This is a genomic window from Lacticaseibacillus mingshuiensis (assembly GCF_016861785.1).
Taxonomy (GTDB): domain Bacteria; phylum Bacillota; class Bacilli; order Lactobacillales; family Lactobacillaceae; genus Lacticaseibacillus; species Lacticaseibacillus mingshuiensis.
Genome location: NZ_BOLS01000003.1, coordinates 1 through 57,046, shown reverse-complemented (window position 1 = coordinate 57,046; position 57,046 = coordinate 1). Strand labels below are relative to the sequence as shown.

56 protein-coding genes and 1 pseudogene are annotated in these 57,046 nt (G+C 55.3%); 28 read left to right on the top strand and 29 right to left on the bottom strand.

Features of this window, described 5'->3' with window-relative positions; genetic code table 11:
• Positions 1–236: 236 nt before the first annotated feature.
• The 3 genes from JUE67_RS02770 (at position 237) to JUE67_RS02760 (ending at position 1,743) form a co-directional block, all read left to right on the top strand.
• Positions 237–629, top strand: coding sequence for a helix-turn-helix domain-containing protein (locus JUE67_RS02770; RefSeq protein ID WP_125697193.1), 393 nt, complete (start codon positions 237–239; stop codon positions 627–629).
• A gap of 142 nt (positions 630–771) precedes the next feature.
• On the top strand, positions 772–1,137 hold the full coding sequence (locus JUE67_RS02765) for a hypothetical protein (RefSeq protein ID WP_203627193.1): 366 nt from the start codon (positions 772–774) through the stop codon (positions 1,135–1,137).
• A gap of 33 nt (positions 1,138–1,170) precedes the next feature.
• A complete protein-coding gene (locus JUE67_RS02760; RefSeq protein WP_203627191.1) occupies positions 1,171–1,743 on the top strand; it encodes a class I SAM-dependent methyltransferase in 573 nt (190 codons plus the stop codon).
• 252 nt (positions 1,744–1,995) lie between these two features.
• On the opposite strand, the gene JUE67_RS02755 is transcribed toward JUE67_RS02760, so the two are convergent.
• Positions 1,996–2,631: a type 1 glutamine amidotransferase gene (locus tag JUE67_RS02755; protein WP_203627189.1), complete on the bottom strand. Its 636-nt coding sequence runs from the start codon at positions 2,629–2,631 to the stop codon at positions 1,996–1,998.
• Positions 2,632–3,387, bottom strand: coding sequence for a TIGR02452 family protein (locus tag JUE67_RS02750; protein ID WP_203627187.1), 756 nt, complete (start codon positions 3,385–3,387; stop codon positions 2,632–2,634). It abuts the gene before it with no gap.
• Between the two features lie 151 nt (positions 3,388–3,538).
• Here JUE67_RS02750 and JUE67_RS02745 point away from each other — a divergent pair, with 151 nt between their 5' ends.
• From JUE67_RS02745 to JUE67_RS02735, 3 genes are all read left to right on the top strand, one after another.
• Positions 3,539–4,912 carry a hemolysin family protein gene (locus tag JUE67_RS02745; RefSeq protein WP_203627185.1) on the top strand — a complete coding sequence of 458 codons (1,374 nt, stop codon included), beginning with the start codon at positions 3,539–3,541 and terminating at the stop codon, positions 4,910–4,912.
• A gap of 855 nt (positions 4,913–5,767) precedes the next feature.
• Positions 5,768–7,180: an MDR family MFS transporter gene (locus JUE67_RS02740; protein ID WP_373300917.1), complete on the top strand. Its 1,413-nt coding sequence runs from the start codon at positions 5,768–5,770 to the stop codon at positions 7,178–7,180.
• Positions 7,177–7,677, top strand: a complete 501-nt coding sequence (locus JUE67_RS02735; protein ID WP_203636961.1) for a DUF4811 domain-containing protein — start codon at positions 7,177–7,179, stop codon at positions 7,675–7,677. Before JUE67_RS02740 ends, JUE67_RS02735 begins: the two co-directional genes overlap by 4 nt.
• A gap of 82 nt (positions 7,678–7,759) precedes the next feature.
• Here JUE67_RS02735 and JUE67_RS02730 read toward each other — a convergent pair whose 3' ends face one another.
• Positions 7,760–8,446: an ABC transporter ATP-binding protein gene (locus JUE67_RS02730; protein ID WP_203627179.1), complete on the bottom strand. Its 687-nt coding sequence runs from the start codon at positions 8,444–8,446 to the stop codon at positions 7,760–7,762.
• Between the two features lie 13 nt (positions 8,447–8,459).
• Positions 8,460–9,983, bottom strand: coding sequence for an ABC transporter permease (locus tag JUE67_RS02725; protein ID WP_203627177.1), 1,524 nt, complete (start codon positions 9,981–9,983; stop codon positions 8,460–8,462).
• 200 nt (positions 9,984–10,183) lie between these two features.
• Between JUE67_RS02725 and JUE67_RS02720 the strand changes: the two genes are divergently transcribed.
• Entirely contained in the window at positions 10,184–10,996 is an 813-nt protein-coding gene (locus tag JUE67_RS02720) for an HAD family hydrolase (protein WP_203627175.1), read from the top strand.
• Positions 10,997–13,106: 2,110 nt separating this feature from the next.
• On the opposite strand, the gene JUE67_RS02715 is transcribed toward JUE67_RS02720, so the two are convergent.
• The 5 genes from JUE67_RS02715 to JUE67_RS02695 form a co-directional block, all read right to left on the bottom strand.
• Positions 13,107–14,189, bottom strand: a complete 1,083-nt coding sequence (locus JUE67_RS02715; protein ID WP_203627168.1) for a DUF6287 domain-containing protein — start codon at positions 14,187–14,189, stop codon at positions 13,107–13,109.
• A 64-nt stretch (positions 14,190–14,253) separates the two neighbouring features.
• Entirely contained in the window at positions 14,254–14,646 is a 393-nt protein-coding gene (locus tag JUE67_RS02710) for a hypothetical protein (protein WP_203627166.1), read from the bottom strand.
• A 344-nt stretch (positions 14,647–14,990) separates the two neighbouring features.
• Positions 14,991–15,464 (bottom strand): S-ribosylhomocysteine lyase, encoded by a 474-nt coding sequence (locus JUE67_RS02705; protein ID WP_203627164.1) that lies wholly within the window; start codon positions 15,462–15,464, stop codon positions 14,991–14,993.
• 23 nt (positions 15,465–15,487) lie between these two features.
• The gene (locus JUE67_RS02700; protein WP_203636960.1) at positions 15,488–16,633 is read right to left on the bottom strand and encodes a 5-methyltetrahydropteroyltriglutamate--homocysteine S-methyltransferase; all 1,146 of its coding nucleotides are present in this window, start codon (positions 16,631–16,633) and stop codon (positions 15,488–15,490) included.
• A 394-nt stretch (positions 16,634–17,027) separates the two neighbouring features.
• Positions 17,028–17,885 carry a hypothetical protein gene (locus tag JUE67_RS02695; protein ID WP_203627154.1) on the bottom strand — a complete coding sequence of 286 codons (858 nt, stop codon included), beginning with the start codon at positions 17,883–17,885 and terminating at the stop codon, positions 17,028–17,030.
• Between the two features lie 159 nt (positions 17,886–18,044).
• On the opposite strand from JUE67_RS02695, the gene nrdI reads away from it, so the two are divergent.
• Entirely contained in the window at positions 18,045–18,497 is a 453-nt protein-coding gene (gene nrdI, locus JUE67_RS02690) for a class Ib ribonucleoside-diphosphate reductase assembly flavoprotein NrdI (protein ID WP_203627152.1), read from the top strand.
• Between the two features lie 49 nt (positions 18,498–18,546).
• On the opposite strand, the gene JUE67_RS02685 is transcribed toward nrdI, so the two are convergent.
• Entirely contained in the window at positions 18,547–19,482 is a 936-nt protein-coding gene (locus JUE67_RS02685; protein WP_203627150.1) for an alpha/beta hydrolase, read from the bottom strand.
• Positions 19,483–19,585: 103 nt separating this feature from the next.
• Between JUE67_RS02685 and JUE67_RS02680 the strand changes: the two genes are divergently transcribed.
• Positions 19,586–20,053 (top strand): MarR family winged helix-turn-helix transcriptional regulator, encoded by a 468-nt coding sequence (locus JUE67_RS02680; RefSeq protein ID WP_203627149.1) that lies wholly within the window; start codon positions 19,586–19,588, stop codon positions 20,051–20,053.
• A gap of 38 nt (positions 20,054–20,091) precedes the next feature.
• On the opposite strand, the gene JUE67_RS02675 is transcribed toward JUE67_RS02680, so the two are convergent.
• From JUE67_RS02675 to JUE67_RS02665, 3 genes are all read right to left on the bottom strand, one after another.
• Entirely contained in the window at positions 20,092–20,748 is a 657-nt protein-coding gene (locus JUE67_RS02675; RefSeq protein WP_203627147.1) for an HAD hydrolase-like protein, read from the bottom strand.
• A gap of 196 nt (positions 20,749–20,944) precedes the next feature.
• Positions 20,945–22,105: a cation:proton antiporter gene (locus tag JUE67_RS02670; RefSeq protein WP_203627145.1), complete on the bottom strand. Its 1,161-nt coding sequence runs from the start codon at positions 22,103–22,105 to the stop codon at positions 20,945–20,947.
• 54 nt (positions 22,106–22,159) lie between these two features.
• Positions 22,160–22,678 carry a GNAT family N-acetyltransferase gene (locus tag JUE67_RS02665; RefSeq protein ID WP_203627143.1) on the bottom strand — a complete coding sequence of 173 codons (519 nt, stop codon included), beginning with the start codon at positions 22,676–22,678 and terminating at the stop codon, positions 22,160–22,162.
• 181 nt (positions 22,679–22,859) lie between these two features.
• Between JUE67_RS02665 and JUE67_RS02660 the strand changes: the two genes are divergently transcribed.
• Positions 22,860–23,429 (top strand): sigma-70 family RNA polymerase sigma factor, encoded by a 570-nt coding sequence (locus JUE67_RS02660; protein WP_225877922.1) that lies wholly within the window; start codon positions 22,860–22,862, stop codon positions 23,427–23,429.
• Positions 23,419–24,807, top strand: a complete 1,389-nt coding sequence (locus tag JUE67_RS02655; RefSeq protein WP_203627139.1) for a DUF4179 domain-containing protein — start codon at positions 23,419–23,421, stop codon at positions 24,805–24,807. Before JUE67_RS02660 ends, JUE67_RS02655 begins: the two co-directional genes overlap by 11 nt.
• A gap of 216 nt (positions 24,808–25,023) precedes the next feature.
• On the opposite strand, the gene JUE67_RS02650 is transcribed toward JUE67_RS02655, so the two are convergent.
• A complete protein-coding gene (locus JUE67_RS02650; RefSeq protein WP_203636959.1) occupies positions 25,024–25,449 on the bottom strand; it encodes a hypothetical protein in 426 nt (141 codons plus the stop codon).
• 208 nt (positions 25,450–25,657) lie between these two features.
• Here JUE67_RS02650 and JUE67_RS02645 point away from each other — a divergent pair, with 208 nt between their 5' ends.
• Positions 25,658–27,997, top strand: coding sequence for a cation-translocating P-type ATPase (locus JUE67_RS02645; protein WP_203627137.1), 2,340 nt, complete (start codon positions 25,658–25,660; stop codon positions 27,995–27,997).
• Positions 27,998–28,141: 144 nt separating this feature from the next.
• Here JUE67_RS02645 and JUE67_RS02640 read toward each other — a convergent pair whose 3' ends face one another.
• From JUE67_RS02640 to JUE67_RS12675, 6 genes are all read right to left on the bottom strand, one after another.
• A complete protein-coding gene (locus JUE67_RS02640; protein WP_203627135.1) occupies positions 28,142–28,606 on the bottom strand; it encodes a universal stress protein in 465 nt (154 codons plus the stop codon).
• 348 nt (positions 28,607–28,954) lie between these two features.
• Positions 28,955–30,670: a glycoside hydrolase family 2 protein gene (locus JUE67_RS02635; protein WP_225877919.1), complete on the bottom strand. Its 1,716-nt coding sequence runs from the start codon at positions 30,668–30,670 to the stop codon at positions 28,955–28,957.
• Between the two features lie 384 nt (positions 30,671–31,054).
• Entirely contained in the window at positions 31,055–31,402 is a 348-nt protein-coding gene (locus tag JUE67_RS02630) for a hypothetical protein (RefSeq protein ID WP_125698046.1), read from the bottom strand.
• 200 nt (positions 31,403–31,602) lie between these two features.
• A complete protein-coding gene (locus JUE67_RS02625) occupies positions 31,603–32,787 on the bottom strand; it encodes a hypothetical protein (protein ID WP_203627133.1) in 1,185 nt (394 codons plus the stop codon).
• On the bottom strand, positions 32,784–33,401 hold the full coding sequence (locus JUE67_RS02620; RefSeq protein ID WP_203627131.1) for an ATP-binding cassette domain-containing protein: 618 nt from the start codon (positions 33,399–33,401) through the stop codon (positions 32,784–32,786). Before JUE67_RS02620 ends, JUE67_RS02625 begins: the two co-directional genes overlap by 4 nt.
• Before the next feature lie 248 nt (positions 33,402–33,649).
• Complete coding sequence (locus JUE67_RS12675; protein ID WP_225877918.1) at positions 33,650–33,931, bottom strand: hypothetical protein; 282 nt, start codon at positions 33,929–33,931, stop codon at positions 33,650–33,652.
• Between the two features lie 273 nt (positions 33,932–34,204).
• On the opposite strand from JUE67_RS12675, the gene pepF reads away from it, so the two are divergent.
• Positions 34,205–36,010, top strand: coding sequence for an oligoendopeptidase F (gene pepF / locus JUE67_RS02610; RefSeq protein ID WP_203627124.1), 1,806 nt, complete (start codon positions 34,205–34,207; stop codon positions 36,008–36,010).
• 144 nt (positions 36,011–36,154) lie between these two features.
• On the opposite strand, the gene JUE67_RS02605 is transcribed toward pepF, so the two are convergent.
• Complete coding sequence (locus JUE67_RS02605; protein ID WP_203627117.1) at positions 36,155–36,664, bottom strand: flavodoxin domain-containing protein; 510 nt, start codon at positions 36,662–36,664, stop codon at positions 36,155–36,157.
• A 670-nt stretch (positions 36,665–37,334) separates the two neighbouring features.
• Here JUE67_RS02605 and JUE67_RS02600 point away from each other — a divergent pair.
• The 5 genes from JUE67_RS02600 to JUE67_RS02580 all read left to right on the top strand — a co-directional run bounded on the left by JUE67_RS02600 (position 37,335) and on the right by JUE67_RS02580 (position 40,427).
• Complete coding sequence (locus tag JUE67_RS02600; RefSeq protein WP_203627115.1) at positions 37,335–37,835, top strand: peroxiredoxin; 501 nt, start codon at positions 37,335–37,337, stop codon at positions 37,833–37,835.
• Positions 37,836–37,910: 75 nt separating this feature from the next.
• Positions 37,911–38,270 carry a DUF488 domain-containing protein gene (locus tag JUE67_RS02595; RefSeq protein WP_203627113.1) on the top strand — a complete coding sequence of 120 codons (360 nt, stop codon included), beginning with the start codon at positions 37,911–37,913 and terminating at the stop codon, positions 38,268–38,270.
• A complete protein-coding gene (locus tag JUE67_RS02590) occupies positions 38,270–38,815 on the top strand; it encodes a 5-formyltetrahydrofolate cyclo-ligase (RefSeq protein ID WP_203627111.1) in 546 nt (181 codons plus the stop codon). Before JUE67_RS02595 ends, JUE67_RS02590 begins: the two co-directional genes overlap by 1 nt.
• Before the next feature lie 21 nt (positions 38,816–38,836).
• The gene (locus JUE67_RS02585) at positions 38,837–39,466 is read left to right on the top strand and encodes a flavin reductase family protein (RefSeq protein ID WP_203627109.1); all 630 of its coding nucleotides are present in this window, start codon (positions 38,837–38,839) and stop codon (positions 39,464–39,466) included.
• Between the two features lie 16 nt (positions 39,467–39,482).
• Positions 39,483–40,427 (top strand): AEC family transporter, encoded by a 945-nt coding sequence (locus JUE67_RS02580; protein ID WP_203636958.1) that lies wholly within the window; start codon positions 39,483–39,485, stop codon positions 40,425–40,427.
• Positions 40,428–40,631: 204 nt separating this feature from the next.
• Here the strand turns inward: JUE67_RS02580 and lexA are convergent, their stop codons facing one another.
• Positions 40,632–41,258 carry a transcriptional repressor LexA gene (gene lexA, locus JUE67_RS02575; RefSeq protein WP_125698030.1) on the bottom strand — a complete coding sequence of 209 codons (627 nt, stop codon included), beginning with the start codon at positions 41,256–41,258 and terminating at the stop codon, positions 40,632–40,634.
• Between the two features lie 396 nt (positions 41,259–41,654).
• The gene (locus JUE67_RS02570; RefSeq protein WP_203627105.1) at positions 41,655–41,849 is read right to left on the bottom strand and encodes a hypothetical protein; all 195 of its coding nucleotides are present in this window, start codon (positions 41,847–41,849) and stop codon (positions 41,655–41,657) included.
• 287 nt (positions 41,850–42,136) lie between these two features.
• On the opposite strand from JUE67_RS02570, the pseudogene JUE67_RS02565 reads away from it, so the two are divergent.
• Together JUE67_RS02565 and JUE67_RS02560 are read left to right on the top strand one after the other, a co-directional pair.
• Positions 42,137–43,294: pseudogene (locus JUE67_RS02565) on the top strand (AI-2E family transporter); the annotation flags it as partial.
• Between the two features lie 152 nt (positions 43,295–43,446).
• The gene (locus JUE67_RS02560; RefSeq protein WP_203627101.1) at positions 43,447–43,917 is read left to right on the top strand and encodes a hypothetical protein; all 471 of its coding nucleotides are present in this window, start codon (positions 43,447–43,449) and stop codon (positions 43,915–43,917) included.
• 2,311 nt (positions 43,918–46,228) lie between these two features.
• On the opposite strand, the gene JUE67_RS02555 is transcribed toward JUE67_RS02560, so the two are convergent.
• On the bottom strand, positions 46,229–46,672 hold the full coding sequence (locus JUE67_RS02555; protein WP_203627100.1) for a hypothetical protein: 444 nt from the start codon (positions 46,670–46,672) through the stop codon (positions 46,229–46,231).
• Between the two features lie 80 nt (positions 46,673–46,752).
• Here JUE67_RS02555 and JUE67_RS02550 point away from each other — a divergent pair, with 80 nt between their 5' ends.
• Positions 46,753–47,775 (top strand): zinc-binding alcohol dehydrogenase family protein, encoded by a 1,023-nt coding sequence (locus JUE67_RS02550; RefSeq protein WP_203627098.1) that lies wholly within the window; start codon positions 46,753–46,755, stop codon positions 47,773–47,775.
• Between the two features lie 72 nt (positions 47,776–47,847).
• On the opposite strand, the gene JUE67_RS02545 is transcribed toward JUE67_RS02550, so the two are convergent.
• The 3 genes from JUE67_RS02545 to JUE67_RS02535 form a co-directional block, all read right to left on the bottom strand.
• Positions 47,848–48,141 (bottom strand): hypothetical protein, encoded by a 294-nt coding sequence (locus JUE67_RS02545; protein ID WP_203627096.1) that lies wholly within the window; start codon positions 48,139–48,141, stop codon positions 47,848–47,850.
• Positions 48,142–48,193: 52 nt separating this feature from the next.
• Positions 48,194–48,607: a GNAT family N-acetyltransferase gene (locus JUE67_RS02540; protein WP_225877920.1), complete on the bottom strand. Its 414-nt coding sequence runs from the start codon at positions 48,605–48,607 to the stop codon at positions 48,194–48,196.
• 221 nt (positions 48,608–48,828) lie between these two features.
• Positions 48,829–49,209, bottom strand: coding sequence for an iron-sulfur cluster biosynthesis family protein (locus JUE67_RS02535; protein ID WP_203627092.1), 381 nt, complete (start codon positions 49,207–49,209; stop codon positions 48,829–48,831).
• Positions 49,210–50,117: 908 nt separating this feature from the next.
• Here JUE67_RS02535 and JUE67_RS12670 point away from each other — a divergent pair.
• The 4 genes from JUE67_RS12670 to JUE67_RS02520 are packed head-to-tail and all read left to right on the top strand — an operon-like array spanning position 50,118 to position 52,661.
• Positions 50,118–50,489, top strand: a complete 372-nt coding sequence (locus tag JUE67_RS12670; protein ID WP_236002619.1) for a LytTR family DNA-binding domain-containing protein — start codon at positions 50,118–50,120, stop codon at positions 50,487–50,489.
• Entirely contained in the window at positions 50,431–50,559 is a 129-nt protein-coding gene (locus tag JUE67_RS12875; RefSeq protein WP_373301786.1) for a hypothetical protein, read from the top strand. Before JUE67_RS12670 ends, JUE67_RS12875 begins: the two co-directional genes overlap by 59 nt.
• On the top strand, positions 50,559–51,296 hold the full coding sequence (locus JUE67_RS02525) for a LiaF transmembrane domain-containing protein (protein WP_203627088.1): 738 nt from the start codon (positions 50,559–50,561) through the stop codon (positions 51,294–51,296). The genes JUE67_RS12875 and JUE67_RS02525 overlap by 1 nt, the downstream gene beginning before the upstream one ends.
• A gap of 33 nt (positions 51,297–51,329) precedes the next feature.
• Positions 51,330–52,661: an MFS transporter gene (locus JUE67_RS02520; protein ID WP_203627086.1), complete on the top strand. Its 1,332-nt coding sequence runs from the start codon at positions 51,330–51,332 to the stop codon at positions 52,659–52,661.
• A gap of 88 nt (positions 52,662–52,749) precedes the next feature.
• Here the strand turns inward: JUE67_RS02520 and nrdD are convergent, their stop codons facing one another.
• Entirely contained in the window at positions 52,750–54,936 is a 2,187-nt protein-coding gene (gene nrdD / locus JUE67_RS02515; protein ID WP_203627084.1) for an anaerobic ribonucleoside-triphosphate reductase, read from the bottom strand.
• A 269-nt stretch (positions 54,937–55,205) separates the two neighbouring features.
• Here nrdD and JUE67_RS02510 point away from each other — a divergent pair, with 269 nt between their 5' ends.
• The gene (locus JUE67_RS02510; protein ID WP_164510157.1) at positions 55,206–55,376 is read left to right on the top strand and encodes a hypothetical protein; all 171 of its coding nucleotides are present in this window, start codon (positions 55,206–55,208) and stop codon (positions 55,374–55,376) included.
• Between the two features lie 198 nt (positions 55,377–55,574).
• Here JUE67_RS02510 and JUE67_RS02505 read toward each other — a convergent pair whose 3' ends face one another.
• Positions 55,575–55,730, bottom strand: coding sequence for an LPXTG cell wall anchor domain-containing protein (locus JUE67_RS02505; protein ID WP_203627082.1), 156 nt, complete (start codon positions 55,728–55,730; stop codon positions 55,575–55,577).
• Between the two features lie 109 nt (positions 55,731–55,839).
• Between JUE67_RS02505 and JUE67_RS02500 the strand changes: the two genes are divergently transcribed.
• Together JUE67_RS02500 and JUE67_RS02495 are read left to right on the top strand one after the other, a co-directional pair.
• A complete protein-coding gene (locus tag JUE67_RS02500) occupies positions 55,840–56,271 on the top strand; it encodes a hypothetical protein (protein ID WP_225877917.1) in 432 nt (143 codons plus the stop codon).
• A gap of 327 nt (positions 56,272–56,598) precedes the next feature.
• Positions 56,599–57,046, top strand: a 448-nt coding sequence (locus JUE67_RS02495; protein WP_203636956.1) for a hypothetical protein, incomplete at its 3' end; no start/stop codon positions are given.

The window sequence follows — 57,046 nt, the reverse complement described above, 5'->3', positions numbered from 1 at the left end:
ATTGCCATTCTTGCCGTTTCCGCCGCAATTCCATCCACCGGTTCCCGGTATCAGCTACGTCCGAGAGGCAAAGCAAACGATTGCACGCGCGTTAATAACAAGTGTCAAGATACGTAAATAAAAAAAGTGATAACAACGAGCGTTTTCGTTGCATTTTACATTAAATACAGTTACATTAATCAATGATGCGGGGCGCCTGTCCGTCCCCTCTAACTTATAGAAACGTGGTGAGACACATGACAGAAACAGTAGGAAGCACCCTCCGCCGGATCCGCAAGAATCGCGGCGAGTCGATCGTCACCGTCGCAAAGGCAACGCACACCTCTCCAGCAAGCTTTACCAAGTGGGAAAACGATCAAACGGTGCCAAGTGAACGCAGTATTCGTAAACTTGCAGAATACTACAACACGGAACCGCTAGAGATCTTGGCCGTTGCTTTTCCAGACAAGTACGCACCTGCCGAAGAAAAGAAGGTCGTTCTTGAAGGCAGCACCGTCATTCGCGTCGAGGATCTGCTCAGCGATACCACCGTGTTGACCTATAACGATCAGCCGCTGACGCCTTCCAAGAAAAACTTGATCGCGTCCTTTACAGCCGGTTTGATCATCGCCTCAGCCGATAAAGACTGAACGCTTAAGCCGCCTCGAGCGGCTTTTTTGATTCCCGTGGGACGCGCCTCACAGTCGGGCCCCGCGCCATGCCGTGCATTCTCGGCCCACATTTTGGCCGCATGCGGTATACTGATAGGTAATAGAAAGAAGGGATCGCACGATGAAACTGTATCAAGGATTGACTCAGGTCCAGGTCAACGACGTGTTGGCTGACGACGCTCCTGCATTCACCATTACCACTGACCTGCAAAAGCTATTGAATTTTTCACCCGACGACTTGTACCACTACATCGATAGTGTGCTCAAGCCCGGCAGCCGCCATGATGAAAATAATCTCAAGTTCGTCACCGACCCGGCATTCATCGGCGAGAACTACGATTTTGCCAGCATTCCGCTGACCGCTGGCCTCAAAGATTTCGAAAGCAAAATGACCTTTGCCCGCAAACTGGTGGCCGATCTGAACCGCCACATCTCGATCAACATCGACACTAACAAACACGAGTTCCAGCTCCTCTTTGTCGATTGATCGCCGGCTGTCTGACTAGAAAGAAGTGTCCGCATGGATAAGGATTACCCCAATATGGCCCCTAGCCCCGAGAAACTGCCCACCACGACTGGCAATAAACAGCCGCTGTGGCAGGCGCTCGCGCAAAAAATGCCCAAGCTCGCCGGCCTGCGCGTTCTTGTGATTCATGCAGGCGATGGCTGGTTTTGCCGCTATGCGATCAACCACGGGGCGATCGAGGTCCTCGGCATTTCCAATGATGGTGCGGCGATGAGTGAGGCGCGTGAAACGGCCAGCTCTGATCGGCTGCGCTATCGCATCATGCCAGATGGATATCTGAAATTGCTCAGCGGACCGTATGACCTGATTGTCGGGACCTTCGACCTGCGCCAAGATGACCTGCACGCCGCCAGCCACCAGCTCAGTCGGTTGCTCAAACCAAGCGGTCGTCTGATCGCCGCGGTGGCCACCCCGCTTGACCCCAAGCCAGTCGGTGGCCTCCAGATTCGCGAGTTATTCACCTCACGTCTGGCCATCGATCAATGGTACCAAGTTTCCGACCAGCGCCTGCAGCTCAAGGAGACGGTTCAATTCATCTTGTCGAGTCGGACAAAAAAAGCAAAATAGGTCGTTCAAAAGAGCCAGCAAAAATCTCATGATACGGAGATTTCCGCTGGCTCTTTTTTTGAATGTCCAATTTGGAAGCGCACCGCGGGCTTAGGCTGTTCCGCCATCCCGCGGCCTTCGCACCCTGTCTTAGTCGGGCTCCGGGCCGCATGACGGAAACATCTAACTGTGCCTGTCACTCGGGGCTAAAAGCAGCCCCAAGCGCCAGGCCCAAGTTAGCTGTTCCGCCATCCCGCGGCCCTTCGCACCCTGTTAAAATGCGAAGCAGGCGTCCAGTTCGTTGAAGAGGAGTTGCTTGTTGGCGGCCACTTCCGCTTCCGTCAAGACCGGGGCCGACGCAAAGCCTTCTTCGTTGGCGATGGTCTGAAACGCCGCCACGTCCAGCTCTGGATGAAACTGGACCGCCGCCAAATGCCGATGATACTTGAAGCCCTGCACCGCACCAAGCTCATCCGAATAAGTCTGCGTCATCCCCGGAAAGGCGGTGATTCCTTCCGTATGCGCCTCAAAGACTGGCAACGTCGCGCCAGTCGGCGTATTCGTCACCATGGTGCGCCCATATTGTGGATACGTCAGCGGGCCGACCCCCGCCGCAAACGCCCGCGCGATCTGCTGGGCACCAAGGCAGATGCCAAACACCGGCCGGTTGCGCTGATCCAGGCTCCGCACCAAGATTCGCTCGGACGACAGCCACGGCAGATCATCATTGACACTTTGCGGCCCGCCCAAGATGATCAGACCGTTCAACTCGCTGGCCCGAAGCGGCATCAGATTTTCCCCAAGATCTGGCCTCAGCACCTTGAGCGTCACGTCATGCGCCGCCGCCCAATCCGCGACAAAGCCTGGCCCACAATTATCCGCATGTTGTAAAACAACAACTTCTACCATTTATATCGTTTCCTCCTTCAGATCACGGCCGAGTCCCGCCACAAACAGGGGCAAAACCGTGCCACGCCGGTCATAAACCGCAAACCAGATCGTCTCAAACACGCCGGCAAATTCCGGCCGGGCCAATTGCTGGGCAAACAGGCGGCCGACTTCCCGCGGCGGATTGCCGAACACCCCACTGCCAAACGCGCCCAAAATGGGGGTGGTCACCCCGTGATTTTTCATTGCGCGCAAGGTCTGGCTGATCTTAAATTCAATGTCCGCCAAGGCTTCGGCATCGCTCAAGTGCCCGCGCCGTCGATCCGGAACCGCCACCGTCACAATGTCAACTTGGTGGTCAGCCACAGGCGCGCCTGTTCCGGAAAACACTTGCCGCACGCCCGCCGAATAGATCAGTGATCGCGAAAATAGGCCGCGGTTGGGATGTGCGCGATTGACTTCATAATAAGTCGTTGAAAATTGTTCCAGCGCCGGCACGAGGTAGGTCCCCTTGGCGATTGCCTCTTCCTGCGCCTGTGCGCCCAGCTCCACCCCGCCACCCGGTCTGGTGGGACTGGCAAAATTCATCACGCCAACGCGGCCCGGCAGCATCGCCATCACCGTAAGCACATCGGCGTTCACCAGCCGCCATGGGGTTTCGTGTACCGGCCCGCCCGGCGTTTCGGGCAGCGGTTCAGTGATCAATTCGCTGATCGGCCACTCTGGTTTTTCCGCGAAGCGGCGCATCGTTTCGCGGTACATCGTCACTTGATCCATCTGCGTCTCCTTCATTTCGGTCCATGCTGCCTCTATTCTACACCACCGCCCGCCAGCTTGGGCAAAACGCGATGCCGCGCGGGTCCCCGTGTACACCGCGAGTAAAAATGTTAAAATAGAGCCACATATGCATGAAATGAGGAATGAATGAATGGATAGTGGCCAAGTTGCCTCTAATCTAGGAATACTAGTCATCACGTTCGTCTTCGCCACTTTTTTTGTTGCGGCGGAGTTTGCGTTGGTGCAAAGCCGGCCAAGTGCACTTGAGGAAATGCTGGACCAGGGCCAAGGCAACCGCAAGAAATTGCAACGCGCCTTGCGCATGGTCCACCGGCTGAATGAATATTTATCAACGACACAGGTCGGCACCTCGGTCTGTGGGATCATCCTCGGCTGGATCGGCGAGGATTTCATGGAATTTATCTTGATCGATCTGATGCAGCTGGTGCATCTTCAGTTGCCAAATGGTGGGCTCCATGCGGTGGGGGCCGTGCTTGGGGTCATCGTGTTGACCTATCTGGAAGTCGTCATCACGGAGATCGTCCCGAAAAACATCGCGATCGACATTCCGATCAAGGTCCTGATGCTGGTCGTCACCCCGCTACACTATTTTCACCTGGTCTTCTACCCCTTCGTTTGGCTGCTCAACGTGTCCGCGAACGGGTTGGTGCGCCTGCTTGGGATGAAACCCGCCGATGAAGGCAACGAGGCCTTTAGCCAGGCGGAGATTCTCAATCTCTCCAAGGCGGCCGTGACCACCGGTGAAATGGATCAAAACGATGTGGTGTACATGCAGCGCGCCTTTGACCTCAATGACAAAGAGGCGCATGACATCATGGTCGACCGCACCAGCTTGGTCGTCATCGATATTACCGCGACGGTCAAAGAGGTCCTGCGCAAATATCTGCAGGAAGGCTACAGCCGCTTCCCGGTCGTCGCAAATGGCGATAAAGACAAGGTGCTTGGCTATGTTTACATCTACGACCTCGTCAAACAGGCCCAGGTCGATGATAGCGTGCATGTCTCCAAGCTCCTGCGTGCGATCATCACCGTGCCGGAAGTCACCCCGATCTCAACAATCCTGACGCAGATGATTCAAAAACAGGCGCCGATCGTGGTCGTCGTTGATGAATATGGCGGCACCTCGGGTATTGTCACCGACAAAGATATTTATGAAGAGTTATTCGGGACCGTCAAAGACGAGATCGATGACGTCTCCGATGAATACATCATCAAAACCGACGACCCCGATGTCTACAAGGTCAGCGGCAAAACCACGCTGTATGATTTCGAGCGGTTCTTCCACACCAAGCTCCGCGAGTTCCAGGATTCAGAGATCATCACCGTCGCTGGATTTTTGATGGAAGATCATCCGGAGCTCAAATTGCACGACAGCGTTCAAGTCGACCGCTACACATTCACCGTCGCCGATTTCTCGCGCGGTTTCGCGAACTGGTTCAACGTCACGGTCGGCCCGGAGATCATCCCCGATGACGACGAAGACGCCACGGACGATGACGAATAACAAGCTGAAAATCAGATTGTAAAAATTGAGTCAGGACGCCGAGATGCGTGCTGACTTATTTTTTTACTGTGCGGCTCGGCGCAATGGGGACACGGGCTACCGCGTTTTTCGCCGAGTCGTTTTAATATACAGATTTGCAAAAAAGTGCTATCATTATTAATTGCAATTTTCATTAAAAATGAGTGCGGAAATGAAAATAGAACTCGGGTGCGCTTCGCGGGGTGTTGGGCTCGAAGTTGAGGCTCGTCTAATTGGTCCAGTATCCCGCGAGCTTCCGCACCCTCACATAGTTGGGCTGCAGTTCGCATGGCCGGGTCGTCTTGTTGGCTCGGGCACTCGATGGCCAAATACGCCATCAAGCACCCAAGCCAAACTAGCCGACCGGCCATCCCGCGAGCTTCCGCACCCTCACATAGTTGGGCATCGCGGGCCAGGGCTGGGACATTTAGCTGTCCCCGGCATTCGATGGCATAGTGCACCATCAAGCGCCAGGGCCAAGCTAACTGCCCAGCCCTGAACGGCCCGCTCCGCACCCTCACAGTTGGGCTCCGCGGGGCAGGTCTGAGACATCTAGGTACGCCAGTCACTCGGGGCTAAGAGCGCCCCAAGCGCCAGGCTAGCCTAGCTGCTCAGACCTATGCGCCCCGCTCCGCACCCTCACAGTTGGGCTTCGACCCGCATGGCGGAAACATCTAGGCATCTCCTGCACTCGATGGCCAAGTGCGCCATCAAGCACAGGAGCTGACCTAGCTGTTCCACCATCCCGCGGGTCTCCGCACCCTTCACAATAGAAAGGATCTGATTCACGTGAATTCTCCCGTTGATGTTAACGGTAAGCCGTATCATCGTGGGCTGATGGTCGCCACGCTTTTGATCGGCACGTTCACGACCTTCCTGACGCAAACGATCTTGACCACCGCGTTTCCGACGCTGATGAAGGATTTTCACATCAACGCCTCTGCGGTGCAGTGGCTGACCACCGGCTTCATGCTGGTGATGGGCATCATGATTCCGGTGTCCGCCTGGCTCCTGAGCAAATTCAATGTTAAGTATCTCTACATGACCGCCATGTCCATTTTCTTTTTGGGCACATTGTTGTCGCGGTTCGCGCCGAGTTTTCAAGCGCTGCTTGCCGGGCGTTTGATTCAAGCGATGGGCGTCGGCATGTCCGCCCCCACGTTTCAAACCGTCATGTATTCCATTTTCCCGCCGAACAAACGCGGCTCGGCGATGGGACTGGCCGGCATCGTTATCGGCCTGGCGCCTGCGATCGGCCCTACCTTGTCTGGTTGGGTCCTGCTCAATCATTCCTGGCGCTCGCTATTTTCAGTCATTCTGCCGATCGCCGCGCTGGTCTTGATCTTGGCCAGCTATAGCATGCGCAAAGTGCTGCCCACGACGAATCCGAAGATCGATGTACTATCAGTCATCGAATCGACTCTCGGGTTTGGCTCCCTGCTGTACGGCTTTTCAACGGTCGGCGACGAAGGTTGGGGTAGCCCGATCGTCATCGCGGCCCTGCTCATTGGCGTGCTGTTCGTCGGCCTCTTCGTTTGGCGCCAGCTACACATGGAAACGCCACTGCTGGAGCTGCACGTCTTCAAGAGTCCGCTGTTCACCCTTTCCGTCATTTTGACCGCGGTGGCCTTCATGTCCATGGTCGGCGTCGAAATGGTCCTGCCGATGTACATTCAAACGATTCGCGGCCAAAGCGCGTTCAACTCCGGCCTGATCCTGTTGCCCGGGGCCATCATGATGGGCATCATGAGTCCGATCACCGGCAATATTTTTGACCGCATTGGCGCGCGCCGGCTGGCCAACACCGGGTTGTTCCTCCTGCTGGTCGGGACGGTGCCACTGATGACACTGACTGCCGAGACGCCGATCATTTTCGTCACTGTTTTGTACACGGTCCGGATGTTTGGCATCACCATGGTCACGATGCCGGTCACGACTGCCGGGATGAACGCGTTGCCCGCGAACCTGATCAACCACGGCACAGCCGTCAACAACACCGTTCGCCAGGTGGCCGCGTCGATTGGCACCGCCATCCTGGTCTCCGTCCTGTCGACGGTCACCAAGGGCCAGATGCCGACCGCCGCGCTGAAGCTTGCCGAGCCGATGCGATACGCGCTGGGCGCGCAAAACGCGACCGTTGCCGGCTACCGCGCGGCCTTCATCGTTTCCGTCATCTTGGCGACGCTCGGTTTTGCCCTCAGTTTCTTTTTGAAAAAAGAGTCAGCCGATAAAGGAGGTGCCGCGCGATGATCTTAGCCATTCTTTCCGTTTCGGCGCTGTGCTTCTTCCTTTTCGCCGTACTTTCCCAGCGCGGGGTCTTGCGTCGCATCATGATGGTCGTGTTCGGCGCCTTAATCATCTTGTCCGCCGCGGGCATCGCCGCCAATGACGTCAATCATTTCGGCATGGTCCAGAAAACAACCTTGACCACCGCCCCACTGGTTGGCGCCAAGCAGGAGAAAGTGCTGCTGGCCCAACCACTCGGCACAGCCGGCAAGGAAAATGCGTATCTGTATCGCACCAATCCGCTGAGCACCAAGGTCCTGGTCGCAAAACCGGGCCTGCACGCCACCACCGCCGTTGTCGATGGGCAAAAGGCGCAGGTGCGCCGCTCAGTCACTCGCTGGCGCTACAGTGGCACCTGGTCCGCGTTCCTGTTTTGCTGGTCCGGCCAGGAAAATTCGATTGCCTCTACCGATGTGACTTTCGTTTTACCTAGCGATTGGCAAGTCGTCAACGCAAAATAAGCACGACTGCGCAACATAAGAAAACCCCGCCACGACCTTTTGCAGTCGTGACGGGGTTTTTCGAATCCTTCGAAGATCCTGATTAATCCACCATTGCGGGAACCGGTGGCTGTTTTTGCCAAGTCAGCTCGCGGTGCTTCAAGCGCAAGACCGCATCACATTTGGCCGCGCCGGCCGCATCATGGGTGACGATGATCACGCATTTGCCCTGATCATGGGCCAGCTGATTGAACAGTGCCATCACCTCATCGGAATTGGCCTCATCGAGGTTCCCGGTCGGCTCATCCGCAACAACCAGCGGGGCATCGCAGACCATAGCGCGTGCAATCGCGACACGTCGCTGCTGGCCGCCAGATAAACGCTGAACGTTTTGCTTCATCTGCTCCTCGGTCAAACCGAGCTTGCTGAGCATCTGCATCGCGTATTGGCGATCACCGTTGTGGCTGGAATGTGTGATCGACAGCGCCGTCATCAGATTTTCCAGTGCGGACATGTAGGTGAACAAATTGTACGCCTGGAAAACAATGCTGACATGGTGGCGGCGGAAGTTGCTGAGGCCGCTTGCTTGAATATCCTCGCCGCGGAACAAGATCTTGCCTGCGCGGGGTTTGTCGAGGCCGGCGAGCAGCGAGATCAGCGTGGTCTTCCCCGTCCCGCTTTCGCCGACGATCGCATAGCTGATGCCAGCGTCAAACGTCAAGTCGAGATCCTTGAACAGATAATCGTCTTTGTTTGTGTACCAATAGGATAGATCTTTTGTCTCTAACATGAGGGGGCTCCTTTCAGCTACCGATCAGCACTTTTTTCGGCTGCAGACGCAAGATACCTGCGGCGCCCGCCGTGATCGCGATCAAGATGATGGCGAGGCCAAAGACGGTGAGTAAGCCGACATCCTTGAGCGTGATGCGCGTCGAGAGTTTCGCCTGTTTTTGCATCGCCGCTTGGCTAGACGTGCGCCCGCCCATGTTGCCAGGCATCTGGCCGCTCGGGGCGCCTTGCCCCTGCTCGCCACTTGGCGCTTGCCCGCCGCCGCGGGTGAAGCCGCCTTGCGAGTTACTGGTGGTCGACGTTTGCGCCGAAGCGACGACTTGCTCGCCGAGTTTATCCCCGACGAACTGACCGCCGGCACTCGACAGCCCGATCGCAACGAGCAACACGACCAGCAGTTCGCAGAAGAATTGGGCGATGATCTTGCCCCGCCGTTCGCCCAGCGCCAGCAGAACGCCGATCTCAAAGCGCCGCTCGCGGATCATCAAGATGACGATCAACGCGAGAATGATCGTGCCGGCGATCGCGACCAGCCAAACGATCTTATCCGCAAAGCTCGTGACCGACGACATCGAGGCCTTCACCATTTGGTAGCTGGCATCATTGCTGTCGATGGAGAATTTGCTGGTGTTGATCAGCTTCTTCGCCGCTTTTTGCACGCTATCGACCTTGCTTGGCGTGGACACGGTGAAAATCACGGAGTCTGCTGTGTTTTTCGCATCGCTCCCCTTCAAGGTGTTGGCAAACGAGTAGCTGGTGAAAATTGTGTTGGCTGGGTCGCTCGCGCCAGGTCCCATTTGGGCGGTGCTGCTGGACTTGGCCTTGTAAATGCCAACGATCGTGACTGTGTAGCTCTTGGCCGCCGCATCATCCGTCTTCAGCGACTTCAACTTGATGGTATCGCCGACCGCCAGATCATTTTGCTTGGCCAGCTCGGTCTCCACCACAACATTTATCGTGCCAATATCATCCGACGTCAGGCCGCGACCCTTTGTGATCGTGTTCGTCCCATCGGAAAAAGCGGTGGCGCCGGCCGTACTGGAAACGCCACTGATCGTGATGTCGCCGGAATTGTCCTCAAAGCCGCCTTTGCCGCCAAAACCGCCACCGCCCTGCATGATGCTGGTGCCGGTCGACGTTTCGATCGCGTCAAACCCGCTGGCATTAGCGGACGTCGACACCGACACATTGTAACTTTCGATGCCACTGAGCTTGGCGATCTTCTCGGCATCACTGAGCTTGACCGGCGTCATCGTGAGGCTTGGCCGCGTTGGCGTGGTCTTGCTGTCCGAATCGCTATCTTGGCTCTGGTCCTCCATCTGCTCGCGCATCTTCTTGAATGCGGCTTCCCGGTTGGCACTGAGCGTGAGCGTGGCGCCGACGCTACTTTTCGCGTTGGCGACCGCGGTATTGGCCGCTGAGCGCAACAAAAGGCCGGCCAGCACGAAAAGCATAATGGCTGCAGTGACAAGAATAAGTAAAGCAGACCGACCCTTTCTCGCCCACAAGTTGAGCCAGGCGCGTTTGACAAAATTCATAATGATGCTCCCTTCTCTGTCCGTCTGGGGACTAGTTTCAAAATAGCGAAGAGAGTTGGCTAACTCATGCACAAAATAGGATTAATCTGTGAATGCTGTGAAGAATATGAGAATTTTTCCAAGACCGCGGCAGCGCTTGCACCCCTCCCCCTGAAACGTTAAGATTAATGCGGAAAAATAAATAAAAAGGATGTCTCGTCATGTCTCCCTATCTGATCTTCATGGACGTCGACAACACATTGATCGGCCCCAGTTTGAAACCATCCCCCGCCAACCTCGACGCGATCCACCGCCTGAGCCAAGCCGGCCACCGCTTTTTCATCGCTAGCGGCCGCGCCCTCTTTTCCGCCCAGCAGATCGCAAACATGGTGGGCCCCGACCTGAACGTCATCGCCTCCAACGGCTCCGTCACCAAAGTCGATGGCAAAGTGACCAGCGTGCACTTTGACGCCCAGACCCTGACCGACATCTACAACATCACCCATGACCTCCACCTGCCGACCTTTTTCTTCTCCAAGGACCGCGTGCTCTACCTCGACCAGCTGCCCGCCGACTACACCGAAGACGGCAAGCGGCGCGTCGCCGGCGAGGACCCCGACCGCTACATCCGCATCGACTCCGCCGAGCACCTGCGCGCCCACCAGCAGGAGATCACCAACGGCATCGTGATCGAGCCGCACGACGCTGCCCTGCTTGAAGCCGGGCGCGCCCGGCTAAAAAATGTGGCGGGCCTAGATACCTCCAGCTCCTTCATCGACAATATCGAGTTGACCAAACATGGCGTGAATAAGGCAGACACCATCCGCCGCGTGTGTGCGCAACTCGGCCATCCCCTGGACCGCACCATGGCGTTCGGTGATGGCAACAATGATCTGGAAATGCTGATGTACGTTAAATATGGCGTCGCAATGGGCAACGCCGCCCCAAACGTCTTGGAAAAGGCGCCGTACCGCACCACCGACGTTGCGCATGACGGCGTGGCGAGTTATCTGAATGCGTTTTTCAAAGAATAATGCTTGTGTGTTGGCCGCGGTGTCCGCGGCTTTTTTTGTTTTGCGGGGCGTGTGGGTCGGCTGGGTGTGATGCCATCACATTAGTTTTGCCTTTGGGCCCCCGCCGCCCGCTGGGGTAGAAACTAATGTGATGGCGTCACACCAATCAGCGTCAGAACCACGCAATCTTCTTCTTGATACCAGGATTGTGCCTAAAGATCAGAGCAACAACCAGTTTTCGGAAATTGTTTGGGCACAACCCTCTCACGCACATTCTATGACAATTTCACGACCATTCCATCGAATTCAACGCGAAATCGACCTTCTAGCGCGAATCTCAGGCGCTTGACTGGGCGTTAGAAACTGCGGTCTATCAGCGTTTTCCGCAATCTGCTTGAATAATCCGGACTCGTAGAAAATTCTCGACCATAGGAACGCCTTTATTTCAACGTTTTGCCGACCGAGACTTGATTGCCGATTCTGGCAGTTTAGCGCAACGTATAGACTGATCATTTCTGGTAACAACCACAGTCCGCGGGCGAGCCAATGAAACTAATGTGATGGCGTGACACCATTCCACCAGCCATCAGCCGGAGCGTCGGTCGGTCGCGATTCCTGAGACCGAAACTTTGCATTTTTCGAAAAGTGATCACGATCTCCGCGTTCGCTAAGAACACAAACACCGCATCATCGCGCTGGCTCCTCATACTCCAGGTATGCGGAAATGGAATCCTTCAGGCACGCGGGCCCGAAGACGGAAAATCTGATGGTATCGACATCGTGCAATCTCCGAGATTGGCAATTTACATTTGAAGGGGCAAGAAACTCGATATTTCCGATCTCAGAGATCACAGCAACCGAGAACCCCAGGGGCGCACCACCAGATCAGTGTCACGCCATCACATTATTTTCCGTCGGCTATCTGGGGAAGTGACTTGTCTTTCGGACCCGGGGACCGCGGATGTTGTCTTTTCAGATCAAAAACGGTAAATTCGCGGACCCGGGGACCGGATGATCAGATGCTAGTGGCATCGTGCAATCTCTGAGATTGCCAATTTACATTTGAAGGGCACGATTCTCGACATTTCCGATCTCGGAGATCGCGACAACCAAGGCCCAGCTACACACCACCAGATCAGTGTCACGCCATCACATTATTTTCCGTCGGCTATCTGGGAAAGTGACTTGTCTTTCGGACCCGGGGACCGCGGATGTTGTCTTTTCAGATCAAAAACGGTAAATTCGCGGACCCGGGGACCGGATGATCAGATGCTAGTGGCCTCGTGCGATCTCTGAGATTGCCAATTTATTGTTAATGGGCACGATTCTCGATATTTCCGATCTCAGAGATCACAGCAACCAAGAACCCAGCTGCACACCACCAGATCAGTGTCACGCCATCACATTATTTTCCGTCGGCTATCTGGGGCGTGACTTGTCTTTCGGACTCTGGGACCGCGGATGTTGTCTTTTCAGATCAAAAACGGTAAATTCGCGGACCCGGGGACCGGATGATCAGATGCTAGTGGCCTCGTGCGATCTCTGAGATTGCCAATTTATTGTTAATGGGCACGATTCTCGATATTTCCGATCTCAGAGATCACAGCAACCGAGAACCCAGCTGCACACCACCAGATCAGTGTCACGCCATCACATTATTTTCCGTCGGCTATCTGGGGAAGTGACTTGTCTTTCGGACCCTGGGACCGCGGATGTTGTCTTTTCAGAGCAAAAACGGTAAATTCGCGGACCCGGGGACCGGACGATCAGATGCTAGTGGCCTCGTGCAATCTCTGAGATTGCCAATTTACATTTGAAGGGCACGATTCTCGACATTTCCGATCTCGGAGATCACAGCAACCGAGAACCCAGCTGCACACCACCAGATCAGTGTGACGCCATCACATTATTTTTCGTCGCAAACCTTGGGGCGCAAAAAGCACCCCAGCAATTTTCACTGGGGTGCCTATTTGCGCGGCTTGACGCGCGTGGCCTGTAATTGGCGCCGACACTTAACGTTGTGCCAGCCCCGCTATGCAAGCCGAAAAGCGAATGACCTCCTTTGACACTATTTGGTAGACAGCAATACGGGGCTCTGAGTGTCATGCACGAATCCCGTACCTGTGGTTGGCTAATCTACCTTGTAGTAGGCCTGTTTGGCAAATCCGCTTTGGCCGCCTCCTAAAATCAGACGGTCACGGGTCATGTCCGAATCATCTTCGATCGTCCCGCCAAGCGCTGGCGCCTGGACGCCTTTGGGCAAAAGAACGAGTGGTTGCATGCTCGATGGCTCTTCAGTTGGGTCAATGAAGTAGCTGATGCTAGCCTGCATCAAACCGTCCATGTCCACCTTACCGGCAATGATCACCTCATGCCGGCCTTTGTAGTCCTGATTGGCGACCATGATGCCTTCGCCGTCAGACAATTTGACGTTGGCGGGCTTCTTCACCATTTTGTCGACCACCTCAAGCGTTTCGCCATCGGTTGGATTTTTCCATGTCCCGATCAGGCTGGCATAATCGCCCTTGGCCAGCGCCCGCACATCAAGGCCCATGTATGCTTTCAAGTCGGCCGCACTCACATTTTCGGCGTAAACAGCAGTCTGCCCGTTGATCGAGTTCCAGACCTGGATGAGGTTGTATTTGTTTTTCGCTTCACCGGTCACCGACTGATAAGCGTTCGTCGTGCCGGACGGGAAAAAGTCCACTGCCCAGTTGGTGGCCACGATCTGATCGACAAGTGACGCGGACAATTGCCCCTGCTTCTGGCGAAAGACCAGCTTGTGCGCCCCTTCTGCGTCCAGCAGGTCCCCGCCGCGCAACCGCATCGACCCGTCAGCAATCTCGTCTTGCGTGACGGTCAAATTCCGGGTCCCACCGGCGTGCAGCGCAGTCTTCGTGCCATTGTATAGCCGCATGCTGCTGGCGATCTCCGTCCACTTGCCCGCCATCAAACTCGAATAATCGCCGCGTTTGATCTTTGAAAAATTCATCTTCGTAGTGGCCGCTTTGAAAGCTGATTTATTCTTGGCGGTGGCTGTTTTGGATGTGTCAGTGGCCTTGTTTGTGTTGCCGGATTCGCCCTTAACGCGCGTGCTCGTCTTTGCCGATTTGGCCGGCGCCGGCGCAGTGGCTGGCACCCTACCGCGATTGCCGCAGCCGATCGTCAACCCGCCCAGTAACATCAATGCGATCAATAGCCCTGTTTTCTTCATCTTTTCGCAGCCACCCCGCTACTTCTTCCTGTCGCTGGTCAATCCCGTTGAGACAGATCCATCTTTACTTGTCGGACTTGACCAAGGTTGCGCCATTATACATCAAAATGGCCTTCCGCGATTTATTCAGTGTGCCAGTCTGCCCATTATTGGTCTCACCATAGAAGGTAATATCGCCATCCTTTTCTTCGAAGGTCCCTGACCAGGAATCCTTATGCGTAACCTTGCCGGCCGTAACAGTCGTGGTGACTTCCTTGAACTTATCTCCGCTGAACGTGAGGGTGTCAGTGTCTTTTACCTTTTCACCCGTGAACATATCTTCTGAATTCTTGACGGAAGCGTAACTGCCTTCAAGCCCTTTTGGTTTCATCGCAAAAAACAGGCCAGCAACGACCACCACAACAACCGCGACGATTGCGATCAGATAAGCCGGTTTGATCTTTTTCAAAAAATCCATGAATAACTCCTCCAATAAATAGACAAAATGACGCGGCGTATCGCGGCATTCGTCCCCAAATAATTTTCAAAAATAGCATCAGTGAACTGATCAGATTCACTAATATCAAAATGACGGTACGTCCGTTATTTTTCAGTCTATGTGAGATTCACTCTCCTCACAAGCAAATAAGGGGCAGTGGGCACCCAAATTGCCCGGATCTTGCAGATATGCAAGTCCCACCCACGTTACCAAAGAACAGGCCAGGATTTTGCTCGCACCCGCCGCGAACTTTTCCCGGGAAATAAAAAAGCTCACCGCCATCACGTATTGCCAACGTGACGCCGGTGAGCTGTGAAATAAATTTAAACTTCGTGCCGCTCGAATGGCTCGTCCGAAATGCCTTGGCTCAAGATCAGCTTGGACCACTCCTTGGCGGAAAACAAGCTGTGGTCCTTGTAGTTCCCGCACGACTCGATCGTGGTGCCGGGCACATCATCCCAGGTGATGTCATTGGCGATCGCTTCCAGGCTCGACTTCAAGGCCTTGGCCACCTCCGTCGTGGAATGCTCGCCCCACATGATCAGATGAAAGCCCGTGCGACAGCCAAACGGGGAGCAGTCGATCACGCCATCCATCCGGTCGCGCAGCAGCGACGCCAACAGATGCTCGATCGTATGCAGACCGGCCGTATCGATCGCCGCAGCGTTTGGCTGCACCAGGCGCAGATCGTAATTGGAGATCGTATCTCCCTGCGGCCCGTGCTCTTCCGTGATCAGTCGCACATACGGGGCCTTAACTTTTGTGTGATCCAGTGTGAAACTTTCAACTTTTGCCATGCGCTTGCTTCCTTTCGAAAAAATCAATCCGACCAGACGTCACCAGCAATTTTCTGAACCAATGCCAGCTTTGCCCATTGATCCGCTTCGGTGACCTTGTTGCCCTCTTCGGTCGAGGCAAACCCACATTGCGTGGACAGCGCCAAGTTTTCCAGTGGGACATATTGGCTGGCCGCGTCGATTTTCGCGCGAATGGCCGCCTCATCCTCAAGCTCTGGGAACTTGGACGTGATCAGGCCCAGCACGATCCGCTTGTTTTGATCATGATTCCACAGCGTCTCAAGCGGCGCGAACCCGCCAGCCCGCTCGGTGTCGTATTCCAAAAACAGACCGTCGTACTTGAGGTCCTGCAGGAATTCGACGATATATTCGTAGCCACCTTCAAACAGATAAGTCGACTGGAAATTGCCCCGGCAGATGTGGCTGGTGATCACCATGTCATGTGGTGCCATCGCCAGCATTTCCTCGATCACATCATGCGCATCATGTGCGAGCTGCACGAATTCGGAGTGCTTGGCAATATCATTTTGCGTGTCCTTGAGGTTTTGAATCAGGTACGCCCAGTTGGTGTCATCGATCTGCAAGTAGCGGCACCCCAGAATGTAGAACTGGTTGATCGTGTCGCCGTACGCCGTCGCGATTGCGTCGAGCAGTTCCTCGCGGCTATCATAATATTTTTCCCAGCCGTCTGTGCGATGGTCGCGGAACAGCAGGATCGGGCTCGGAATGGTCTGCTTGGCGACGACCCCTTCCGGAAGCAGTGACTGCAATTCGCTGTACGCTTTGAAAAATGGGTGGTGGGGGTTGTAACTGATTGGGCCGGTCAGCTCAACATTTGCCGCGGCGTTGATGTCGCCCTTAAAATTGTGCTCATAGGTGGCGTGCTTGATTTCATCGATGCCCTCAAGCCCCCAAAGAAAGTCCAAGTGCCAATAACGACGCGAAAATTCGCCATCCGTCACTGCTTTGAAGCCGAGGCGGACCTGTTCATCAACGATATGCTGGATCGCGGCTTTTTGAATCGCGGCCACGTCCTCTGGCGATTTTGTGCCAGCCGCCAATGCGGCATGGGCCTCTTTCAATTCTGCTGGTCGCAGCAAGCTGCCAACCAGATCTGCGCGGTACGGTGCATCTAATGCCTTTTTAATTGTCGGTTTTTGCCAAGCCATCTGCTCGTGCTCCTTTATCAGTTATCATAGGACGAAAAAAATCGCCCCTCGACCATTCACGGTCAAGGGGCGATCACTCGCGCTGCCACCCTTGTTCACAGCCGAAGCTGCCTCTGTGGTACATCTATACCGGGTGGGGTAACGGCCACGAGTCGGCGGGCCGGCGTGAACCGACCCGTTACTATTTGGAGCTCATCTTCACACATTGGCGACTGTCCCTTTTCCACCGGCCGGGTTCACTGTCAGTCGCGCCTGCGCTACTCTTCTCCGCAAAGCATTCGTCTAATGTATTACCCAGATTGTAACCAGAAAAATGAGAAACGTCAAATGATTTTAAAAGGGTGCGGCGCGGGGCGCTCAGGTCTGAGCAGTTCGGCCTCGATAACTGCAACAGTCACGCCGCTTCCGTCGACGCCTCCGTCTTTTCCCCACTCGGCCCACGGAAAAAATGGCCCACGGCGGCCGTCAACAGCCCCACCAAGATCACAACCCCAGCGACCGTTTGCCACGTCCCCGCAAAGCCTGTGATCATGGTCTGAAGAATTTCCGGATGCAGGTCGCCGAAATGAATCGACCCGGCGATGTTTGGCACCGCAACAACCAGTGCCGCAATGCCACCGACAAACCCGATGACGTAGGTGATGCGGCCAGACGTCACAAGGAACCGGCGCCAGGAGTGACTGCTCTTGCCCATGATCAAGAGGCACAGCACGCCGAGAATCCCGCAAACGATAGCCGCTGTCTCAAGCGCCAACGCGACAAACCCGTACACGGTCCCATAGCCCTGCTGCATGATCTCAGTACGCACATGCTTGGCCATCATTTTATCCAAGGCCGTGGTCAGGGCTGTCTTCTGCTTCGTCGTCAACGACTTACCGCTCTCCGCCACCACAGCTTCTGTATGGGTCGCAACCTTTTTCGTAAACGCGGAAAAGTCATAGGCAAGATCCATCTTCGCCGCCGCGTGAACGCCGGTGTTGAGGGCTTCTTTCAGCGCCGCAGTCGGCACTAGCTCAGCGTCATCAGGAAGCGTGATGCCAGCGTCCGTGACAGTCTTTGTCACGACTCGGTTCGCGTCTTTTTCGATGACGCCAAGGGCAGGTTGGCTCGTGAGCTGCCCGCTGAGTTTCGCCGGCTCGCCCAGCGTCAGGGCAAAGCCGAGACTGACGGCAAAAACCGTGAGCAAGACCCCATAAATGATCGAGAAAAACGCCAGCCAACCGGCGCTGGTCGCGGTATATTGCTTCGCCATGTCGCGCTTCCTTTCGTGTTTCTTCTATTATAATACGCGCTTGCCCGTGCAAAACCCACGGCAATACATCTTGTGCATCGTAAGCCTTTTACCACGACATCTTGCGTTCGGCGTGGTAAAGTATGAGGTGGCCGCCGCACTTGGCCCAAGGAGGATACCATGATCAACGTCTTATTTATCTCAATTTCCGGCAACACCCGGGCCTTCGCCCAGCATCTCCAGCAATTTGCAAAAACCGCGCACGAAGCCGACGCCCAGGCGCCGTTGATCGCGCTGAAAGAGATCTCCGACGCCACACAATCGACCGGCGAGACCGAGCCGTTTTTCGTGCTCGTGCCGACCTATCTCGATGGCGGCAACGGCATCGATAACGGCGTCAAGGAACTGATGACCACCGCGATGGGCGACTACCTGGCCGAACCCGGCAACGCCGAGCTGTGCCGCGGCATCATTGGCTCGGGCAATCGCAACTTCAACGAACAGTATTGCCTGACCGCCAAACGCTACGCCGCCGAATTCAACGCCCCATTTTTGGCCGATTACGAACTGCGCGGAACCGACGCCGACGCCGCGCATATTTATCAAGTGATGCGCGACACATTAGCAATTTGATCAACCACAGAATATGCCGCGCAAGCGCGAAAATAATTCGAGGTTTCCGTCATGCTGGTGGCATATAGGCATTAATGAATCCAACCACTTTATCCGCATAAACCGCCGGATCTTTTTCATCACTCTTGGCATGCCCCGCCCCTGGGACGACCCAAAGTTCCTTGGGGGCATTGGTCGCGGCATAATTTTTATAGACCATGCTTGTCGGGACGAAATCATCCTTCGCGCCATGGATGAAGAAGATTGGGCGCGTGTTGTGATGAAGCGCCGCGACAGCACTCGCGTCAAACACGTTGTACTTCGCGCGCACAGAGGCGTTCAGGGCCACCGCCGGCACAAGCGGCCACTTCGGCAACTTGAACATGGCTTTTGCTTGGTACGCCAATTCGTCGATGATGCTGGTGTAGCCGCAATCTTCGATGATGCAGCCGACCTGTTTTGGCAACGCCTCGCCGGACAAATACATCACGGTCGCACCGCCCATCGACACGCCGTACAGCGCGATCTGGCTATTTTCGCCCGTCCGTGCAAGCAGCTTGTCCAGCCATTTCAAGTAGTCGAGCCGATCCGGCCAGCCGTAACCAATGTAGGTGCCTTCCGACTGACCGTGTCCGCGGTCATCCGGCGCCAGCACGTTGAAGCCGGCATCGTGGAACAGCTGGATCTGCGGGGCCATGTCCTCTTTGGTGTTCATGTAGCCATGCGCGATGACCACCGTGCGCGCCGTTTTGGTCGCAGCCGGGACAAAATCCGCGACCAGTTGCAAGTCGCTGTCCGCCGCCTGCATGTGCCACGTCTCCTTATCCACTTTGGCAAGCCAAGTTTTTGCACGGGTGGTACGAGCCGGTTCGTGACTACTTAGAAAAGTTTTTTTCGCCGGGACAAAGGCATAATCATAAAAATATTGGCTGGCGCCGAACACGCCTGCACTCAGCAATAAACAGACCACACAGACTGCCGTGGTCCCGTAATGTCGATGACGCATGGGGAACCTCCTTTACTTGTCAGGGGATTTTCAGCTAATTCTCATTTTTTATGCGGGGCCATCTGCTAAAATGACGATGGGAGTCGTGAGGGAGGAAAAATTGATGGCAGAAACCAGTTTATTACCCGCGTTTATTGATGTCTATTTTAGCACAATAAAAAACATCGATGCACGCATCTCGCGGCCGATGGCAAAATACCGCCTGTCGTTCGAACAATATGAAATCCTTTATGATGTCGCGCATTTGCCCGCGGTCAGTCTGACGGACATCGTTAAAAAACGCGGCGTCACGAAACCGGCGATCGCACGGCAGCTAAAAGTGTTGCGCGATCTCGGCTATTTGACGCAAAAACTTGCGCCGGATGATCACCGTCGCCATATTTTGACCCTGACGCCAATGGGGAAACGCGTCGCGGCCGAGGCTGAAGTGGCCGTCGAAGAAGAATTCGCGCGCTGGGTCGAGGTGATGGGCGAAGCCAAGCTCAATGAGCTGCTTGGCCTGTTGAAGGAGACCGGCACCAAATTGTTTAACAAGGACACGGCTGCTGAAAATGCCGCGGCCGGCGAGTAAAAAAATTGGGACCAGCCATTTTCGGCGGTCCCTTTTTTTTATGCCAAAAGCTGGTTGATCGCCCCTGGCAATTCGTCCACTCGATCGATCAACAGGTCAGCCCCTGCGGCCACCAGTGAGGCGCGGCTGCCAAAGCCATAAGTCACGCCGAGCGTTTCGACGTGATTGGCCTGCCCGCCGCGAATATCAGAATCCGTATCGCCGATCATCAGCGATGCATCCGGCGTGGCCCCGGCATTTTCCAGCGCGTAAGCCAGCACTTGTGCCTTGGTGCCGCGCACCGTTTCATCCAGCGTCGCGCCGTAACAACCGTCGAACCACTCGCCCAGCTTGAAGTGCGCAACGATGCGGTCGATCATCGGCTCGGGCTTGGCGCTTGCGATATTCAGCGAATACCCCGCGCCTTTCAATTGCGTAAGCACTTCGATCAAGCCAGGAAAAAGGCGCATCTCAAATATCCCAGTTTCGCTATAGATCTTCTGATAGTGTTTGATTGCCACTTTGATCTCATCCTCGGTCAATTGCGGATAAGTCCTGATCAAGGAGCTGGAAAGCGACGGCCCGATGAACGTCCGGTAGACCTCGTCGCCAAGATCCGGCAAGCCGAGCTGGGCGACCATATAATGCACGCCATTCAATATCCCAACATGTGAATCTGCAATGGTGCCATCAAAATCAAAAAATAAATACTGCATCAGTAGAGTTATATCCTTTCAAGTTAAGGATGCGTAGCGGGGCGCTCAGGGGTGAGCGGCTAACTTGGGACTGGCCTTGAGGCGCACTTCGCCTCGAGTGACGGTTCCAGTTAGACGCCTCACCCCTGCCCCGCGAAGCCCGACTACGGTGCGTATGTCCGCGGGATGGTGGGGCAGCCTAACAAAAAATCTGCGCCTATTGTTCAGCCACATCCCCGCCTTGCCGCAGCGCCCGTTTCAACATAAATGGCGCGATCAACGTGGTCAAAATAATCGTCAAGATCACGGCCGAATAAAAATCCTTATCCAGCAAATGGGCATCAAAGCCGATCTGGGCGACGATCAACGCCATTTCGCCCCGCGAGACCATCCCCGCGCCGACCACCCCGGCATCGTGATTATCGAGCCCGGCCATTTTGGCGCCGAGCCCGCAGCCGACCCATTTTGTCAAAAGTGCCAGCACGGTGATGATCGCGATGAACGGCAGATCCTGAAGCAAGCCGTCAAGCCGCATGTTCAGCCCGATGCTGACGAAAAACACCGGAATGAACAGCGCGTACCCGATCGCGCCAATGCTGACGTCGACCTCTTCTCGATATGGCGTTTCGCTGACCGCGACCCCGGCGAAAAAGGCGCCGATGACCGCAGACAAGCCGAACTGATCCGCCAAAAATGCCATCGTCAGGCACAACAACAGGGACATCACCATCACGGCGGAGCCTGGCAACAACCGTTCCGCCAAATGCATCAGATATGGTGCGGCCCATTTGACGACGAAGAAAATGACGGCGAAAAACGCCAGCTGCAACAATAGCGTCAGCCACAATGGCCATTTGTTGCCATCACCTGTGCCAAACATCCCGACTGCGACGCTGAGAATGATCACGGTCAAAATGTCGTCGACCACCGCCGCCCCAAGAATGGTCGCCCCGCCGCGCGAGTCGAGCGCGTTGAGTTCCTTGAGCACCTCAACGGAGATCGACACGGACGTTGCGGCAAAGGTGATGCCCAGAAAGCTGGCGGCGGTGAAGTCAAAGCCCCACACCATCGCAAAGCCGCCGATAAGGGCGATGGGGAAAATGACGCCGATGACCGCGACCAAAACACCGGGCCGGAAGTATTTTTTCAACATGGTCAGATCCGACTCAAGTCCCGCGATGAACATCAAAATGATAACGCCGATCTCGGAGAATTCGCTGACCAGATGCGACGGCGCGACCCAGCCCAACAGCGCCGGGCCCAAAATGATGCCGGCCAGCAATTCGCCGATCACCGCCGGCACGCCGATCTGCAGGCTAAAATGCGCCAGCAGCATCGTCGCCGCCAAGATCAATGCCAACGTGCCTAAATATCCCATGGCCCCTCCTCCTTTTCATCAACGCACCTTACTGATTCGTATTGTGCGCCGGGATCACTCAAGCCGCAACTGATACGCATTGCGCTCGGGCACCGGCTCGTCGAGATAGACGATGCCGCGGAACTCATAGCCGTTGCTGGTGATGACATGCTGCATGATCGTGTTTTGCGCGTGCGTGTCGATGCGCAGATCGCGGTACCCCTTTGCATAGGCCATCGAGATCAGATTGCTCATCAAAAATTTGCTGAGGTGCTGGCCGCGAATCTGGCTCGAAACGGCAAAGCGGTGAATCATCATGTAAGGGTCCTCGCCGAGCCAGCCGTCGCCATCGATTCGTTTATAAAACGGATCCGGTCCCTCGATCAAACTGGCGGTGCCAACCACCGATTCCGCGGAAACAAGCACGCGGTTCGTGCCGGCCGCAATATCCTGTTCGACCGCGGCCTGATCCGGATACGTCCCCTGCCACTGATTGATGCCCTGCTCGTGTAAAAAGGCGCGGGCGTCTGAAATAATGCCCATGATCGCCGGAATATCGTCGGGTTTACCCGGCCGCACAAAAATTTCTGCCATGTTGTTGCTTCCTTCTATATAATAGTAAATCCATTTTCCCCTATTTTCGCCCCGCGCGCAATGCTCCCAGAAAAGCTCGCCTTGCCGCGAAAATTGGCACCGGTTACAATTTCATGCGGAGGCAACTTTTTTTCACCTAAAGCCTACTAACCATGCGAAAGGGGGGAGTGGATTGGCAGATGTGATTCGATTGACCCAAAGTCAGGCGCTACCGGCGGCGTCAAGCAGGGAGCTTCGCCTGGTCACCAAAGCGATCAAAGGCGATCAAACCGTCTTCGCCGCCTTGATGCACGCGCAGTCGGCCTACCTAGTCAAGACTGCAAAGCTGTATCTTGCGCGGGATGCCGATGTGCAAGAAGTGATCGGCGAGACCACGCTGGCCGCGCTGAAAAGCATTCATTCATTAAAAGATCCGGCCTTATTCCGCACATGGCTGACGCGCATCATGATTCGGCAAACGTATCACCATTACGATGTCAACGCGCACGAAGCTGTCGACATCAACGCGTTGCCCGATGTGCCGGCCCAGATCGAATGGGCGTCCAGCGAGCAAAAACTCGATCTGCTGGCCGGCCTGCGCCAACTCAACGATCAATATCGGCAAGTGCTTCTGTTGTATTACTACCACGGCCTGTCGATTAGCGAGATTGCCAGTGTCACCGAGCAATCTGACAACACCGTTAAATCCCAGCTGCGCCGAGGGAAAGCACAGCTCAAAGCATGGTTAGGAGGGGATTACTTTGAAGGATGACAAATTGACCAGTCTGATCGACCACACTGTGTCGGTCTCGGATGACGAAAAAAAGCGCGCCGACCGCACCATCGACCGGATGCTCGAAGCCGCCAACGCCAAGCCGCGGAAAAAGCATCGTGGCCTGATTGCAGCCGGAATCGGCGTGGCTGCGGCGGTTGCCCTGTCGCTCGGCGGCATTTTCTCACCCCAAGTCAATCGGGTCATGGCGCAAGTCCCACTGATCGGTCACTATTTTGCGGCCTTCAATGACGCGATCGGGATGGTCGTCGAAAATGCCGGCTATGCGCAACAACTCGGGCAAAGCGCCACCTCGCGCGGCATCACGCTGAAACTCGACAGTGCGGTGATGCAGGGCCAGATCATTTCGGTGAGCGGAACGGCAACGGGGGTGCCAAGCCGCGATGACGATTGGTTCGATGCAGGCCTCAGCAAAGGTAACAAAGGCAGTTTCCGCGTGACTACGATGGACGTCGAGAAAACTGGTACCGCGAAAAATGGCAAGATGACCTATAAATTCTTTTTCTCTGGGACGGTCAACGCCGCAGAAAGCAAAAAGGCCCTGCATCTGCCGCTGACGATCGACGGTTTTCTCGGTCATCGAAGCAAATGGCATTTCGATCTCACCCTCAAGCCGAGTGCGGTGAAGCCGCGGAAGCTGATCGGAAGCGTGCCGATCTTAGGCGGCGTGTACACGGTCAAAGTGCTTGGCGTCGACGAATATAAGGGCGGGACGAGTCTTTTGAAGATCGCACGGCCAGCTGGTGAGAATAGGGTGTATCTCGGGTCCCTGTTCGTGAATGGTGGCAAGAAAGACTATTTGCTGGATGCAGATACAATCTCTGGCACTACGGCAACTGGCGAAAAATACGACGGCTATCCGATCAAGTCTTTGCCGGCAAACGTCAGCAAGCTCACATTCCATCGGGCCTGGTATTATCGACCGGAATTGAGCGAGCGCATCGGGTTAGACACCCTTCCTCAAACAGTCAACGCCACGAAATCGAATGCGCAATTCATCTTCGAAAAGGCAACACTCAAGGACAATAAGGTCACAGTGAGGTATCAGCTAACAGGCGTTACCGGGCATTCACAATTGGCCACCGTAATAAACGACACCTGGCCGCTGGCAATCATGACGACTGACTATGTGGATAATCACTATAGTAGTAACTTGGGCAACAATTATCTGTTTACTGTTGGCCAAGGCGTCACCAATAAAGTGCTCGATGTAAAGACCGGACAGGCCGAAACGACTTTTGACCTCAATCAAAAATCGGGACTCAAGGGTAAACAACTTCACGACTTACAGATACAAGCCAACTATGCATTCAATGAAAACGTCGGTCTCGACGATATCATCATCCCCGTTCGTTAGGCAAAAATTAAACGATCCGGCCCACTGCAATTGCAATGAACCGGATCGTTTGTTTGTTTTATCTCAATCGTTTGTGAGTTGGGTTCCGCACCCTTTTTCAGTTGGGCTTCGGCCCGCATGGTCGAGGTATCTAGTTGTCTCGGTCACTCGAGGCAAAGTCCGCCTCAAGCGCCCAAACCAAACTAGCTACTCGACCATCCCGCGGGCCTTCGCACCCTAATCCGTTGGCAGTCCTTTTCTTCCTTCCAGCGGGATCATGGCCGGACCGTGATCGTGGTCATGATGACCGTGGTGTCCATGATGGCCGTGATGCCCGCCTTCGCCTTCGCCGTGCTTGCAGCCTGGGTGGCCGCAACCCGGATGACCCGGTTCCTTGTGCGCATCGAGCATCGCGCGCAGCCGGACTTGGCGGGTGCGCTCCTTTTCGATGCGCAGGCGCTGATGACCGCGGATGATCGCAACGGCACCGACAATGGACAAGCCGACGGGAATCACATGGACCACCGCCAATTTGATCAACAGATCTGGGTCGTCTTTGATCATCTCATTAAAATCGTGACTAGATGCGCTGGCCGTTTCGACCAACTTGTTGACAAGTGCTTTGCTTTCGCTGAACATGACATCGCCTCCTGCTTTAATCATACCCGTTTCGCGGAAAAATCACACCGAAAACGCTCACAACTCGGTATAATATTTCCTTAACTTGAGACTTTCCATGCGCCAGGCCGAGCCTTTCCGTTAAAATAGAGACAAAGACGCGGCAGGTTGCGGCAAGCACCCTCATGCGCAACTGTCCCCCCCCCGCAATTTTTGCGGCGCGGCGCCGTGCCACCATCAAGGAGGTCCGTTCATGGCATCTCACCAAGTCGATCCAAACATGGGACTCACCCAGGCCGAGGTGAACGCCCGCATTCAAGCCGGCCAGCACAATTTGCCAATGAAGCCGCTGACCAAATCGATCGGCCAGATTATTTCGGGCAACACGTTCACCCTGTTCAATTTAGTCAACGTGGTGCTGGGCGCGCTGATCTTCACCACGGGCAGCTATCAGAACCTGCTGTTTCTGGGTGTCGCGATCATCAACACCGCGATCGGCTCCCTGCAAGAGATCAACGCCAAGCGCAAGATCGACAAAATGAGCATCCTCGCCGAAAGCAACGTCCGCGTTCGGCGTGAGGGCAAAGAGGTCGCGGTCCCACAGGAAAATATCGTCCAGGATGATATCGTGCTGCTCAGGCGCGGTGACCAGATACCGGTCGATGGCGTCGTCGCGGCCACCGAGGACCTTGAAGCCGACGAAAGCCCGCTGACCGGCGAAAGCGATCCGATCAACAAGCGCCCCGGCGATCAGCTGCTTTCCGGCTCATTCATCGTCGCCGGCCAAGCCGCAATGCAGGTCACCGCAGTTGGTAGTGACACCTTCGCCGCCAAGCTCGCCCAAGAAGCTAAGGAAGAAAATGAGACCAAGAGTCAGCTACTGGCGACGATCAATCGGATCATCCGCGTGTTGACTTATGTCCTGATTCCGCTGGGCCTGATTCTCTTCACCGTGTCGATGGTCCGCCGCGGGAATTACAACCGCGCGATCATCACGACTGCGGCCTCCATGATCGGCATGATTCCGGAAGGCCTGGTCCTGTTGACGAACGTGGCACTGGCCGTTTCGTCCCGCAACCTGGCCAATCGCCATGTGCTGGTTCGCGCCTTGCCTGCGATCGAAGCGCTGGCCCGCGTCGACACGATCTGTTTGGACAAAACAGGCACCATCACCTCGGGCAAGTTGAAAGTCGCCAAAGTGATCGGCGTGTCGGCAACGGCGGCGCAGGTCGCCGAAGCCGCGCGCCGCATCGCCTATGCGCTCAACGACGACAACGAAACGGCGATGGCGATCAAAGCCACCGCGGCGGCCCCGGACACTGAGGTCACCGCGCGCATGCCATTTTCCTCTGCGCGCAAATGGTCGGGCGCCAGTTTTGCCGACGGGGAAAATCTGGTGATGGGCGCCCCACAATTTGTTTTTCCAGAGGGATTGGCGCCGTCTGTCACAACGCAACTGAACGAGGCGATGCAGCAGGGCTATCGCGTACTCGCCGTCGCCCGCACGCCGCGTCCCCTCACCGCCCCGCTGGAAGACGCCGAGCTATTGGGCCTCTTATTGATCTCCGATGAGTTGCGCCCCACAGCGGCGGCCACCTTCAACTTTTTTGCCGGCCAAGGCGTGAGCTTGAAGGTGATCTCGGGCGATGACCCCGTCACCGTCGCAAATGTCGCCAAGGCCGCAGATCTCGCCGGCGCCGACCAAGCCATCGACATGAGCACCGTGGCTGAAGACGCCGACTTCCACGCGCTGGCCGCCGAGAATAACGTCTTCGGCCGGGTGACGCCTGGGCAAAAGAAAAAGCTGATCGCCGCGATGCAGGACAACGGCCATACCGTTGCGATGACCGGCGACGGGGTCAACGATGTGCTGGCGTTGCGACAAGCCAATTGCAGCATCGCCATGGCCAGCGGGGCCGAGGCCGCAAAGTCGATCGCCGATTTCGTCTTGATCGATTCGAACTTCGACGCGATGACCTGGGTCCTAAACGAAGGCCGGCGCGTCATCAACAACATCGAGCGCGTGGCCTCGATGTATCTGGTCAAAACCATTTTCTCCGTCATCTTGACCGCGATCTTCATTTTCCTGCCGCTGGACTACCCGATCGTCCCGATCAACTTGACCCCGGTCTCCGCGATCGCCGTCGCCATCCCGTCATTTTTCCTGACACTGGAGCCAAACTTCGAGCGCGTGCGCGGGCAATTCATGCAAAAGGTGATGACGCTGGCGCTTCCGGCGGCGTTGATGGTCGTCGCGTATGCGCTGATCTTGACCTTCTTTGAAAGCTGGTTCGGCTGGTCCTTCGGTGTGACCTCCACGTTGGTCGCGCTGTTGATCGGGGTCATCGAGCTGCATGTGTTGACCCTGGTCGCCCGGCCGTTCAACCGCTACAAGACGGTCATGGTGATCGGCCTGTACCTCGCGCTGTTTGCCATTTTCTTCTTCGGCGGCAAGATCTTCTCGATGAGCAACCTCTGGGACTTCAAACTGATGCTGGTCTATATCCCGCTGATCGTCTCGACTGTGCCGGTGTATTACGCCTTGCAGGAATTGCTGGGCCGACGGGTGCTGTCGCGCATCAACTGGCGGTAGGTAAGAAACGGTGGGGTCGCGCGAGCTTGAGGGATCCGGCTTGGGTGCTCGCGCCTGGACATCCCCCACGCCACTGGCCAACAAAAGGCAATGCCGCACCTCCCAATTCGGGCGTGCGGCATTGCCTTTTGACTATGTGAAAAATTAATCCGCGGCCGCCTCGGGATTGGCCACGATCAAGACATCGCAGGGCGCATTTTCAACCACAAAGCCCGCCACGGAGCCGATGAACATGCGGGACACCAGGCGCTTGCTGGAGCGGCCCAAAATGATCAGCTGGGTCGCGTAATCCTTCGGGGCATCATAGGCGACCACGCTGCGCGAACTGCCAAAACGTAGGTGAATGTTGACCTGTAGCCCCTCTTTGCGCAGAGGCTCGGCCATGTCCGTGAGCGCCACCTCGGCTCGTTGTTCGGCGTTATACAGGACCTTGCCCGACACGTCGGCGCCTTCGCCGAGCGAAACACTGTACTGCCGCGTATCGATCACATGAAGCAAGTCGATCACCCCGCCGCGGTCTTTGACGATCGCGACCGCCCGCTCTAATGCGGCATGGGCGGCGCTGGAGCCATCTTCTGCGACTAAAATTCGCACACCGTTTTCTGTCATCACAAAGCACCCCTTTCCTCTTAGTTGTACCACATTGGCGGGGTCAAACGCGCGCGGAAAGGGTCTGGTGTCACCTCACATCGACAGACACCCGCATCAAGTCAGGCTTCACCGAGCAGGGCTAGAACAGGTCGTGCGGTGTCGGGCCCTGAAAAAAAAGGAAGTGGGACAAATGTCGCTTTTGGGTCCGGCAGGTAAGTGTTCCAAGCGCCAGGTCCGAACTTTGGACCAGGTGATTGGAACCTTAGCTGCTCGGACCCGGACATTTGGCCCACGACACTGCTGTAACATTAGTGCACTATACAGGAACTGGGACAAAAGTTCTGTCCCAGTTTTTTTGAAGTTCACTTATTTTGTCTCGTTAGCACTCGGTCGGTCCAGCGCCGCTTTGAACTGCGCCACGTCGAATTTTGGTGTGCGGTCATAATAATACAGCCCGTTTCGTTCCTGCTCGACATCGTACAGCTGCGTGTAGCAGAATCCATAGACATCCGCATCGTCCAGCAATACATCCGCCAGGCCTTTGAATCGGGCGACAAAATCCGCCTCGTCTTTTGGTCCTTCACCATAGCCCCAGGCCCGATTTTGCGCATCCGCATCCGGCACCCATTTAATGCCGCCATACTCGCTGACATTGATCGGCTGGCCGGCATACTGCTGGCGGGCGTCGTGTTCATCCCAGAAATGCCCATTCGGTTGCTTGGACCCGTCGAATTTTTCCTTGAGCTTGGCCGGATCTTGCTCGTAATTGTGGACATCGTAAATATCGGTGATGACATGGAAATTACCACTCGTATCCACCACCGGCCGGCTCGGATCGATCGCCTTGGTCGTGTGATAGATCAGCGCCAGCACATCATTGTTCTGTTGGTGCCCATCGATGTCCCACGTCTCATTCAGTGGACACCAGGTGACGATCGCCGGATGCGCAGTGTCGCGTGCCATGACCTCTTCCCATTCCGGCAAGAACCACAGCGGCGCATCCGCCTTGGCCACGTTCAGCCCCCAGCTCGCCATTTCGCCCCAGACGATGTAGCCGGCCTCGTCGCAATGGGTGAGAAAACGCGGCTCAAACGCCTTTTGATGGAGGCGGGCGCCATTGAATCCGCAGGCCTGGCTCAACGCGATGTCGTTTTTCAGCGCGTCGTCACTCGGCGCGGTGTAGATGCCATCCGGATAGAAGCCTTGGTCCAAGACCAATTTTTGGAAAACAGGCTGGCCGTTGAGCAAAAATTGGCCGTTGTTCATGGCGACTTCCCGCAGGCCAAAATAACTGTGCACCTCATCCTCGCCAAACGTGAGGGTCACGTCATAAAGCCGGCCATGGCTGATCTCCCACAAATGCTTTTCGCTCAGTGGAATGGTGACGCTGCCGGTGGTGCCAGCGATTGCGACGTCGCCTTCGCCGCATGCGACCCCGTCATAGGCGATCGCGGCGTGCACGGTGCCGGGGGCCGTCACCTTCAGCTGCAAGGTCACAGCCGGCGCGGCGATGTTCGGGGCATAATTGACGGACGCCAGATGCGCCACTGGCAATTTTTCCAGCCAAACGGTCTGCCAGATGCCGGTCGTGCGCGTGTAATCGCAGCCCTGCGAATAGAAGACGTGGCTCTGCTTGCCATGCGGGTACGCCTGGGCGCGCATCGGGTCGCGGGCGAGGACCGTCAGCCGATTGTCGCCAGGTGTGCACGCATCTTGGATGTCGAGGAAAAAGCTGCTGTAGCCGCCGCGATGCGTGCCGACCTCAACGCCATTCACGTAAACGTGGGCCTCATAGTCGACAGCGCCAAAATGCAATCGCAACACCTGCTTCAGATCCGCCTCGCTGACGGTGATCGTGCGCTGGTACCACACGGCGTTCATGAAATCTTTGTGGCCGATGCCAGACAGGTCGCTTTCCGGGGCAAACGGCACGGTGATCTCCTGGTCAAATGGGGCCGTATTTTGAAAATCCTGTTCGCGGCCGCTGTCACCGTTGTCGATCAAAAACTGCCATTGGCCATTCAAGTTGACCCAATTTTGCCGCTCAAATTGCGGCAGTGGATATTCCGGACGTGGAATCATGGTTATTGTGTGCTCCTTTGATTTTTGTTGATTTTTATGAATCACTTTTTAAATCAGAGCTGGGCGCGAGCCTCCGCACCGTCTACTTGGGCTGCGGCTCGCAGGGGGGCGACAGCTAACTGGAACCGTCACTCGAGGCGAAGTGCGCCACCAAGCGCCTGGACTGAACTAGCTGCTCAGACCTAAACGCGAGCCTCCGCACCGTTTACTTGGGCTGCGCACAGCGGGGCTGAGTCGGCTAACCGGTCCCGTCGCTCGGGGCTGGCGCCCCAAGCGCCAGGCCCAAGTTAGCCGATCAGCCCCAGACGCCGTGCGCTGCACCGTTTTTAAATAGCGCTTTCATTTTCCTGTGCGGCAAAGGCCGCCGGGCGGCTCACGGGCGGCTCAATAGTAACGACTGCGGTTGCCGAAGTTCAGTTTGGCGACGATGGTGTTGGGGTCGCTTTCCTCAAGCGGCTGAATCCAGAGGCCTAGCGTCGTCAGATCTTTCAGGATGAAATTCGTCACGGCGATCTCAGCTTCTGCTGGGTCGATGTCGAGCCCGGCTGCTTTTGCCACGCTGACCGCATCGTCGATCGATAGCGTCAACGTGTCGACAAAGTGCGAATCGAGCTGGCGATAAAGGGCCGCCACTTGATCATTGACCGACTGTTCGACTGCCTTGAAGACCTTCGCGTTTTTCGCCTGTAAGTCGTAATACTTTGTTACCAGATGATTGTTGTCGATTTCCATGATCATCCTCCTTGTCTCTGACAAGTTTAACGTGTAAATAAATGAAATCATAGCCGTTGACAAATTTTTCTGGGGTGACCGATCGAAACCGCATATAAGGAGACGAATCAAGTTATGTTCCGCTGTTCGACGGCCGGAGTTTTCGAATAAAGCCATCTCGGCCCTCTATTGCTGGGCTAAGATGGCACTTATTTCGCGCATCACTTTGAGACTATGCGTGACGCCTCACTTTGAAATTTTTTCTTTTTTTGTCCAAGCGCTACAATCAAGACAGCCAGAATCAGAATCGACCCGAGTAGTACGATAAGTCCTGAAGTCAAGCATACCCGCGAATTATGAAAGGAGTTTGCCAGTTCACCCGTGACAGTCAGTTCGCTAAATAGATATGTCGTTGGAACAATATGTGCGATTGATTGCAGCGGGACGACCAGCCAAGTACCGAGCGGCAGTCCAATCAACACAACCAAGGCAACGAATAATGTCACGAATCGATTCTTGGCCATAATAGCGATCACTTCGCAGCTCAAAACCAAAAAGACCAGATACAAAAGACTGATTGGCAGCTGTTGCAAAATGATGGTCCCAGTCGACACATATTCCATTTTCGACGTTCCTGAATGATATCGAAACATTGGATAGGACCAGTGACCAAACCCAGAGATAATTGTGGCCAAGCCAAGCACAAGCCCGATCATGGCCACTACAAGTCCCACACAGACAAGAACGCCCGCCAGTGAATCTACAGCACTTAACGACAAGATTCTAAACGGAAAGACTGCACCAATATCGATGCCCTCCCGGTAGCGCTCAGAAAATACCTGGGATAACAGAAAAATGACCAGGACGCAGAACACGACCGGGGCAATATATCGCAGAAGATTGGCCACAAAACCGAGACCATCGACGGGATACGTCGAAGATTGTTCAGGAAGATCAGCCTTTGCGAGGGCTTTGAGTCGTAATTGCTCGCGCTTGAGGCCAGTCAGTAGATCAGGCGTCGTCGCTGGATCTCCCTTTGCCATTTTTAGGGAAGCATCTGTCTGTGAAAGTGCAACGGCATAGGCTTCCTGGTACCGACCCGCATGAAGTGCATCGATTAATTTTGTGTTCTTTTCAATTGACGCTTGCGCATCATGGTAATTACCTAATGCGGATTCATATCTGTCAGAATTCTTATCATATACAGACAGATCATTCTTCGAGGCGGCTCTCAAACGTTTGGCAATCTGTAGATTGTCATTGGCATTCGATGCGATAGAGAAGGAGCGATAGGTCCGAATATTCATAGCCAGAATAAAAATAAAGAGCATTAGGATGGTCCCTGTCATTAATAGCGTCAACGTACTTTTGAAAACGCGCTTAATAAAAAAGTTAAGATAACTCAAAGCCTCACCTCCAAGATCGACCTATTTTGGAGAGTCAACTGGGTATCAATAAATGACGCGATCTCGTCTCGGTAGTGTGAGGTGATGACGAGACACTTGCCTGCATCGGCCATGGCCCTCAGCCGCTCATAAAGAAGTTGACGCGCCTCCTCATCCAGTCCGTTACTGATCTCGTCCATCAAAAGATTTTTCGCGCCACTCACTTCATAAAGCGCGATGATCAGCCGCTGTTTCATACCCAAGGAATACTTTCGTATGGGAAGTCGAATGTAGTTTACCATACCCCAATATTCAACCACAGGATCAACAGCTACACTCGAATGCCATTGGCCGTGGACAAAATTAAGATAGTCGCGGCCAGTCAACTGAGAATTGAACCAATTGCTAGACTCCCAGAAAAACGCATCACGACTCCTGCTGGAAGATGGCGCCCCATCAAAACTGAAGATGCCGTGAGTGAGTGGGACAAGGCCCATCATCGATCGCAAAAGCGTTGTTTTGCCCAAGCCATTCTCGGCCGTAATGAGGAATAACCTACCATCCAAAAAGTCGTATGAGAAATCTTTTATCAACAAGCTTCGCGTAGAGAGCTGGATATCTCGCGCAGTGATCATCAGTACCCCTCCCCTCAGACAATCTTATTTTGAGTATGTATCGCTCCGTATAAACAGATCAAGCCCAAGCAAAAAAGGATACAGTCTGTCTATACAAGCCATTTCGTTCAATGACATAAAAACGGTCACAATCCTCCACCGTCAATCCAAGAGGTAAATGACCGTTCGAATAATCTTTGTGACTCGACTAGGCAGAGCAGCCAGCCCTAGAACTCAGAACAACCAAAATAAATATGACTCCAGGCACCTTAATATCCTCCAGTATAATAGAGGGAACGTTGGTATCTAACGTAATTCCACCCGCTGCCGATTGGGACATCTTGTTTATCTAGGTAACGGGCAGCGGTAGGTACTCGAATATAAACATAGTGCGTATAATTCGTATTATAGTTAAAGGTCGTGTTGTGATCAAAATGATACGACTTGACCACCTTGTTAGTTGCCGCGCCAACAGATTGGCTTGACACAACCGAGAGCCCACCGAGTCCAATAGCAAACACCACTACAAACAGAGCAAAGATTTTCTTCATGACTATTCACTCCTCCACGTGAGTTGATCCAGAAAACCAAGGACGCCCCTTAGAACGCTTTCATTATATTATTAGTCAGAAAAAAATCAATACGTGTATATAAATTTTTGGGTGCATAATTGCAACATAAATGCCGTTTTTCGAATTCCTCGTGCGATTTACACATTTTCCGAGTCAAAAATTTTCGTTATCTATCTGCCTCCCTCCTGCTACTTTCTTTGGGCGCCTCGCTTCCCTTCTGCTATACTTGCTTTAATTAATGGAGGCGATCACATGACAGCTGCACAAGCACCGCGCAAGGACTATCCGGAGACTGACAAATGGGACCTGACAGCCATTTACGCCAGCGATACCGCGTATGAACAGGACATCAAGAAGCTTCAGGAACTGGCCGAGGATTTCACCCGCATTTATCAAGGGCGTCTGAATGAAGTCGGCGCGATCAAAGACGCATTGGCGGATATGGCCAATATTCAGACCATCGCTGATCATCTCAGCCACTACGCATTTTTGCCCCAATCCGCGGACACCACGGACCCGGCGGCCAATCATCAGCTCAACCGCATCAATCAGCTCTTTGCCAGCGTGTTTGGCCAGCTGACCTTCTTCGACACCGAACTGCAGGCGCAGTCCAATGAGCTGCTCGACGAGGTGGCGGCCACCGACGAAGATACCGCCGCCGTCATTCGCCACATCAAGGCGGCCAAGGCGCATGAACTGCCTGGCGCCGTGGAACAGGTCCTGACGCAACTCGGTCCGACCTTGGACACGCCGAACGCCATTCGCGACCAGATGTTTGCGGACATGGATTTCGGCAGCTTCACGGTGGCTGGGAAAACTTATCCGCTGTCCTTCACTTTATATGAAGAAGAATATCAAAAACATCCCGACACCGCCGTCCGCCGTGCCGCATATCATCAATTCTGCGACACCTTGGCGCGCTATCAAAACACGATGGCAGCCGCCTACTACAACCAGGTCGCCAAGGAAAAAACGCTGGCGACGTTGCGGGGGTATGAGTCCGTCTTTGATTATCTGCTTGCCCCGCAGGAAGTGACTCGCGCGATGTTCGACCGCCAGATCGATGGCTTGATGAAGGGCCTGGCGCCGTTGATGCAGCGCTATGTCACCCATTTGAAAAAACTGTGGGGGCTCGACCACATCGGCTACACGGATCTTCAGATCGATATCGACCCCGAATTTGCGCCAGCCGTGACGCGGGCCGAGGCGCCGAGCATGGTGAATGATGCCCTTGCGCCGATGGGGCCGGCTTATCAGGACTTGATTGCGCACGCATTTCCGCAGCGCTGGGTGGATTTTGCCCCAAACGCTGGCAAAGCTTCGGGCGCCTTTGCGACGATGCCATACGCGATTCATCCCTATGTGCTGATGAGCTGGAGCGACACCCTGCCGGCCCTGTACACACTGATCCACGAACTCGGCCACACCGGGCAGATGACGTTGGCCAGTCGCAAGCACGACATCATGGCCGCCAACCCATCCACCTATGTTGTGGAAGGCCCGTCGACGTTCCATGAACTCCTGCTCACGAAGAGTCTGCTTGCCAAGGCCAGTGATCCGCGACTCAAGCGGTTTGCGCTGAGTCGCCTGCTGTCGGATACCTATTTTCACAATTGCGTGACGCATCTGCTCGAGGCCGCCTTCCAGCGCGAAGTGTACACGCTGATCGACAACGGCGAGTCCTTCAACGCTGCCAAGCTCAACGAGTTGAAGTTGCAGGTCCTCCATCAATTCTGGGGCGACGCCGTGGATCTCACCGATGGCCGCCCAGAGCTGACCTGGATGCGCCAGAGCCATTACTACATGGGCCTGTATTCCTACACCTACTCCGCCAGCATGGTCATTTCGACCGGCGCGTTCCTCCGGTTGCAAAATGGTGACGAAAACGCCATCCATGACTGGCAAGAATTTCTGGCGCTGGGCGACACCAAGACACCGCTTGAAGAGGCAAAAGTCGCAGGCGTTGATATCTCAACGGCCAAGCCGCTCGAAAACATGGTCGCCTTCCTTGATGAAACAGAAAAACAGATCGAAGCGTTGAGCGCAGAGATCGATTAACGCATTGCGCAATAAAAGAGACGGTCTCCACGCAACTATGCGCGAGGCCGTCTTTTTTTGATGGTGGCTCACCGCGAGAGCATACAGTGGGCCATCTTTGGTTGATCGCAGGCCGCCGTATCAGGGTACAGGGCCGCGCTGTTTTCAGCTCAAGTCATCGAGGTCCGGCCCGCCCATCGTATCCTGCATCAGCTGCACCGCCTCAAGCAACGGGCGCACCGCATTGATATCCGTGAGCGGGGTCTCTTTTGGCTGCTTGCGCCGGTTAATGTGGACCCGCCACTTGAAGCGCAGCGGGACATCCGCAGGTTCGATCGTGCCCCGAAAATAGAAGAACTGTGGCTGCATCGGAAACCCGCGAAAGGTCCGGGCGCGGATGCGGTCACAATCGATCTGTTCCTGGCCCAACATCCCGGTGCCAAAAACAACCAGCGCATCTGGCAGCTGCGCGCCAAACCGCCGACGCAACGTGCGAAACCCGCTCACCCCGCGCGACGACACATGACCGCCATAGATCAACAGGTCGCAGGTGCTCATTTCCTGTGGCGTCAAAAACGCCCGGTCGACCAGCGGACAATGGAGCCGCCGCGCGATCCACAACGCATATTGCTGGGTAAAACCCGTTTGCGACTCATAAACCACAAGTGTTTTCATCCGCCGTCCCCTTCCGCATTGGTCTATTATCATTGTAGCGAGGTGAGGCGCGGATTTTCAATTTTGCGGTCTTGCGAAGGGAAATCGGCCTAGGTTGAAAGGCAGACAAGAAGACGATCAGACAGGACGCTAGATTCTCAGTGATAGGCACGGCCGATGAAGATGGAAAGATTGTGAATGAATAGAGTGAGCAGGAAACAAGGCAAAGAATCTGCGAAAAATTAGGCGTATCCGGTGACTGCGCAGTATAGCCATCTCGACAAATCCTCTGATGTGATTTTAAACCATGTTCCTCGAACTGAGGGTGTGCGGAGGCCAGAAACGGCTCGCTTCGCATGTCTTGGCGTAAGGCATAAATGCCTAACGCCAAGAGCAAGCCCCCTCGTCGGTGTTAGCGGCTGTGCCGCTTACGCCGAAAGCAAGCTTTGAGACCGTGCACTCTGCGGGCTCAAAGTTGCTTGTCCGCTCTACTACGGTCGCCAGCCATTTTCTGGCCGGAGCACACCCGCAATTTTCCGCAAACCAAACTCAAAAGGGCAAGCGGTCGACTGATCAATTTATTAAAACCGAGAAAAGCTTGACGCATACCGCGCGCCGCCCCACCCTGCGTCGTCAGTGAAAATATGCTACACTTGCGGTGATAGTTCATTTCACAAGGGAGGAATTTCCAATGAAGATCACGCGTCATGGCGAAGCACAACAGACCACAGGCGAACCACCGATGATCGGCCACACCCTGCCGAATTTTACCGTGCAGACCGCTGACAAGACCTCGCTGACCGCCACCGATTTTTCCGGCCAGTACACCCTGCTGAGCGTTGTGCCAGATATCAACACCCGGGTGTGCAGCATTCAGACCAAGCATTTCAACCAAGACATGGATGAATTCATGGGCGTCAACTTTTTCACCATTTCCACGAACACCACCGACGAGCAGCAACAATGGTGCGCGGCTGAAGGCGTGAAAAACATGCAGCTGGTGTCCGACCAGGCGCATGAATTCGGCGAGGCGCTGGGCCTGTTTGTTGCGGCAAACGGCACCGACGCCCGCAGTGTTTGGATCATTGACCCGACTGGCAAGATCGTTTATCGCCAGTTGATCGAAGAGCAGACTGACGAGCCGGATTATCAAAGCGCGATGGCCTACCTCGAAGCACACGCATCCCGTTAAAAAAGATCGCGCCGGCTTGCGGGTCGGCGTTTTTGCGTTCATCACCAGATCGTTGCAACTTGAAGGAGGCAGATCATGATGGAATTCATTCCCGTTCGCATTTACGATCACGTTCAACCCGCGGGCTACCGGCTGCTCGTCGACCGGCTCTGGCCGCGCGGCGTCAGCAAGGTCAACGCCGCCCTCGATGGCTGGGCCAAAACGATCGCGCCAAGCAACGACCTGCGCGAATGGTTTGGCCACGAGCCCGACAAGTTTCCGGAATTCACCCAGCGTTACCTCGCCGAATTGGATGAAAATCCGGCGGTGGCCGAGGTGATTCGCACGCTTCAAGCCGCAAACGCGCCGACCGTCCTCCTGCTTTTCGGCGCAAAGGACACCAGCCACAACAACGCGGTCGTCCTCGCCGATTACCTCAAGGCCAAGGTGAAGTGATGCTGAGTAAAGTCGAATTCCGCAAGCAACAATTGCCCCGCCTCAAAAGCGCGCGCCAGGAAACGGAAGCGGCGGCGGCCCAATTGCTCTACACCCTGATGACTACGCCAGCCTGGAAAAATGCGCAGACGATCGCCACCACGATTGCCGGCCCTGGCGAACTGCCGACCGCGCCACTGATCGAAGCCGCGACCCAAGCGGGAAAAACAGTCCTGTTGCCTCGCGTGATGCCCAAGCACCAACTCGTTTTCCTACCTGACCCCGGACCGGCCGCGCGCGTGACCAGCTCATTTGGTTTGAGCGAACCTGCTTTTGAGGCTGAAAAAGTCGAAGACACTATCGATCTGATCGTCGTGCCTGGCCTCGCCTTTGCCAGTTTTGGTCGGGTTCGCGTCGGCTTTGGTGGGGGCTATTACGACCGCTTTTTGGCCGCGCATCCCGCCGCTGCGACCATCGCTCTGGTGCCGCCGGTCATGCAGTTCGCCCTGCCAACTTGGGAAGTCGAGCCCTTTGACGTGCCGCTTGATCAGATTCTGTTTGTCTGACCCTGCGCGAAAGGAGACGCCATGATCACCCGCCTTTCAAAGGACCTGGATGCCCGCACCCAGTACAAGTTGCTGGCTGCCAGCATCATCCCCCGCGCCATTGCCTGGATCACCACCCTTGACGAAAACGGCCACGTGAATCTGGCGCCGTTTTCTTTTTTCAGTGGGGTGTCCAATCAAAAACCCCTGCTGTCGATCGCGATCATCCGCGCCCACGGCCAGCCCAAAGATACCGCGGCCAACTTGCTGGCGACCGGTGAAGGCGTCATCCATCTGGTCACAACCGAGACCGCCGCGCAAATGAACATGACGGCCGCGTCCCTACCCGCTGGCGAAAGCGAAGTGGCGACGGCCGGCCTGCATCTGACCGCCAGCACCGCCGTCGCCGCCCCGAGTCTCCAGGAAGCGCTGGTGCGGCTGGAGGTCAAACTGTATCAGCACGTGCCGATCGAAATCGCCGGAGCCATCGCCACCGACCTCTTCATTCTGGAAGTCGTCGCGTTTCAGTTCGACCCCAGCGTGTTTGACCCGGCAACCGCCCATCTGGACGTCGCCGCGCTTGCCCCACTGGCCCGGCTCGCGGGTCCGCAATATGCCACACTCGGGCCGCTTTTTTCCATGACACGTCCCGATCACTCGTCCCTTAGTTAGGAAGTAGGTTTCCGTTTTGACCGTTTTTCTCTCCAGTTTGTTCGGCGTCTGCGAGATTCTGATCTTGATCGCACTCGGCTATTTTCTCACAGCGCGCGGCTGGTTCGACGACCGCTCCAGCCGCATCATCGCCAAAGTCGTCACCCAAGTCTCCCTGCCCGCCTACATGATCGTCACCATTGATGAAAAATTCTCAGCGGGTCAGCTCATGCGCCTGCTTCCGGATCTGCGTTTTCCGGTGCTGTCCATGGCGATCTTGTTTGGCCTCTCCTTTGGCGTTTGCCGCGCCCTGGCCGTGCCGGTCGGACGCCGCGGCCTGTTCAAGTCCATGTTTTTCAACTCGAACACCGTCTTCATCGGCCTGCCCGTGAACCTCGCGCTGTTTGGCGCCAAGAGCCTGCCATACGTGCTGGTCTATTACATGGCCAACACCACGATCTTCTGGACCGTCGGCGTCTACCTGATTCAGGCAGACGGCCCGCACAATGCGTCCCTCTCTTTGAAAACAGTGCTGGGCAAAATTTTCTCGCCACCGCTTCTGGGATTCATCGTGGGGGTCCTGCTTGTGCTGGCGCGCGTTCGCCTGCCGCAATTTCTGATGTCCGACCTGAATTACATCGGCGGATTGACCATCCCCGGCTCCATGTTTTTCATCGGCATCGCGATGCATCAAGCCGGGCTGGCGAATATCCGCTTTGACAAGGAAATGCTTGGCATCTTTTCCGGCCGCTTTCTTTTCGCCCCGCTGGTCATGTTTCTGCTAGTGGCCTGGACGCCGATGCCGCTTTTGATGAAGCAAGTCTTCATCCTGCAATCCGCAATGCCGGTCATGACCAACGCCCCGGTCGTCGCCAAACTCTACGGCGCCGACGCCAACACAGCCGCCATCACCGTCACAACCACAACCCTCGCCGCAATGGCAGTGATTCCCGTAGTAATGGTGCTTGTGCAACAACTGTAGGGTGTGACGCCGAGCGTTCAGAGACGAGCAGCTAAGTCCAGTAGACGCTTGAGGCGCACTTCGCCTCGAGTGGCTACTGGCTTAGATGCCTCGTCTCTGCTCGGCGGAACCCAACTGTAGGGTGTGACAAGGCGCCCCGCCCCCAACAAAAATAGGAAGCGACCCATTGCGGGCCACTTCCTTTTTTTCTTCCTATTGAACTAGTTAAACGAGCACCGGGCGATACAAGCTGACGACCACACCCAAGATCGTGACATCATCAAAATACATATCGGCCATGTCGTCGTTTTCCGGATGCAAGCGCACGCGTCCGCTTTCCTTGTAGAAGCGCTTGACGGTCGCCTCGTCGTCTTCGGTCATGGCGACGACGATCTGACCATTTTCCGCTTCCGACTGCTTCTTGATAATGATCTGATCGCCATTGAGAATGCCGATCTTGATCATCGAATTCCCCTGGACGCGCAACATGAACAGATCCTGCGCATTGTACGACAGGTCGTCTGGGACCGGGAAATAGTCCTCAATGTTTTCGATCGCGGTGATCGGCACCCCAGCGGCGACGGTCCCGACGATTGGAATGCCAGGTTCGCTCACGCCGATATAGTCGCGCCCGGCCTGGGTCAATTCAAGTGTCCGCGGCTTGGCAGGATCTTTTTCGACCAATCCCTCGGCCAGCAGTTTTTCCAGATAAGCGGCGACGGTGCTGGATGAACTCAGCCCGACCGCTTTCCCGATCTCACGCACGGTCGGCGGATAATGCCGCTCAGTGAGCGACTCGTGGATCACTTGTAGGATATCCCCCCAGCGCTTTTGGCTCGGCTGCATTGGCATATGACTCCCCCCGATTTCTTCTATGATAACATCAGCATACCAGCCCGAACGTTCGTTTGCAACGATTACCCGCGACAAATCGCGATTTTGCGGGAAATGGATGCGTTTTTTTGGAAAATCGGGGCCGTTTGCGAACCAGAGGCAGTGATTCGCGCGTCAAGTGACACATTTGGACAGCGCCGAGCAGGGGTGGAACATGTAGTCGGTCCGGCCATCCCGCGGGCCTGCGCACCCTGAATCAAGTTGGGCTTCGCGCGGCAGGTCTGGGACATCTAGTCGACCAAGTCCCGTATGGCTGAGTGCGCCATACGCGCCTCGGCCGAACTAGTTGCCCAGATCTGGACGCCGCGCTACGCACCCTAAATCAAAAAAAGCGGCCACCATTGCTGGTAGTCGCTACATCCGGTGGACTTCCGGCAGGTGGTGCATCTGCCGGCGGTCGCATGCCGTTTTCTTCATCTCATAGGCCACAACGACCAGAATATCGATCGCCATCAGCCCAATGCCGATCGCGGCCCAATTTGTGCAAAGCAATACGACGGTCAAGCCGGTCAACCCGCGCAAGATCCATTTCAAAACTGTGAGCGTCATCTGGCTCGCCTCCTTTTTGGGGCAGCACACCCCACGCGTGAACAGAACCCCTCAAGAATAAGTTGCTGTTCCCATTTCCATGGCTATAACATTACGCCGATCTCGAGCCATTGTAAACCGTTTAGATACTTAAAATTTACATTAAACGCCCGCGCGTGGGCAATAAAAAGTCGTAAGCGCTTCCCGTTTTTACACAAAAGATAAAAGTTCAGACCAGCGCCGTATTCGCTTTCTGGTGCTGGTTTGGGTATGATTGACCTATCTAAAACGAAACAGAGGGACTCGCCATGGAAAGCAAGCGCACGTGGTTTTACCGCCACTTCATCAACAGTAAATTTGCCGTCGCCGCGTTCAATCTGCTGCTGGGATTGTTGGTGATCTGGGTCTTCACCAAGATCGCCTGGATCTTTGAGCCGGTGCTGTCCTTCCTCGGCATCGTCGCCCCGCCATTTGTTTTCGCCGGGATTCTCTTTTACCTGCTCAATCCCGTGGTCAATTGGCTCCAGCGCCTGAAGATCCCGCGCGTCTGGGCGATCTTGATCGTGTTCATCGGCGTGCTCGCAATCTTAGTCTTTGCCATCGCCAAGCTCGTGCCGCCGATCGAACAACAGATCACCAACCTCGTCACCAACTGGCCGCAATTGTGGAACAACTTCACCGCCTGGCTCACCGATCTCAATGAAAAACAGACCCTGATCTCCGAAAGCGACCTCAACCACATCGGCGAAGAGATCACCGCGGCCCTGTCCGCCAAGCAAAGCGCGCTAATCACCGGCACCTTGTCTGGCATCCAAAGTGTCGTCGGGGCAGTTGGCAACGTGGTCATCACCGTCGCGACCGCCCCGATCATCCTGTTTTTCATGTTAAAAGACGGCGAGAAATTCCCGCCGCTGGTGATCAACCTGTTCCCCGTCAAACTGCGGACCAGCCTGCACCAAATGCTGCACGAAATGAACCAAAAAGTCGGCTCCTACGTCCAAGGCCAGATCACCGTGGCCATTGCCGTCATGATCATGTTCATGCTCGGCTACACCATCATCGGCCTGCGCTTTGGCCTCGTCTTTGGCCTGATCGCCGGGCCGCTGAACTTGATCCCGTATTTCGGCTCCGCACTGGCCATGGTCCCCGCGCTGATTGTCGGCGCGATGACCAGCCCGCAAATGCTGATCGAAGTGATCGCCGTTTTCTTCGTCGAATGGCTCCTCGAGACCCAGCTCATCTCCCCACTCGTTATGGGCAGCAAGCTTGAGATGCACCCCATCACCATCGTTGTGGTATTGTTAACAGCAGGGAACCTCTTCGGCCTCGTCGGCGTCATCCTCGGCATCCCGGGTTTCGCCGTCCTCAAGATCGTCGCCGTGCGCATGTTCCGCTGGTACCAGCAAGTCTCCGGCCTGTACGAAGAAACGCCGGCGCTGGCTGATGGGCAAAATCAAACGCCGCCGCCAAGCGATGGCGCAGCCCCCCACCCGCATGATTCCGCCGCCGCCAAGACTGGCCGAACCGGTGACGGGACCAGCACCACCCCACCAAGCGACTCACCCGCGCCGTCCGCGCCGATTCCATCTTCTAAGTCTGCATCCAAAAAGGAGCACAAATGACACTGTTTTATCTGATCTTCGACATCGGGCTGCTCGCGTTGGGCGGCTACTACCTATTTTGGCTGAGCCGAATGGACATCCACGCCCGTTACTCAGGCTTCCAGCTCGTGATCGCGGTACTCGTCGGCCTCTGGCTGTTGGCGGGTGGCATCGATGACATCGCGTATGTGATCTTCGTGGCCGCCTTTGTCACCCTGACCGTCCTGACCGGCACCAGCGGCTCGACCCCGACACGCCTGATCTCCGTGGGCGTCTTTGGTCGCGTCATTCCGCTGTCGCGCATGACCGCCGTCACCCTCACCCCATTTTCCGTTGCAAATGGCCGCACCGTTGTGATCGCGCTGTTTGCGATGGGCGACCGCCGCTTGGTTCGGCTGAGTTTTGCCAGTGACCTTCAGACATTGATCGCCCAACTCCAGCCGCGCCTGCCTCAGCAGGTCCCAATCACCGTAGAACATCTCGAATAAGACCGTGCCCTCGTCACCTGCTGACGAGGGCTTTTTACGCCCCGCCATTGCCCGCAAAAAGTTGTGTGACGCCATCACATCGATCCGAGTTGATGTCAGCCGGGAGCGGAACCTTGGTGGACCCGTGGACCGCGTATGTTGTCTTTTCAAATCAAAAAAGGTAAATTTGCGGACCCGTGGACCGGAACCCCTGTGATCTTGGACAATCGTGCGATCTCTGAGATTGCCAATTTGCTTCTTATAGGCTGGATTATTGAAATTACCGATCTCAGAGATTGCGGAAACAGAGCAGCCCCCGGGCGACGGGCCACATCAGTGTGACGCCATCACATTACTTTCTGCCAAATTTTTGAGAGCGTGACTATTCGCGGACCAGTGGACCGAAAGAACTGTCATCTTCGCAATAGCGCGATCTCTGAGATTGCCAATTTACTGTTTCTGGACTGGATTATTGAAGTTTTTGATCTCAGAGATCGCGGAAACAAAGTACCGCGGGCAACGGGCCACATCAGTGTGACGCCATCACATTACTTTCTGCCAAATTTTTAGGAGCGTGCCTATTCGCGGACCAGTGGACCGAAAGAACTGTCATCTCCGCAATGACGCGATCTCTGATATTGCCAATTTACTGCTTCTGGACTGGATTATTGAAGTTTCCGATCTCAGAGATCACGGAAACAAAGCGCCCCGGGACAACGGGTCACATTGGCGTGACGCCATCACATTACTTTCTGCCAGATGCTTGGGGCCGCGGTGTGATACCACAAACTGGTGTGACCCGGTCACATTACTTTTGAACGCGGCCCTGCTCTTATTGCCAAAATGCGTCGTTTATTTGGTGAGTCAAACAGCGTCGATCAGAGATCAAGTCTCGACTTTTAAAACGTTGAATTAACGGCATTTCTATGACTGGAGATTTTTCTAGTCTCAAGTGACACCGTTGAGATTCGAAGAAACGTTGATCCACCGCGGTTTCTAACGGCCGGTTAAGAGCCTGAGATTCGCGCTAGAAGGTCGATTTCGAATTGAAGTCGGTCGATTGGCCGCGAAAATGTCATAGAATGCGCGTGAGGGAGTTGTGCTCAAGTAAACACCGATATGCTTGTGAGTCTCTGATTTCGGGAAATGGATTCGATATCACGGCGCTCGGGGCGTGCGGACAACATTTGGTGTGATGCCATCACATTATTTTCAGTCAGATATCTGGGGACGTGACTATTCACGAACCAACGGACCGCGATTTCTGTAATCTTGGCCACCGTGTAATCTCTGAGATTACCAATTTGCTTCTTCTGGGCTGGATTATTGAAATTTCCGATCTCAGAGATTGCGGGAACAAAGCCCGCGAGCCACGGGCCACATCGGTGTGACGTCATCACAAAACTTTCAACCTGATACATTGGGGCGTGAGTATTCGCGGACCAGTGGATCGAGAAATCTGTGATCTTGGCCACCGTACGATCTCTGAGATTGCCAATTTACTGTTTCTGGACTGGACTATTGAAGTTTCCGATCTCAGAGATTGCGGAAACAAAGTGTCGCGGGCAACGGGTCACATCGGTGTGATGCCATCACATTACTTTCTGCCAGATTATTTGGGCGTGCAATTCGCGGACCAGTGGACCGTAATAACTGTCATCTTCGCAATGGCCGATCTCTAAGATTGCCAACTTGCTTCTTCTGGACTGGATTATTGAAGTTTCCGATCTCAGAGATCACGGAAACCGAGCCCCGGGCGGCCACATCGGTGTGACGCCATCACATTATTTTCTGTCAGATATTCTGGAGCATGAAAATTCGCAGACCAGTGGACCAGAAGATCTGTCGTCTCCTCAATGGCGTGATCTCCGGGACTACCAATTTTGGGGGCGTGCGGGCCACATCAGTGTGACGCCATCACATTACTTTCTGCCAGATACTTCGGGGCGTAGTTGACGAGGATCGAACACGGGCCCGCAATTTTTACTATTGCCAGAAAAAGCCATCATCTACGGACCCAGAGTTCACGAGTGCACCCGACAACACTATCCTCCCAGGCGGATTTACAGGTGCGTTTCATCCTCACACGCGGATAATGAATCGAACTGCACCGTCTAATACGCCTCTGCCGTCCGCCGACTCAGGTCAAGAATGCCGGTCTATCAACCTTCCTAATCAAAAGGCGCAAGAAAAAATTTTTTGCGCCAAGCGCGCACCGAAAAGACCGGTATATCAACGTTTTCCAGGCGCAAAACACCGCCTCGGGACGGCAAAAAAGCAGCCCAAAAATAGCAGCTGCTTCTCAGATATAATTTCAAATTGATGTGTTTACTTAGATCTTGCGCAGTGTGAACAGCGCACTCAGAATCAGGAGGACGCCCAGCGCGACCATGAAAAATTCAAAGTAGAAGGTCAGCCCCAGCAAAAAGATCCAGATGAAGGCGATCAATGCAGCCCCGAAGAAAAAGTCGAGGCAAAAACGGCCGAAGCGTGAATGAGCGTTCCCGTCCAGCCAAGCTAACAGCCACAGTCCAACTGCTAACCCGATGCCAAAGCAAATGACGCTCGCCATCGCAAACAGATCATCTGGATGATACACGAACCAGCCGTAGCCGGAAAATAATGCGGCCAGCACAATCACCAAGACGACGGTGATCACGGTGCGGTGATCACTGCGCTTCACGTGAGAATCGCTGCGCGTTGACTTGCTTGGTTGTGCCTCGACCGGTTCCTGAGCGGCGGCCTGCGCCGGCTCAACTTTTTCGTTTTCTGCCATGATCGACCCTCTTTTCTCTCCATAGTTTACCAAAAAGCGCACAAGATTTACACTAGGCATACAAACAAAGGAGGCGCCTTATGTCACATCACGCATTTGGCTTTTATCAGGGCCTGCCGTTGAGCGATCCGGCAAGCCTGCAACTCATCACGGTGCCGGATGAACAGCCACAGCCGCATGACCTACTGGTGCAAGTCGCTGGTTTTTCGATCAATCCAGTCGATACAAAACGGCGGCAAAATGCGCCGGCGACAACGACCCCACAGATCGTCGGCTATGACGCAGTGGGAACGGTGATCGCACGCGGCGCAGAGGTGCTCGATTTTGCCATCGGGGACCGCGTCCTGTATGCCGGCACCACTCGCCGCGCCGGCAGTTATCAGGAACAACAGCTGATCGACAGCCGACTGGTCGCGAAGGCTCCAAGCGCGCTGAGCGATGCAGACGCCGCGGCACTGCCCCTGGTCAGCCTGACTGCGTGGGAGCTGCTGTTTGAAAAAATGGGCTTCATCCCCGAAGCAGACGCCAACGTTGGCAAGACGCTTCTGGTGATCAACGGGGCAGGCGGCGTTGGGTCGCTTCTGACGCAATTGGCAAACTGGGCCGGGTTGACGGTGATCGCGACGGCCAGCCCAGTCAACCATGACTGGCTGATCGCACATGGCGTCGCGCTTGCGCTGGATTATCACAGCAACCTTGAAACCGCGCTGGCCGAAAACAACATCCAGCAGGTCGATGGCGTTACGATTTTGTATGCCCCGGCGCCATATTTTGAGCTTGCCTGCAAATTGGTCGCGCCGTTTGGCCACATTGCGACCATCGTCACCCCTGACCGCCCGTTGCCAGTCGCGCTGTTGAAGGACAAGGCTGCCAGTTTTGACCTCGAATACATGTTCACCAAGAGCGACTTTTCCTGGGAAATAACCAGCCAGGGAAAAATTCTGACGCGCATCGCCGAGCTTGCGGGGACTGGCAAGCTCAACGCAAGTGTCACCCGCCATTACGACACGCGCACTCTAGAAAGTCTGCGCGACGCAACGGCCCGCAGTGAGGCAGGCCATCAAGCCGGCAAGATCGTATTGACCGGGCCATTCGCCTCATAAGCAAAAAGCTGTCAGGACGCGGGTCCCGGCAGCTTTTTTCATCTTACAGACAAAATTTTCTTCCTATTATAGTTACTTGTGATACCCCAATGCAACCTGGCACGTTTGCTTGGCGTCGCCTTCGGTCAGGCGGCTCGGGTCGTAGATGATGCGGCCTTCACCCATGTAATAGTTGAACTTCTTCAACACCACGCGCTGGGCAAGGGTGCGCAGGCGCAATTCGTCGTTGATCTGCGCCTCGAACAGCTTGCACCATTTTTTGTCCATCATCGCGGGCTCCTCACGCTCCGTGATATACCCCTGATCCATGATCGTATCCGCGCCTTCCGCTTTTTGCATGCGGCTGACCATTTGTTCTTCTGCCATCATTTTTCCCCCAAAAAAATAGCGAGTCGCCTGCGCGAGTCGCCGTTTGCGTCTAATACCGTGGCTCGAGCAGCTTGCGTGGGCGAATGAACGTGGTCGCCTGCGCATTTTCTGCCTGGTCAAATCCCGCGCGTTGATAAAAACCGGTGAGGGGCTCGTCCCCGCAGACCACTACGATGCGGGCGACCTGCTTGAAATAATCATCGAATTGTTGGAGCAATTGCTCGCCGATGCCCTGGTGCTGGTACTCAGGCAAGACGATCAGGTCCTGGATGAAAACAATTGTGTGCATGTCGGACACGCCGCGCACCATGCCGACCAGCTTGCCCTCGTCATCGCGCGCCGTCAGCAGCGTTGAGTTGGCGATGCCGCGGGCGGTTTCGCCAACGTCGACCAAATACTTGTCCCAGCCCACCGAACCATACAGGGCCTTGATTTCATGAATTGTCAGCGCCGATTCAAACATATACCGCAAAATACATTCCTCCACCGTTACTTCTTATGTCACGATGATTTTACACCACTCGCGGCGTTTCTGATAGTGTGTTTTCATAACATTTCATTTTGCGCCGAGAACGCCACGGGACAACAAAAGACCGGTGACTATTTTCACAACAAGTCACCGGTCATGCGTTATATTCAATTGTGTTTTCGGTGCGTGTGTCCTTTCGACCGCCGTGCCTCGCCTCAGCGCGCCGGGTTGTCGCGGATGCCGTTGGGTTCAGTAAAATCGATGAAACCGAGGTTGCCATCGATCTCCCCGCCATCCCCGTTCAGCGCCATCGTGTCAGTGGTCGGGTGGAAATGCACCACCATGTGCGGGTCGAGATCTTCTTGCGAGTAGCCTTTGATCAAAACTGGGCCAAGATTGCTGTCGACGGTCTGCTCATAATCCGGCGTCGCCTCACTGGCCGGCACCACATTGAAGCTGAACTGCGTCTGCATGTGGATCATCGCATGTTGCGAATACGGGCCGACGCCATCTTCAAACGTCAGCAACAACTTTTTATCGGCGCCGAGATGCGGCGTCAACTTCTTGATCGACCCTTCATCAAAACGAATTTCCATAGACTCATCCCCTTTGCCCAAATCATAGAAGCGGACGGGAAAAAAGGCAACTGAAACGACTCGGATAACGCGTCCTCACGAAAATGCCACTGTCAGTCCGTGTCTCGCGGACGGTTGTCTAAATATTGTGCCGACACCTCGTCACTTTCACAACATTTGGCCGATTTCGTCACATTTTCTTCACATTTCGCCTTTAGTATAGGAAACATAGAAACGAGCCACCCACTCGTTTCCATACCCATACCCAACTTTTTCATTTTTACTCCTCCAAGTAAAAATCGCCAGTCGCCCACCCAGCGGCTGGTCAATCCTTACTCCTTTGGTCGCCCCCACCCAGGGCGGCCATTTTTTTGATTCCAGGGGGTGGAGGACCGCGGGATGGTGGGGCAGCTAGTTCGGCCTGGGCGGTTGATGGTGCACTTGGCCATCAGGCGACCAGGACGACTAGATGACCCCACCATGCGGGCCGGAACCCGACTACAGGGGGTGAAGGCAAGGGTGCGGAGGTGCGCGCTTATGGTCGAGCAGGTAGGCTAGCCCATCACTTGATGGCGCACTTAGCCATCGAGTGATGGGCGTACCTAGCTGTCTCGACCATGCGCACCGCAGCCCGACTATAAAAGGGGTCGTAGCGGGGTGCTTGAGGCGCCCTTCGCCTCGAGTGCACAAGACTGTTAGATGTCCACCCCTGCTCGCCGGAACCCAACTATAAAAGGGTGTGAAGGCCCGCGGGATGGTGGGGCACCGCTCCCAAGAAAGATGACCGCGGATCTGCCCCCCGTGATACCCCTTCCTTCCCCATCTTAGTCAACCGCTCAGGCACGATTTTTGACCGGTCACGTCAAAGAGGTTTCGCTTATCGCTTTTTAATGGTGTAATAATGATGTACTCAGAAAGGAGGGGCGCGGATGAGGATCCGGATCGAAGAAGACGACACGTTGAAAGAACCCGAAGTGATCATTCGCGCCCCAGCCGGCGACAGTCGCGTGCAGGCGATCCAGGCGCAGCTTCAAGCGCACGATGTCCCGGCGGCACTACCTGTTTTTCAAGGAAGCACCGAGACGTTCGTGGCGCTGAGCGAGGTCTTGTTCATCGAAACCGCTGGCCGCCTGCTTCAGGTCCACACGCGCGAGCAGCTGTTCACCACCAACGAAAAATTGTATGTGCTTGCCGGCCGAATTTCTGCAAGTCGCGAAATCCAGCATCGTCAACCTCACCCAGATCAGCGGGTTCAACCGCTCCGTGTCCAATTGCTTGGTGACGTTCCACGACTCACATAAAACTGTCTACGCCTCGCGCCGCTACTACAAAGAGTTGGTCGCGCGGCTCAATGAAATGAGGGGATATTGATGTCAACGAATTCTAAATGGAGCCAGTGGTTCTGGGGCCTGTTCTTCCTCGCCTCGGCGGTCGTCTTGATCGGCAGTCAAATGGGCTGGTTCACCCTTCACCTCACCTTCTGGCAGATCGTCTTCGGCCTGATCCTCAGCGCCACCTTTTTCCAGAGTATCGGCGAGATCAGCGCCCCCGGCATCGTTTTTTCCCTGGCGTTTCTGGCGATTCTCTTCGCTCATCCGCTGGGCATCACGCGGCTTGTGCCCTGGACCATTCTCGGTGCGGCGCTTCTGCTCAGCATTGGCCTCTCGATGATTCTTTCTCCTTTGCAAAAACGCGACCGCAGTCATGGCCTCAAGGTGATCGTCAACGGGTCCACAAAAATTGGCGACTCCACCGAGACCATCGCCGCCTCGGAGGACCAGCTCGTGAAGATTCACGTCCGGCTCGGCAACGCGGTGCGGTATGTGCAGCTCCCCGATTTTCGCGCCGCGCAGATCGACATGCAGATGGGCGATGCCAAGATCTATTTTGACGGCAGCGAGATTCCTGCCGGCGAGGCCACCATCGACCTCGATGCGAAAATGGGTGAGCTCGAGCTCTTCGTGCCGCGCGATTGGCGCATCGATAATCAGCTCCAGACCTTCGCCGCCGAGCTCACGGAAAAAGGCACCCAGGCGGATCAACTCGGGCCGGTAGTGCATCTGACCGGCCGCATGAGCATGGGCGAGCTGACCGTCCACTATATCTGATGTTGCGTTGAAAAATAGAAAGAAGTGACCGTCATGACCGAGACTGCGACCCCCAAGCGCTTTGATGCGCAGATCGTCAAACTATTGATTTTGCGCTTCGCCGGCACATTTGGCAGCGGCATGTTGTCGTTTGCCATTGGCCTGTACATCCTGCGCCGCACCGGCTCTGCCTTGTCGATGGGCATCAGCCTCATCACCGGTCCACTGGTGGCGCTGGTGCTCACACCGTTTGTCGGCTATGTGGTCGACACGATGGCGCACCGCAAAATCATGATCGCCGCGCAGATCACGACCAGTCTCGGCCTCTTGGCGTTTGCGCTGGTCTTTCACACCTGGCCGGCGCAGTACTATCCGGAGTTGATCGGGCTGATCATTATTTTGCAGATCACCGACAATTTTCTGGGAACGGCACTGACGGCGAGTCTGATTCAATTATTCCCGACGAGCCGCCTGCAACAGGTCAACTCGCTCAACCAGTCGATCAGCTCACTGGCCACATTCCTGGCGCCGATCTTGGGCGCGCTGGTATACACCGTGGTCTCGATCGATGTGTTCGCCTTGATCGAGATCGGCTTTGAACTCGTCGCGCTGGGCTGCATCATGATGCTGAAGTTTCAGCCGGTGACGACAGAGCGCCGCACTAACACGCCGGTCCCCGACCCTGAACCGCGCGAATCCGTCTGGGCAAATTTCCGCACCGGGTTTCACTACCTGGCCAATCAGCGGCTGATGTTGCTGTTGTCCGTGTCCTCGGCGGCGATCAATTTCTTTTTTGCCTCGTTGAACGTGGGCCTGCCCTATCTGCTGGTCCACACCTTGAAGCTATCGAACACGCAATACGGCGTGACTGATGCGGGCTTTGCGGTCGGCATGTTCACCGGCGGCCTGCTGCTGTCCGTCCTGCATTTTCGCCATCACCCGATTCTGATCTCGTTTCGCTTCATCGCGGTGATGGGCGCGATGCTGATGCTCAACGGCCTGCCGCTGCTTTTCCACTGGCCAAGCGCGGTCAACGTGCTATATTACCTCGCGCTGAACGTGGCAAGCGGCGTGCTCATCGTCCTGATCAACACGCCGATCGGCACCCTGATGCAACAACTGATTCCCGCCGATCTGCAAGGCCGCGTGTTCTCGCTTCAGGGCATGATGTCCACGCTTCTGAATCCAGTGGGGACCCTGTTCTTTGGGATGCTATTTGACCGCGTCGCAGCCGGCCCGATTTTCGGCGTCACCGGCCTGATTCTGGTCAGCCTGACCCTCGCCATCATGACCCAGATGCGCCGGGAAAAATTGCTCGAGCGGCCCGAAAATCAGGTGCCTGAGCCGGTTGCGGAACCGGTTGCCGATTCAGCCGCCGAAGCGTGACTGGAGCTGTCCAGCGAAAACGTGCCCTGAAATTTTTCTACAATAAAAAAACCAGCCGTCGCAGTCGCTGCGATCGCTGGTTTTTTCATTACGCTTGGCCGGCCAGATTGTCGTTGCCGAGCACCAAATGTTTCTTGCGATGAATGATCTCTTCCTGGCGTCCGTGCACCATCGGCCGCTTATTCGGGTTGCCGAGGTAGCCGCACAGCCGCTTGACGACATCACAGGTGTCCGGGTTGTGGTTGCCACATTGCGGGCATTCGTACCCTTTCTCCGTCGCCTTGAACTCGCCCTTGAAGCCGCACTCGAAGCACTGATCGATCGGCGTGTTGGTGCCCAGATAGCCGATCTTGTCGTAAGCATAGTCCCACACGGCTTCCAGCGCCTTCGGATTTTGCTTGAGGTTCGGATATTCGCAGTAGTGGATGAACCCCCCGGAACAATACTGCGGGTAATCTTTTTCAAAATCGAGCTTCTCAAACGGCGTCGGCGCCTTGCGCACATCATAGTGGAAGGAATTCGTGTAGTAATCCTTGTCCGTGATGTCCTTGACGACACCGAAGCGCTTCTTGTCCAGCCGCGCAAACGTGTCGGTCAGACTTTCAGACGGCGTACCGTACACGGAAAAATGATAGCCGTATTCTTTTTCCCAGGCGACACAATGGTCATACAGATCCTTGACGACAGCCAGCGAAAAGGCCTTGGCATCCGGATTCTTTTCCCAGTCCGAGCCGTAAAAGACGGTGCCGACTTCATAGAGGCCGATGTAGCCCAGGGAAACAGTGGCGCGTGAATTCTTGAACAGCTCGTCGACTTTCTGGTCGTCGTTCAGCCGCTTGCCAAAGGCGCCATACTTGTAAAGAATCGGCGCGGACTCCGGGGTGGCCTGCTTGGCGCGTTCGACCTTGTAGACCAGGCCTTCCTTGCAGATGGCGAGGCGCTGTTCGAGAATGTCCCAGAACTTCTTTTGATCCCCCTTGGACTCCATCGCGATTCGCGGCAGGTTCAAGGTGATGACGCCGAGGTTCATGCGGCCGGCGTTCACTTCCTTGCCGGTCTCCGGATCCTTCCAGCCCTGCAGGAAGGATCGGCATCCCATCGGCGCCTTGAACGAGCCAGTCAAATCGACGATCTTGTCGTAGGACAGCACATCCGGGTACATCCGCTTGGTCGCGCATTCGAGGGCGAGCTGCTTGACGTCGTAATTCGGATCCTCGGGATTCAGGTTGAGCCCACGCTTGAGGGTGAAAACCAGCTTTGGGAAGATCGCGGTGCGTTTTTCCTTGCCGAGTCCAGCAATGCGGATCTTCAGAATGTCTTTTTGAATCTCGCGTTCGATCCAGCTGGTGCCAAGCCCGAAACCAACCGTCACAAAAGGCGTTTGACCTTGCGTTGAATACAAGGTGTTGACCTGGTATTCCAGCGTCTGAAGGGCGTCGTAGATATCTTTTTTGGTCCGCTCCTTGGCAAACTTCTCCGCCGCGGCCTCATCGATCGGCAGCGTCTGGGCCTCCGCCAAGTGTTTTTGATAATTCTTCTCGGCAAATGGCGCCAGCACTTCATCGGTGCGGTCCGACGAGCAGCCGCCGTACTGGGAGCTGGCGACGTTCGCGATGATCTGGGTCATCTGGGTGACAGCGACCTGAATCGAGTGCGCCGCTTCGACTTCGGCGTTCCCGATGCAAAAACCGTGTGTCAGCATTTCCTTGAAGTCGATCAAACAGCAATTGGTCTCAGCCATGTATGGCGTGTAGTCGAGGTCATGCCAATGGATGTCGCCGCGCAGATGCGCATTGGCAACGGCAGGCGGCAACATTTTCAGCCCGATCGCCTTCGCCACGGCCCCGGCGGTCAGATCCCGTTGCGTGGAAAAAACGCGGGAATCCTTGTTGGCATTTTCGTGGACAACACTGGAATCGCGGTCAAGCAGGCGCTGGACGTTGTAATTGACGTCAGACTTCTTGCTGCGCTCGATGTCGCGCTGGACGCGATAATCCGTGTAGGCCTTGCCCCACTCGTACTGATGGGCATCCAGCAACGCCTGTTCGACGATGCTCTGGACTTCCGGGATGCGGACGTCTTTTGCAAAACGCTCACAGATCGTGGCAACGGCGTCATCCGAGACCTGATCGATCAGATGATAATCCGCCGGGGTCAGGTCGCCATCGACCGCACGCGCGGCCTTAATGATCGCGTTGGTGATCTTCTGCTGGTCGAAGTCGACACTCCGCCCGTCGCGCTTTTTCACATTGATTTTTACCTTGAGATCGATCATGGCACTCACTCGCTTTCAAACTGATAGACTCAGTATAGCACGCGACACCCCCTAGATATAGTGGCGAGCATTGGAAAAATTATATCTTCCGGCCATATATTGCGTGTCGTTCAATTGTATCGTGCACTGTTCATTCAGGCAAAAAACGCGTGTGTTGGCGCTTTGACCGGCTCAGTCCTGCGACTGATTTTACCGGACTGATACAGTTACGCAGAAGGATTTTGCTATAATAGAGACAACAGAAATTTATTTACGAAAGGAGAACACTCATGTCAAAATCTCAACTCCAGCAGTTGCTCACCTGGGTCGTCATCATCATCTTGGCGCTGGTCCTGTTACCATTCGTCGGCTCCGTGATCGGCCTGATCATCAAAGTTATCCTGTTTCTCGCCATTGTCGCCGGCCTGTACTGGGCTTATGTCACCTTCATCAAGAAGTAAGTTGGAAAGCGAAGTGTGGGCTTCGCTTTTTTGATTCTGGGGCGGCGGTTGCGACTCGTTTTCGTTTTTCCCACATTTCCCCTAGCATCAGGATTCCTTGGAGACGCACATCAAAAAAGCCTCACAAGGTCGGCTTGCCGATCCTGTGGGGTTTTTTCTTTAGATCATCAATAGCTGGACGATGACGATCTTTATTTTTTACTTATCATCACGACGCTTGCGTTCGCCAAGCCCGAACAGCGCTAGAATCCCGGACAACCCGAGAAGCATTGCGCCAATCGTGCTCAAGCCGCGCTGATCGGTATCTCCGGTCTGCGGCAGGCTATTGGCATTCGCGTTCTGCGATTGCGGCACAGCACTGGACTGACCAGACTTGGCAGTTGAGCCAGTAGGGTTCGACCCTGTCCCGTTTGAGCCAGATTCATTTGAACCTTCCCCGGTCGTGGAAGCTGCGTGACTTCCCTTGCTGGATTCAGATGAGGACCCAGAGGAAGCATGGCTTCCTGCGCTGGACGCGGACGAAGCACTCGATGAAGAGCTGGAACTGTCCGTGGCGCCAGCGGAACTTGAAGCACTTGAGCTACCCGCGGAACTGGAGGCACTCGAGGAGCTGGAACTTCCTGCAGAACTGGAAGCGCCAGAGGAATTGGAGCTGCCCGCGGAACTCGAAGCACTGGACTCTGCATCACTTTCGGCGGCACTAGATGCGATAGAAGCCGCAGAGGATGCCGTTGAAGCGGCGGAGCTGGCGGTGCTTGCGGCCGACTCAGCAACAGATGCTGCAGAGCTTGCTGCACTACTATTTCCAGCTGAGGCCGCGCTGGACGCCACACTGGTAGAGCTGGAAGCATTCGAGCTGGAGGAACTTGCATCAGAAGCAGCGGAACTTGCTTGAGATGCAGAACTGCTTGCAGCGCTTGATGAAGCGGATGAAGCCTTGCTATCTGCGTCACTCTGAGCGGCGCTAGAAGCTTCTGAAGCAGCGGAGCTCGCAGTCGAGGCAGCGGAGCTTGCTTCGCTTGCGGCCGAGCTGGCTACCGAAGCGGCTGAACTGGCCGTACTGTCGTCCCCTGCTTCTGCTGCGTTCGAGGCAGTAGATGCTGCACTTGAAGCGACGGAAGCCGCTGAACTTGCAGTGGATGCCGCCGAGCTAGCCGTAGAAGCTGCACTCGAAACTTCCGAATTCTCTGGATCAGCCGAGGCAGCACTTGAGGCGATGCTGTTGGCACTAGAAGCATTTGAGCTTGAAGATCCAGCCTCGGACGCGGCAGAGCTTGCTTCAGAGGCGGAACTATTCGCCGCTGAGCTTGCAGCACTGCTTGCGGCCGAACTGGCGGCACTGGAGGCTGCCGAGGAGGCCAGACTATCTGCGGCGCTTGAAGCATCGGAGGCCGCGGAACTTGCTACATCCGCTGCGGAGCTCGCGTCACTGGCTGCCGAGCTTGCGACAGAAGCCGCTGAGCTTGCAGTCTCTTCATCGCCTTCACTTGCTGCACTCGAGGCTACCGAAGCAGCACTGGAGGCAATTGATTCGGCTGTTGAGGCATCAGACGCTGCGGAGCTTGCTGTAGAAGCCGCACTCGAGACAGTTGGATCATCCGGATACTCGGATGCTGCACTCGAGGCCACACTTTCGGCACTCGACGCAGTCGAGTTGGACTCACTCGCTT

Excerpts from the sequence above, each read along its gene's own strand:
- JUE67_RS02770 (WP_125697193.1), top strand. The coding sequence starts at position 237 with ATGACAGAAACAGTAGGAAGCACCCTCCGCCGGATCCGCAAGAATCGC.
- JUE67_RS02765 (WP_203627193.1), top strand. The coding sequence starts at position 772 with ATGAAACTGTATCAAGGATTGACTCAGGTCCAGGTCAACGACGTGTTG.
- JUE67_RS02760 (WP_203627191.1), top strand. The coding sequence starts at position 1,171 with ATGGATAAGGATTACCCCAATATGGCCCCTAGCCCCGAGAAACTGCCC.
- JUE67_RS02755 (WP_203627189.1), bottom strand. The coding sequence starts at position 2,631 with ATGGTAGAAGTTGTTGTTTTACAACATGCGGATAATTGTGGGCCAGGC.
- JUE67_RS02750 (WP_203627187.1), bottom strand. The coding sequence starts at position 3,387 with ATGGATCAAGTGACGATGTACCGCGAAACGATGCGCCGCTTCGCGGAA.
- JUE67_RS02745 (WP_203627185.1), top strand. The coding sequence starts at position 3,539 with ATGGATAGTGGCCAAGTTGCCTCTAATCTAGGAATACTAGTCATCACG.
- JUE67_RS02740 (WP_373300917.1), top strand. The coding sequence starts at position 5,768 with ATGGTCGCCACGCTTTTGATCGGCACGTTCACGACCTTCCTGACGCAA.
- JUE67_RS02735 (WP_203636961.1), top strand. The coding sequence starts at position 7,177 with ATGATCTTAGCCATTCTTTCCGTTTCGGCGCTGTGCTTCTTCCTTTTC.
- JUE67_RS02730 (WP_203627179.1), bottom strand. The coding sequence starts at position 8,446 with ATGTTAGAGACAAAAGATCTATCCTATTGGTACACAAACAAAGACGAT.
- JUE67_RS02725 (WP_203627177.1), bottom strand. The coding sequence starts at position 9,983 with ATGAATTTTGTCAAACGCGCCTGGCTCAACTTGTGGGCGAGAAAGGGT.
- JUE67_RS02720 (WP_203627175.1), top strand. The coding sequence starts at position 10,184 with ATGTCTCCCTATCTGATCTTCATGGACGTCGACAACACATTGATCGGC.
- JUE67_RS02715 (WP_203627168.1), bottom strand. The coding sequence starts at position 14,189 with ATGAAGAAAACAGGGCTATTGATCGCATTGATGTTACTGGGCGGGTTG.
- JUE67_RS02710 (WP_203627166.1), bottom strand. The coding sequence starts at position 14,646 with ATGGATTTTTTGAAAAAGATCAAACCGGCTTATCTGATCGCAATCGTC.
- JUE67_RS02705 (WP_203627164.1), bottom strand. The coding sequence starts at position 15,464 with ATGGCAAAAGTTGAAAGTTTCACACTGGATCACACAAAAGTTAAGGCC.
- JUE67_RS02700 (WP_203636960.1), bottom strand. The coding sequence starts at position 16,633 with ATGGCTTGGCAAAAACCGACAATTAAAAAGGCATTAGATGCACCGTAC.
- JUE67_RS02695 (WP_203627154.1), bottom strand. The coding sequence starts at position 17,885 with ATGGCGAAGCAATATACCGCGACCAGCGCCGGTTGGCTGGCGTTTTTC.
- nrdI (WP_203627152.1), top strand. The coding sequence starts at position 18,045 with ATGATCAACGTCTTATTTATCTCAATTTCCGGCAACACCCGGGCCTTC.
- JUE67_RS02685 (WP_203627150.1), bottom strand. The coding sequence starts at position 19,482 with ATGCGTCATCGACATTACGGGACCACGGCAGTCTGTGTGGTCTGTTTA.
- JUE67_RS02680 (WP_203627149.1), top strand. The coding sequence starts at position 19,586 with ATGGCAGAAACCAGTTTATTACCCGCGTTTATTGATGTCTATTTTAGC.
- JUE67_RS02675 (WP_203627147.1), bottom strand. The coding sequence starts at position 20,748 with ATGCAGTATTTATTTTTTGATTTTGATGGCACCATTGCAGATTCACAT.
- JUE67_RS02670 (WP_203627145.1), bottom strand. The coding sequence starts at position 22,105 with ATGGGATATTTAGGCACGTTGGCATTGATCTTGGCGGCGACGATGCTG.
- JUE67_RS02665 (WP_203627143.1), bottom strand. The coding sequence starts at position 22,678 with ATGGCAGAAATTTTTGTGCGGCCGGGTAAACCCGACGATATTCCGGCG.
- JUE67_RS02650 (WP_203636959.1), bottom strand. The coding sequence starts at position 25,449 with ATGATTAAAGCAGGAGGCGATGTCATGTTCAGCGAAAGCAAAGCACTT.
- JUE67_RS02645 (WP_203627137.1), top strand. The coding sequence starts at position 25,658 with ATGGCATCTCACCAAGTCGATCCAAACATGGGACTCACCCAGGCCGAG.
- JUE67_RS02640 (WP_203627135.1), bottom strand. The coding sequence starts at position 28,606 with ATGACAGAAAACGGTGTGCGAATTTTAGTCGCAGAAGATGGCTCCAGC.
- JUE67_RS02635 (WP_225877919.1), bottom strand. The coding sequence starts at position 30,670 with ATGATTCCACGTCCGGAATATCCACTGCCGCAATTTGAGCGGCAAAAT.
- JUE67_RS02630 (WP_125698046.1), bottom strand. The coding sequence starts at position 31,402 with ATGGAAATCGACAACAATCATCTGGTAACAAAGTATTACGACTTACAG.
- JUE67_RS02620 (WP_203627131.1), bottom strand. The coding sequence starts at position 33,401 with ATGATCACTGCGCGAGATATCCAGCTCTCTACGCGAAGCTTGTTGATA.
- JUE67_RS12675 (WP_225877918.1), bottom strand. The coding sequence starts at position 33,931 with ATGAAGAAAATCTTTGCTCTGTTTGTAGTGGTGTTTGCTATTGGACTC.
- pepF (WP_203627124.1), top strand. The coding sequence starts at position 34,205 with ATGACAGCTGCACAAGCACCGCGCAAGGACTATCCGGAGACTGACAAA.
- JUE67_RS02605 (WP_203627117.1), bottom strand. The coding sequence starts at position 36,664 with ATGAAAACACTTGTGGTTTATGAGTCGCAAACGGGTTTTACCCAGCAA.
- JUE67_RS02600 (WP_203627115.1), top strand. The coding sequence starts at position 37,335 with ATGAAGATCACGCGTCATGGCGAAGCACAACAGACCACAGGCGAACCA.
- JUE67_RS02595 (WP_203627113.1), top strand. The coding sequence starts at position 37,911 with ATGATGGAATTCATTCCCGTTCGCATTTACGATCACGTTCAACCCGCG.
- JUE67_RS02590 (WP_203627111.1), top strand. The coding sequence starts at position 38,270 with ATGCTGAGTAAAGTCGAATTCCGCAAGCAACAATTGCCCCGCCTCAAA.
- JUE67_RS02585 (WP_203627109.1), top strand. The coding sequence starts at position 38,837 with ATGATCACCCGCCTTTCAAAGGACCTGGATGCCCGCACCCAGTACAAG.
- lexA (WP_125698030.1), bottom strand. The coding sequence starts at position 41,258 with ATGCCAATGCAGCCGAGCCAAAAGCGCTGGGGGGATATCCTACAAGTG.
- JUE67_RS02570 (WP_203627105.1), bottom strand. The coding sequence starts at position 41,849 with ATGACGCTCACAGTTTTGAAATGGATCTTGCGCGGGTTGACCGGCTTG.
- JUE67_RS02560 (WP_203627101.1), top strand. The coding sequence starts at position 43,447 with ATGACACTGTTTTATCTGATCTTCGACATCGGGCTGCTCGCGTTGGGC.
- JUE67_RS02555 (WP_203627100.1), bottom strand. The coding sequence starts at position 46,672 with ATGGCAGAAAACGAAAAAGTTGAGCCGGCGCAGGCCGCCGCTCAGGAA.
- JUE67_RS02550 (WP_203627098.1), top strand. The coding sequence starts at position 46,753 with ATGTCACATCACGCATTTGGCTTTTATCAGGGCCTGCCGTTGAGCGAT.
- JUE67_RS02545 (WP_203627096.1), bottom strand. The coding sequence starts at position 48,141 with ATGGCAGAAGAACAAATGGTCAGCCGCATGCAAAAAGCGGAAGGCGCG.
- JUE67_RS02540 (WP_225877920.1), bottom strand. The coding sequence starts at position 48,607 with ATGTTTGAATCGGCGCTGACAATTCATGAAATCAAGGCCCTGTATGGT.
- JUE67_RS02535 (WP_203627092.1), bottom strand. The coding sequence starts at position 49,209 with ATGGAAATTCGTTTTGATGAAGGGTCGATCAAGAAGTTGACGCCGCAT.
- JUE67_RS12670 (WP_236002619.1), top strand. The coding sequence starts at position 50,118 with ATGAGGATCCGGATCGAAGAAGACGACACGTTGAAAGAACCCGAAGTG.
- JUE67_RS02525 (WP_203627088.1), top strand. The coding sequence starts at position 50,559 with ATGTCAACGAATTCTAAATGGAGCCAGTGGTTCTGGGGCCTGTTCTTC.
- JUE67_RS02520 (WP_203627086.1), top strand. The coding sequence starts at position 51,330 with ATGACCGAGACTGCGACCCCCAAGCGCTTTGATGCGCAGATCGTCAAA.
- nrdD (WP_203627084.1), bottom strand. The coding sequence starts at position 54,936 with ATGATCGATCTCAAGGTAAAAATCAATGTGAAAAAGCGCGACGGGCGG.
- JUE67_RS02510 (WP_164510157.1), top strand. The coding sequence starts at position 55,206 with ATGTCAAAATCTCAACTCCAGCAGTTGCTCACCTGGGTCGTCATCATC.